Annotated in this window: 47 protein-coding genes and 1 pseudogene (1 of these 48 running past the window's edge); 36 read left to right on the top strand and 12 right to left on the bottom strand. The window is 62.8% G+C overall.

All coding sequences use genetic code 11. The features are described from left to right. The 3 genes in view from HPY64_08070 to HPY64_08060 are tightly spaced (at most 23 nt apart) and all read left to right on the top strand, a layout consistent with a single transcriptional unit that may run on beyond the window. A protein-coding gene (locus HPY64_08070; GenBank protein NPV67085.1) for an MBL fold metallo-hydrolase crosses the window boundary here: on the top strand, positions 1-387 show its final stretch. 1,416 nt of this gene lie to the left of the window's left edge; only the last 387 of its 1,803 coding nucleotides appear in the window; its start codon lies off the left edge, out of view; its stop codon occupies positions 385-387. Positions 388-410: 23 nt separating this feature from the next. After that, positions 411-2,828: an alpha-mannosidase gene (locus HPY64_08065; GenBank protein ID NPV67084.1), complete on the top strand. Its 2,418-nt coding sequence runs from the start codon at positions 411-413 to the stop codon at positions 2,826-2,828. Beyond that, positions 2,822-5,410 (top strand): hypothetical protein, encoded by a 2,589-nt coding sequence (locus tag HPY64_08060; protein NPV67083.1) that lies wholly within the window; start codon positions 2,822-2,824, stop codon positions 5,408-5,410. The genes HPY64_08065 and HPY64_08060 overlap by 7 nt, the downstream gene beginning before the upstream one ends. Positions 5,411-5,428: 18 nt before the next feature. On the opposite strand, the gene HPY64_08055 is transcribed toward HPY64_08060, so the two are convergent. Together HPY64_08055 and HPY64_08050 are read right to left on the bottom strand one after the other, a co-directional pair. Next, on the bottom strand, positions 5,429-6,217 hold the full coding sequence (locus tag HPY64_08055; GenBank protein ID NPV67082.1) for a hypothetical protein: 789 nt from the start codon (positions 6,215-6,217) through the stop codon (positions 5,429-5,431). Between the two features lie 38 nt (positions 6,218-6,255). After that, on the bottom strand, positions 6,256-6,849 hold the full coding sequence (locus HPY64_08050) for a sigma-70 family RNA polymerase sigma factor (protein NPV67081.1): 594 nt from the start codon (positions 6,847-6,849) through the stop codon (positions 6,256-6,258). 298 nt (positions 6,850-7,147) lie between these two features. Between HPY64_08050 and HPY64_08045 the strand changes: the two genes are divergently transcribed. From HPY64_08045 to HPY64_08035, 3 genes are read left to right on the top strand one after another with little or no spacing between them, the layout of a single operon-like run. Then, entirely contained in the window at positions 7,148-8,329 is a 1,182-nt protein-coding gene (locus HPY64_08045; protein ID NPV67080.1) for a DUF11 domain-containing protein, read from the top strand. Between the two features lie 21 nt (positions 8,330-8,350). Further along, complete coding sequence (locus tag HPY64_08040) at positions 8,351-9,298, top strand: ABC transporter ATP-binding protein (protein ID NPV67079.1); 948 nt, start codon at positions 8,351-8,353, stop codon at positions 9,296-9,298. Continuing rightward, positions 9,282-10,265 carry an ABC transporter permease gene (locus HPY64_08035; GenBank protein ID NPV67078.1) on the top strand — a complete coding sequence of 328 codons (984 nt, stop codon included), beginning with the start codon at positions 9,282-9,284 and terminating at the stop codon, positions 10,263-10,265. Before HPY64_08040 ends, HPY64_08035 begins: the two co-directional genes overlap by 17 nt. A 166-nt stretch (positions 10,266-10,431) precedes the next feature. Here the strand turns inward: HPY64_08035 and HPY64_08030 are convergent, their stop codons facing one another. Together HPY64_08030 and HPY64_08025 are read right to left on the bottom strand one after the other, a co-directional pair. Continuing rightward, positions 10,432-11,481: a glycosidase gene (locus HPY64_08030; GenBank protein ID NPV67077.1), complete on the bottom strand. Its 1,050-nt coding sequence runs from the start codon at positions 11,479-11,481 to the stop codon at positions 10,432-10,434. 4 nt (positions 11,482-11,485) lie between these two features. Beyond that, on the bottom strand, positions 11,486-13,552 hold the full coding sequence (locus HPY64_08025; protein ID NPV67076.1) for a hypothetical protein: 2,067 nt from the start codon (positions 13,550-13,552) through the stop codon (positions 11,486-11,488). Between the two features lie 102 nt (positions 13,553-13,654). On the opposite strand from HPY64_08025, the gene HPY64_08020 reads away from it, so the two are divergent. From HPY64_08020 to HPY64_07980, 9 genes are all read left to right on the top strand, one after another. Next, positions 13,655-14,674, top strand: a complete 1,020-nt coding sequence (locus HPY64_08020; protein NPV67075.1) for a LacI family DNA-binding transcriptional regulator — start codon at positions 13,655-13,657, stop codon at positions 14,672-14,674. Positions 14,675-14,788: 114 nt separating this feature from the next. Beyond that, a complete protein-coding gene (locus HPY64_08015) occupies positions 14,789-16,051 on the top strand; it encodes a sugar ABC transporter substrate-binding protein (GenBank protein ID NPV67074.1) in 1,263 nt (420 codons plus the stop codon). A gap of 165 nt (positions 16,052-16,216) precedes the next feature. Then, positions 16,217-17,260, top strand: coding sequence for a sugar ABC transporter permease (locus HPY64_08010; GenBank protein NPV67073.1), 1,044 nt, complete (start codon positions 16,217-16,219; stop codon positions 17,258-17,260). A gap of 113 nt (positions 17,261-17,373) precedes the next feature. Further along, the gene (locus tag HPY64_08005; GenBank protein NPV67072.1) at positions 17,374-18,171 is read left to right on the top strand and encodes a carbohydrate ABC transporter permease; all 798 of its coding nucleotides are present in this window, start codon (positions 17,374-17,376) and stop codon (positions 18,169-18,171) included. A 3-nt stretch (positions 18,172-18,174) separates the two neighbouring features. Continuing rightward, on the top strand, positions 18,175-20,583 hold the full coding sequence (locus tag HPY64_08000) for a hypothetical protein (protein ID NPV67071.1): 2,409 nt from the start codon (positions 18,175-18,177) through the stop codon (positions 20,581-20,583). Between the two features lie 30 nt (positions 20,584-20,613). Beyond that, on the top strand, positions 20,614-21,492 hold the full coding sequence (locus HPY64_07995) for a glycosidase (protein ID NPV67070.1): 879 nt from the start codon (positions 20,614-20,616) through the stop codon (positions 21,490-21,492). Next, entirely contained in the window at positions 21,492-22,547 is a 1,056-nt protein-coding gene (locus HPY64_07990; GenBank protein NPV67069.1) for a Gfo/Idh/MocA family oxidoreductase, read from the top strand. The genes HPY64_07995 and HPY64_07990 overlap by 1 nt, the downstream gene beginning before the upstream one ends. Before the next feature lie 233 nt (positions 22,548-22,780). Beyond that, positions 22,781-24,073, top strand: a complete 1,293-nt coding sequence (locus tag HPY64_07985; protein NPV67068.1) for a Glu/Leu/Phe/Val dehydrogenase — start codon at positions 22,781-22,783, stop codon at positions 24,071-24,073. Between the two features lie 157 nt (positions 24,074-24,230). Next, positions 24,231-25,100, top strand: coding sequence for an alpha/beta fold hydrolase (locus tag HPY64_07980; GenBank protein ID NPV67067.1), 870 nt, complete (start codon positions 24,231-24,233; stop codon positions 25,098-25,100). A 104-nt stretch (positions 25,101-25,204) separates the two neighbouring features. Here HPY64_07980 and HPY64_07975 read toward each other — a convergent pair whose 3' ends face one another. The 4 genes and pseudogenes from HPY64_07975 to HPY64_07960 all read right to left on the bottom strand — a co-directional run bounded on the left by HPY64_07975 (position 25,205) and on the right by HPY64_07960 (position 30,077). Further along, on the bottom strand, positions 25,205-26,896 hold the full coding sequence (locus HPY64_07975; GenBank protein NPV67066.1) for a carboxypeptidase: 1,692 nt from the start codon (positions 26,894-26,896) through the stop codon (positions 25,205-25,207). A 208-nt stretch (positions 26,897-27,104) separates the two neighbouring features. Further along, positions 27,105-27,869: a sugar ABC transporter ATP-binding protein gene (locus HPY64_07970; protein NPV67065.1), complete on the bottom strand. Its 765-nt coding sequence runs from the start codon at positions 27,867-27,869 to the stop codon at positions 27,105-27,107. A gap of 4 nt (positions 27,870-27,873) precedes the next feature. Further along, a pseudogene (locus HPY64_07965) lies at positions 27,874-28,960 on the bottom strand (ABC transporter permease). A 145-nt stretch (positions 28,961-29,105) separates the two neighbouring features. Further along, a complete protein-coding gene (locus tag HPY64_07960; GenBank protein NPV67064.1) occupies positions 29,106-30,077 on the bottom strand; it encodes a substrate-binding domain-containing protein in 972 nt (323 codons plus the stop codon). Positions 30,078-30,495: 418 nt separating this feature from the next. Here HPY64_07960 and HPY64_07955 point away from each other — a divergent pair, with 418 nt between their 5' ends. From HPY64_07955 to HPY64_07870, 18 genes are all read left to right on the top strand, one after another. Continuing rightward, positions 30,496-31,410 (top strand): class II fructose-bisphosphate aldolase, encoded by a 915-nt coding sequence (locus tag HPY64_07955; GenBank protein ID NPV67063.1) that lies wholly within the window; start codon positions 30,496-30,498, stop codon positions 31,408-31,410. Next, positions 31,407-32,042 carry an SIS domain-containing protein gene (locus HPY64_07950; protein NPV67062.1) on the top strand — a complete coding sequence of 212 codons (636 nt, stop codon included), beginning with the start codon at positions 31,407-31,409 and terminating at the stop codon, positions 32,040-32,042. The genes HPY64_07955 and HPY64_07950 overlap by 4 nt, the downstream gene beginning before the upstream one ends. Next, on the top strand, positions 32,039-33,019 hold the full coding sequence (locus HPY64_07945; GenBank protein NPV67061.1) for an ROK family protein: 981 nt from the start codon (positions 32,039-32,041) through the stop codon (positions 33,017-33,019). Before HPY64_07950 ends, HPY64_07945 begins: the two co-directional genes overlap by 4 nt. A 153-nt stretch (positions 33,020-33,172) precedes the next feature. Then, positions 33,173-33,937, top strand: a complete 765-nt coding sequence (locus HPY64_07940) for an IclR family transcriptional regulator (protein NPV67060.1) — start codon at positions 33,173-33,175, stop codon at positions 33,935-33,937. Positions 33,938-34,121: 184 nt separating this feature from the next. Further along, entirely contained in the window at positions 34,122-35,729 is a 1,608-nt protein-coding gene (locus tag HPY64_07935) for an ABC transporter substrate-binding protein (GenBank protein NPV67059.1), read from the top strand. Positions 35,730-35,824: 95 nt separating this feature from the next. After that, on the top strand, positions 35,825-36,781 hold the full coding sequence (locus HPY64_07930) for an ABC transporter permease (protein ID NPV67058.1): 957 nt from the start codon (positions 35,825-35,827) through the stop codon (positions 36,779-36,781). Beyond that, on the top strand, positions 36,774-37,703 hold the full coding sequence (locus tag HPY64_07925) for an ABC transporter permease (protein ID NPV67057.1): 930 nt from the start codon (positions 36,774-36,776) through the stop codon (positions 37,701-37,703). Before HPY64_07930 ends, HPY64_07925 begins: the two co-directional genes overlap by 8 nt. A gap of 62 nt (positions 37,704-37,765) precedes the next feature. Then, positions 37,766-38,689 carry a dihydrodipicolinate synthase family protein gene (locus HPY64_07920; GenBank protein ID NPV67056.1) on the top strand — a complete coding sequence of 308 codons (924 nt, stop codon included), beginning with the start codon at positions 37,766-37,768 and terminating at the stop codon, positions 38,687-38,689. Positions 38,690-38,937: 248 nt separating this feature from the next. Next, positions 38,938-39,306 carry a DUF2294 domain-containing protein gene (locus HPY64_07915; GenBank protein NPV67055.1) on the top strand — a complete coding sequence of 123 codons (369 nt, stop codon included), beginning with the start codon at positions 38,938-38,940 and terminating at the stop codon, positions 39,304-39,306. 290 nt (positions 39,307-39,596) lie between these two features. Then, complete coding sequence (locus HPY64_07910; GenBank protein ID NPV67054.1) at positions 39,597-40,052, top strand: CBS domain-containing protein; 456 nt, start codon at positions 39,597-39,599, stop codon at positions 40,050-40,052. Between the two features lie 5 nt (positions 40,053-40,057). Continuing rightward, the gene (locus HPY64_07905; GenBank protein ID NPV67053.1) at positions 40,058-42,325 is read left to right on the top strand and encodes a putative monovalent cation/H+ antiporter subunit A; all 2,268 of its coding nucleotides are present in this window, start codon (positions 40,058-40,060) and stop codon (positions 42,323-42,325) included. Positions 42,326-42,375: 50 nt separating this feature from the next. Continuing rightward, positions 42,376-43,506 carry a site-2 protease family protein gene (locus HPY64_07900; protein NPV67052.1) on the top strand — a complete coding sequence of 377 codons (1,131 nt, stop codon included), beginning with the start codon at positions 42,376-42,378 and terminating at the stop codon, positions 43,504-43,506. Next, complete coding sequence (locus HPY64_07895; protein NPV67051.1) at positions 43,503-43,913, top strand: Na+/H+ antiporter subunit B; 411 nt, start codon at positions 43,503-43,505, stop codon at positions 43,911-43,913. Before HPY64_07900 ends, HPY64_07895 begins: the two co-directional genes overlap by 4 nt. 4 nt (positions 43,914-43,917) lie before the next feature. Next, the gene (locus HPY64_07890; GenBank protein ID NPV67050.1) at positions 43,918-44,259 is read left to right on the top strand and encodes a Na+/H+ antiporter subunit C; all 342 of its coding nucleotides are present in this window, start codon (positions 43,918-43,920) and stop codon (positions 44,257-44,259) included. Positions 44,260-44,282: 23 nt separating this feature from the next. After that, entirely contained in the window at positions 44,283-45,779 is a 1,497-nt protein-coding gene (locus HPY64_07885) for a Na+/H+ antiporter subunit D (GenBank protein ID NPV67049.1), read from the top strand. After that, positions 45,776-46,249: a Na+/H+ antiporter subunit E gene (locus tag HPY64_07880; protein NPV67048.1), complete on the top strand. Its 474-nt coding sequence runs from the start codon at positions 45,776-45,778 to the stop codon at positions 46,247-46,249. The genes HPY64_07885 and HPY64_07880 overlap by 4 nt, the downstream gene beginning before the upstream one ends. Further along, positions 46,246-46,524, top strand: coding sequence for a cation:proton antiporter (locus HPY64_07875; protein NPV67047.1), 279 nt, complete (start codon positions 46,246-46,248; stop codon positions 46,522-46,524). Before HPY64_07880 ends, HPY64_07875 begins: the two co-directional genes overlap by 4 nt. Continuing rightward, positions 46,517-46,933 carry a monovalent cation/H(+) antiporter subunit G gene (locus HPY64_07870; GenBank protein ID NPV67046.1) on the top strand — a complete coding sequence of 139 codons (417 nt, stop codon included), beginning with the start codon at positions 46,517-46,519 and terminating at the stop codon, positions 46,931-46,933. Before HPY64_07875 ends, HPY64_07870 begins: the two co-directional genes overlap by 8 nt. A gap of 105 nt (positions 46,934-47,038) precedes the next feature. Here HPY64_07870 and HPY64_07865 read toward each other — a convergent pair whose 3' ends face one another. From HPY64_07865 to HPY64_07855, 3 genes are all read right to left on the bottom strand, one after another. Further along, on the bottom strand, positions 47,039-47,686 hold the full coding sequence (locus tag HPY64_07865; GenBank protein NPV67045.1) for a fatty acid hydroxylase: 648 nt from the start codon (positions 47,684-47,686) through the stop codon (positions 47,039-47,041). Between the two features lie 175 nt (positions 47,687-47,861). Beyond that, positions 47,862-49,994 carry a hypothetical protein gene (locus HPY64_07860; GenBank protein NPV67044.1) on the bottom strand — a complete coding sequence of 711 codons (2,133 nt, stop codon included), beginning with the start codon at positions 49,992-49,994 and terminating at the stop codon, positions 47,862-47,864. A gap of 17 nt (positions 49,995-50,011) precedes the next feature. After that, positions 50,012-51,502 (bottom strand): hypothetical protein, encoded by a 1,491-nt coding sequence (locus HPY64_07855; protein NPV67043.1) that lies wholly within the window; start codon positions 51,500-51,502, stop codon positions 50,012-50,014. Between the two features lie 410 nt (positions 51,503-51,912). Here HPY64_07855 and HPY64_07850 point away from each other — a divergent pair, with 410 nt between their 5' ends. The 3 genes from HPY64_07850 to HPY64_07840 all read left to right on the top strand — a co-directional run bounded on the left by HPY64_07850 (position 51,913) and on the right by HPY64_07840 (position 56,900). Continuing rightward, positions 51,913-54,393, top strand: coding sequence for a CehA/McbA family metallohydrolase (locus HPY64_07850; protein ID NPV67042.1), 2,481 nt, complete (start codon positions 51,913-51,915; stop codon positions 54,391-54,393). A gap of 277 nt (positions 54,394-54,670) precedes the next feature. Continuing rightward, positions 54,671-55,747 (top strand): hypothetical protein, encoded by a 1,077-nt coding sequence (locus tag HPY64_07845; GenBank protein ID NPV67041.1) that lies wholly within the window; start codon positions 54,671-54,673, stop codon positions 55,745-55,747. Between the two features lie 67 nt (positions 55,748-55,814). Beyond that, the gene (locus HPY64_07840) at positions 55,815-56,900 is read left to right on the top strand and encodes a hypothetical protein (GenBank protein ID NPV67040.1); all 1,086 of its coding nucleotides are present in this window, start codon (positions 55,815-55,817) and stop codon (positions 56,898-56,900) included. A gap of 126 nt (positions 56,901-57,026) precedes the next feature. On the opposite strand, the gene HPY64_07835 is transcribed toward HPY64_07840, so the two are convergent. Next, positions 57,027-57,671: hypothetical protein (locus HPY64_07835; protein NPV67039.1), on the bottom strand; the 645-nt coding region annotated here is incomplete at its 5' end.

Genomic DNA, 57,671 nt, shown 5'->3' with positions numbered 1-57,671 from the left:
GCGATGGGGGCCGAACTGGATGCCCTGCACCGCGACCTGCAACCGCTTGAGCCGGACCTGGGGGCGGAAGGCTTCCTGGCGCGTCTGACGCCCTACCAGGCCCTTGCCCACAGCGGACAGGCGGTGACCTTCCAGGTGGAAGTGCGCAATCCGTTCCCGCGCCCGGCTGAAGCAACGCTGACCATCGTTGTCCCTGCTGGCTGGCAGGGCGATGGGCCGCTGGCGCTGGCGCTCCCACCCAGCGGTACAGGGACGGCCAGCTTCTGCGTGACACCGCCGGCAGGCTTTGCGGAGCGCCGGGCGCGAATCGCCGTCGATCTGACCATCGCCGGCCGTCGCTTTGGCCAGCAGGCGGAAGCTCTGCTCAGTGCCGGCACTATCTCCTGAACCCCTCTGCACAGGGAGAAACTATGAAAGACACCACCCTGCACATGATCGGCAACGCCCATATCGATCCCGTCTGGCTGTGGCCCTGGCAGGAAGGCTTCCAGGAAATCCGGGCAACCTTCCGCTCAGCTTTGGACCGCATGGCCGAATACGACGATTTCATCTTCGTGGCCAGTTCAGCGGCCTTCTACGAATGGGTAGAGCACGCCGATCCGGCCATGTTCGAGGAGATCCGCCAGCGCGTGGCTGAAGGACGCTGGCAGCTTGTCGGCGGCTGGTGGGTGGAGCCGGACTGCAACATCCCCTGCGGCGAATCGTTCGTCCGCCACGGCCTGATCGGTCAGCGTTACTTCAAGGCGAAGTTCGGTCGCACAGCCCGCGTCGGCTTCAACATCGATAGCTTCGGTCACAGCGGATCGCTGCCGCAAATCCTCAAGAAAAGCGGGCTGGACTACTACACTTTCCTGCGGCCCATGCCACACGAAAAGAGTCTGCCGGGCCGTCTGTTCTGGTGGGAGGCCGACGACGGCTCCCGCGTGCTGGCCTTCCGCATCCCGTTTGAGTATCTCTCCTGGGGCCAGGAACTGGATCATCACGTCCGGCGCTGCGCCGACGAGATGAAGCCGCCGCTGGACGAGTTCATGTGCTTCTATGGCGTAGGTAATCACGGCGGCGGCCCGACCAGAGCCAACATCGAGAGCATCCACCGCCTGAACGCCGATCCCGGCTATCCCCGCATTATCTGCAGCTCTCCGGAGGCGTTCTTCACCGCCATCGAAGCCAAAAAACTGCCGCTGCCGGTGGTGCACGGCGACCTGCAGAAACACGCCTCCGGCTGTTATGCCGCCCATTCCGGCGTCAAGCGCTGGAACCGCCTGGCAGAAAACCGCCTGCTGGCTGCGGAAAAGTGGGCGTTACTGGCGGCGTGGACAACCGGGCTGCCCTACCCGACCAACTTCAACCACGCCTGGAAGAATGTGCTTTTCAACCAGTTCCACGACATTCTGGCCGGAACCAGCCTGGAAAGCGCCTACGATGACGCCCGCGACACCTACGGCGAGGCGATGGCTGTTGCCGACCGCGCCCTGAACGCTGCCATGCAATCGTTTTCCCGCCAGATTCACATCCCGCTTCAGGAAGGCGTGCGGCCCATGGTTGTCTTCAATCCGCTCACCTGGCCCGTCCGGACCAATGTGGAACTGGAGACCTATCGCTGGCCGGCAGGCGCTGTTCTGTTGGACGATCAGGATCGGCCTGTGCCACACCAGGAGGTGCAGTCGGTCACCTCGACCGGGCGTGTCCGGCTGAGCTTTATGGCCGATCTGCCTGCGCTGGGCTACCGCACTTACCGCCTTGTGCCGGAGGGCGCTCCAGCGGCAGCAACCCCCATCCAGGCATCGGATGGCGTGCTGGAGAACGAGCGTTTCCGCCTGGAGTTCGACCCGGAAACCGGCTGCATCGCCAGCCTGTACGACCGCCAGGCAGGGGTTCAGGTCTTTTCCGGGCCAGCCGCCCGGCCCGTCGTCATTGACGATCCGTCTGATACGTGGGGGCACAATGTGTTCCGTTTTGACCAGGTCATCGGTGAATTCCGGGCGACCAGTGTCCGGCTGGTCGAACATGGGCCGGTCAAATCCGTGATCCGCGTGACCAGCACTTACGGCCAGTCGACCCTGATCCAGGACTTCGCCATGTATCCGGGCTGCGACCAGATCGACGTTAGCGTGGTCGTCAACTGGCAGGAGCAGTTTAAGGCGCTCAAACTGCGCTTCCCGGTCAACGTCAAGTTCATGAAGGTCACCCACGAAATCCCCTATGGCCACATCGAACAGACCGCTAACGGGGAAGAGACTCCCTTCCAGAGCTGGGTCGATGTCTCCGGCACGTCCCGCGACCGGGAAGTCGCGTACGGCCTCAGCCTGTTGAACGACGGCAAGTACAGCCACGATGTCTCCGTACGCGACATTGGCCTGACCGTCCTGCGCAGTCCGGCCTACGCCAACCATATGCCCTCTGTACTCAAGCCGGGCGGCCTGTACAGCTTCATTGACCAGGGCATCCAGCGCTTCCATTACGCGCTGCTCCCTCATACCGGAAGCTGGGAACAGGCCGGGACGGTGCGCCGTGCCGCCGAACTGAACCAGCGCCCGTTTATCCTGCATGAGTCGTTCCATCCAGAAGGGACACTGCCTCAGGCAGACTCGTTCATTGCCGTGCAGCCGGATCACGTGATGGTGACCGTGCTCAAGCAGGCCGAAGACGGAGACGATCTGATCGTGCGCGCCTACGAAACCGCGAAGATCGCTGCCCGGGCAACCATCGATCTGCCTCACTGGGGTCGCACCATCACGGCGTATTTCCTCCCCGGCGAGATCAAGACCTTCCGCGTGCCGCGCAACCCGGCTCAGGCTGTGGTAGAAACGGACTTGCTGGAATGGTGACGCCCGGTCGCATCAGCCTCAATGGCGCTGACTGGCAGTGCAAAGGCTACTACGGGGAGGACTGGCGCTGGCGGGATGCACACCGCCCCACCCTCCGCGATACCCGCCACTGGTTTCCCGCCAGCGTGCCCGGCAGTGTCCACCATGATCTGTGGCGAGCGGGAGAAATCTCCAACCCGTACTTCGAGCGCAATAGCCTGCTGCTGGAATGGGTCCCGGCCCGCACCTGGGTTTACCGCAAGACGTTCACCGTCGATCCAGCCATCCAGGGCGGACGTGTCCAGCTGATCTTCGAGGGCGTGGACTACGAGGCCGAGTTCTTCCTCAACGGTGAGTCGCTGGGAACCCACACCGGCATGTTCACCCCGGCGATGTTCGAGATCGGCGACCGGCTGCACTACGGCGCAGAGAATACCCTGGCCGTAGTCATCGAACCCGCTCCACCCGAACAGCCACAGGTAGGCCGGACAAGCCGGGTGCGCACCCACAAGAGCCGCATGACCTACTGGTGGGACTTCTGCCCGCGCATGATCCACCTCGGCATCTGGGATAACGTCTTCCTGGAAGTCAGCGGCCCAACACGCATCGAGGACGTATTTGTCCGCCCGCAACTGGCGCCCGGCCTGCGGCAGGCCAATGTCTCCGTATCGATCATGCTAGACTCGCGCCAGCACGGGATTGTTGAGGTTGAGACACTGTTGCGTCTGGACAGTGCTACCATCGCCATGGAGCGTACCTGTCACGCCCTGGCCCCCGGCCAGACCTGTCTGAACGTCTGCCTGCCGGTTGTCCAGCCGCAGCTGTGGTGGCCCAACGGTCACGGCGAGCAACCCCTCTACGAGGCCGAAGTGCGCATCACCGACGCAGAAACCGGCCTGCTCTCCGACGTTCGCACGACCCGCTTCGGCATCCGCCAGGTCAAGCTGATCCCGAATGAAGGCGCAGAAGCTACCGCACGGCCTTATACGCTGGTGGTTAACGGCCGCCGGATCTACATCAAGGGCTGGAACTGGGTGCCGCTGGATGTGCTCTACGGCGTCCCGCGCCCGGAAAAACTGGCGCATTTGCTGGGGCTGGCCCGCCAGGCTCAGGTCAATCTGCTGCGGGTGTGGGGCGGCGGGCTGATCGAGACTGAGGCGTTCTACAACCGCTGTGACGAACTGGGGATCATGGTCTGGCAGGAGTTCACCCAGTCCAGTTCCGGGATCGACAACACCCCGCCGGACTCGCCCGAATACATCGCCCGGATGGTACACGAAGCCGAGCAGATCATCCCGCGCCGGCGCAACCACCCGGCGCTGATCCTGTGGTGTGGCGGCAACGAACTAACCCTCGGCCCGGAGCAACCCGCCGACGACGACCAGCCGCTCCTGGCCGCCCTGAAGGCGACAGTCGCCCGGCTTGACCCGGATCGGTTGTGGCTGCCTACCTCCCCCAGCGGGCGGCTGTTCAGCTATTCACTGGCGAATAGCGAGCGCGACCCGCAGGGCCTGCATGACGTCCATGGCCCCTGGGAATACCAGGGCGTCGAAGGGCAGTGCACGCTCTACAACCGGGGTGCGTCGCTGCTACATAGCGAGTTCGGCGTCGAAGGACTGACGAACCTTAAGACCCTGCAGGCGACCATCGCTCCAGAGCACCGCTGGCCGGTCACCCTGGACAGCCCGGTATGGCATCACCTGGGTGCGTGGTGGGTCCACCAGCCAACCTGGCAAGCGGTCTTCGGGGAGATCGGCGATCTGGAGACGCTGGTGCGGGCCACCCAGCTCATGCAGGCGGAAGGGCTGCGCTACGCTCTAGAAGCTGACCGTCGCCGCAAGTATCGCAACAGCGGAACTCTCCCCTGGCAGTTCAACGAGCCGTACCCAATGGCCGCCTGCCCATCAGCGGTCGACTACTACGGGCGGCCTAAACCGGCCTACTATGCCGTCGCTCACGCCTATGCGCCGCTGCAGCTTTCCGCCCGCTTTCCGACGCTGGCCTGGGCAGGCCGGGAGAACTTTGAAGCCGGGGTCTGGCTGCACAACGCGCTGGAAACTCCTGTAAGCGACGCCCGTCTGACCGCCCGGCTGATTGACCTGGATGGGAGCGTCCGGGCGGAATGGAGTGAGGTTGTATCCGCACCGGCTGACGCGGCCACAACGCTACTGAGCGTCGCCGCTCCGCTCACCCGGCTGGACAGCCCGATCTTCTTTCTCGACCTGACCCTCGACGATTCAGCGGATGGGATGGTCGCCGCCAGCCGCTATGTGTTCACCCGCGCCGCGAACCTGGCCCCGCTGCTGGCCGCCCCGCCAACCACGCTGGATGTGCGCCAGAAGGAGTACAGCGACACCTGGATGCTGGCGATCACCAACACCGGGTCACAGACAGCGCTGTTCGTCTGGCTGGAAGATGGCCGGGCAGTCACTGCGAGGGGCTACGCCACCTTTTCCACCAACCATGTCTGCCTGTTCCCCGCCGAAACCTGCGAAGTGGCGATCACCTGGCAGGGCGTCCCCCCGCAGGAGCGCTGCATCGAAATCAGCGCCCTGAATGCCAGGCGGCTGGCGTTGTTGCCACGACCTGAGGATCGGCGCTGACCGGACATCTGCTGCCTGTTACTCAAACAGGCGCAGCAGTTCGACCAGGTCAAGGAAGCCACGCATGACCGGCACGCCCGTCGGCAGTATACTACCGCCACTTGGCTCCAGGGTCAGCTTCATGTCAAAGTAGGTGAAGACCAGGTCGGGCATGGTGAGCGGGATAGCCGTCAGGCCTGAATCGGAAACGGAAAAGTAGCCCGCGCTCACCGGATTGTTGTCGCGGTTCAACCACAACTGATAGTCCTGGTTTTCGAATGGCTCCAGCCCTTCGACAATCAGGATAGCATGCTGGCCATCCGTCCTGATCAGCAGCGCCCCTCTGGCCCGCGGCATGCGGTCAGTCGCCTCCAGCTTGACCAGGTAGGGGTTGGACTCAGCGTTTTCCTGCGCTAGAGGATAAAGCGGAGCCTGGAGGGCCTGCTGCGGCACCGACAAAGGATAATGGAAAAGCAGCAGCATGGCCAGGACAATCACCAGGCTGCCCAGAGCAACGCCCACCCATCCCGGCATGCGGCTATCCAGCAGCGCCCGGAGCGGGGACGTCCGCCTGGGCGGGGCGGCTTTCTGCCCGCCAATCCGCGCCATCAGCCGCCCTCTAGTCTCCCTTGCCGGCGAATGGGGAGGCGCAGACAGCATCAGGGCAGCAACGACCTGCTGATGACGGGCTAGTTCGCCCCGGCACCCGGCACAGACCGCCAGATGCTCGATGACGGCAACTGCCTCATCTTCAGGCAGGACGCCCAGAGCGTATTCCGCCAGTTGATCCGTCACATGGGGTTCAGCAGCCATCGTTTGTTCGCGCATCGCAGACCATCATTTAAGACTATTACGTACACAGCCCATCAAGGGATCTCTTTTTGCGCTTCCGGGTTAACCAGCAACGCCTGACGCAACTTGAGCAGCGCCAGCCTGATGCGAGTCTTGATCGTCCCCTGCGGTTCGCCCAGCCGCTCAGCGATCTGCTTCGTGGTCAACCCGCCGAAGTAAGCCATCTCCAGGGCCTGCCGCTGCTCAGGCGGGAGCGCACTGAGCGCCTCATGTAACCGTTGGCCCTGCAAAGCCACGTCGACCGTATCTTCAGGGTCCGGCGTATCGGCGGTCAGGCCAAAATCCATCGCGGCCAGATCAACACTGTGGCCTTCTGGATCGCGTGTCTGTTTGCGTTTGACATCGATTGCCCGGTGGCGAGCCAGGCTGGCCAGCCACACTTTGACCTGGCCGCGATCAACCCGGTAGCTATCCGCCTTCTGCCAGACGCTGGCGAACACGTCCTGCAGGATATCGTTGGCGATGTGACGATCGCCCACGATCTCCAGCGCGATGCTGAAGACCAGGCCGTTATAGCGGTCATACAGCGCCCCCAGCGCCGCCTCATGGCGTCTGCGGATCAGGTAGAGCAGCGACTCATCACAGAGCTTCGAATAGTCCAGGGACATCGTCGGGTCCTGGCAACAGCGTCGGCCAGTGCCTTACCGGGAGATATCGTGAATTCTACCGCCAGACCCCTGAAACGGACATCCCGCCTGGCTCCGGCAGCGCATATAAGAGTTGCATTAGAAATTCCCACCAGCCCGCGCCGGGATAAAGCCGCCCCCGCCCGATCGACGTATTGGTCTACTGGAATCGACGGGCAGCCCGGTAGCGATACTGGTCGGCCTGTCGTCACTGTACAGGGGGTTCATTCGCGGTAACTAAACCGCAGTACACCAGTTTACCAAGAAGGAGGGTTGTTCGATGAAAAAAGCGTTCGTCGTTCTCCTGGTGTGCATGGCCCTGATTGGCGGCACGGCAGCGATCGCCGCTGCCCAGAGCGGTGAAACCAGCACCACATCCCAGCCTGTACCGCTGCAGATCTTCACCACCTATCCGTCGCAGGTGGTTGGCGCCAACGAAACGGCCTCGCTGACGCTCACCGTGCGCACGACGACCGGCCCGCAGATTGTGGCGCTGGATGTGCGCGACCTGCCGGAAAACTGGACCGCTTCCTTCCGTGGCGGTGGCCGGATCGTGAAGTCGGTATTTGTCCAGCCGGAGCAGGATGCCACGGTTGACCTGCGTCTGGAACCACCTGCGGATGTCGAATCGGGCACGTACAATTTCACTGTGGTCGCCCGCAGCGACAGCGAAGAGGCTGAGCTGCCAGTTGAGCTGACCATCCAGGAACGTGCTCCGGCCCGCCTGGCTTTTGAGGTGGAGCTGCCTATCCTGCGCGCGCGTGCCGACTCGACCTTCCGCTACAATGTGACGCTGCGCAACGCTGGCGATGAAGACCTGCTGGTTGACCTGTCCTCGCAGGCTGCGCCGGTCTTCGACGTCGTGTTCAAGTCCGGTAGCAACGAAGTCGTCACCCTGCCGGTGAAGGCTAACTCGACGGAACGGCTGACCATCGAAGTGAAATCCCTGATCAACAACATCCGCGCGGGCACGTACCCGATCACGATCCAGGCTCGCAGTGGCGATGTTGCCGCCAGCACTGACCTCTCCGCCGAGATCATCGGCCTGTCCGTGATCAACCTGACCACGCCCGATGGCCGTCTCTCCGGCGATGCAGAAGCGGGTAAAGAGACGACCGTCACCCTGGTTGTCCAGAACACCGGTACTGCCGCCGCCCGCAACGTCACCCTGAGCGCGACCGCCCCCAGCGGCTGGACCACCTCGTTTGAGCCAGCCGAACTCCCGGAGATTGCCGCCGGTGAGCAGATCGAGGTCACCGCGCACCTGAAGCCCGCCGAAAAGGCCCTCTCCGGCGACTACAATGTGACCTTCCGCGCCCGTCCGGAAGAAGGGGCTAATGCCTCGGTGGAATACCGGGTGACCCTGCGCACCTCCACCATGTGGGGGCTGGCCGGTCTGGCGCTTATCGCTATCGCTATCGGGGCGGTCAGCCTGGCGGTCTCGCGCTTTGGTCGCCGCTAGTCCGTTCCAGAGGAGTGTCCTATGGATGACTACGTGATTGAAGCAAAAGACCTGACCAAACGCTACGGCGATTTTGTGGCTGTCAACAGCCTGAATCTGCAGGTTAAGCGCGGCGAAGTCTACGGCATCCTGGGACCCAACGGCTCCGGCAAGACCACGACCATCCTGATGCTCCTGGGGCTGACCGAGCCTACTTCTGGCTGGGTGCGCGTGCTGGGCTTTGACCCGGCACGCCAACCCCTCAGCCTCAAGGCCCATGTGGGCTACCTGCCCGATGAAGTGGGCTTTTACGGCAACATGACCGCGACCGAGAACCTGGCCTATATCGCCCGGCTGAACGGCCTGCGCCGCGCTGAAGCTGACCAGCGCATCGCCAGGGTGCTAGAGCGCATGGGCCTGCAGGATGTGGCCGATCACAAGGTCAAGACGTTCTCCCGCGGCATGCGGCAGCGGCTTGGTGTCGCCGAGCTGCTGCTCAAACAACCGGAGATCATCATCATGGACGAGCCAACGCTGGGGCTGGACCCGGAAGCGGCGCACCAGTTCCTGGGCACCATCCGCGACCTGGCTAACGATGGCATCACCATCCTGCTCTCGTCGCATCTGTTACACCAGGTACAGGAAACCTGCGACCGCGTCGGCCTGTTCTACCAGGGGCAAATCGTGCTGGAAGGCTCGGTACCGCAGCTGGCCCGCCAGGTGCTCGGCGGAGCCTACCGCGTCAACATCCAGGTGGAACAGCCGACCGAAGCGGTGACCGCCGCCCTGCAGGCGCTTGCCGGCGTTACCAGGGTGCATCACGATGGCAGCCTCTATGTGCTGGAAGCGTCTGAGGATGTCCGCGCTGACGCTGCCGCCGCTGTCGTCCACAAAGGAGGGCGACTCCAGCGGATGGATATCGTCTCCGCCAATCTCGACGAAATCTACGAACAGTACTTCAAGGGGGTGAGCCATGGCACAGCAGCATGAGACTCTTCCTGCGCAGCCCGGCCGTGAAGGCTCCCCGTGGACTGGCCTCTGGGCTGTCGTGGCCAAAGAAATGGCCGACCATCTGACCAGTGTGCGGATGCAGATTCTGGAGCTTCTGATCCTGATCACCGCCGGTGGGACCGTCTTCGGCGCGTTACAGAGCATCCGCTCCGCCAGGGGCGACAGTTTTCTGTTCCTGAAGCTGTTCACGACGTCAACGGATCCGCTGCCAGCGTTCGTTGGCTTCCTGGGCTTCCTGATTCCCCTGATCGCCATCTCGCTGGCCTTTGACGCCGTCAACAGTGAGTTCAACCAGCGGACGCTCTCCCGCGTGCTGGCCCAGCCGATCTACCGGGACGCTTTCCTGATGGGCAAGTTCCTGGCCGGGCTGTTCACCATGGCCCTGGTGCTGGTAGCCATCTGGCTGCTGATCACCGGCCTGGGGATCTTCAGTCTGGGGATCGCGCCCAGCGGGGAGGAAGTCGCCCGTGGGTTGCTGTTCCTGCTGGTAGCCATCTTCTATGGTGGCATCTGGCTGGCGCTGGCTCTGCTGTTCTCCACAATCTTCCGCCAGCCGGCAACCGCTGCGCTCGCTTCGATCGCAGTGTGGCTGTTCTTCATGGTGTTCTGGAGCATGCTGGCCAGCATGCTGGCGCAGGCTCTGGCGCCGATCCGGCTGGGCCTGCTCGATGAAGTCCTGGCTCAGGCGGAGCTGATCCAGAACCTGACGCGCATCTCGCCCAACACGCTCTTCGTGGAAGCGACGATGGGGTTGCTCAACCCAACCACGCGCTCGTTCGGCCTGGTGCTGCCCAGCCAGCTACAGGGCGCGCTGCTGGGTTCGCCGCTGCCCCTGGGGGAAAGCGTCCTGCTGATCTGGCCGCACCTGACCAGCCTGATCGCAGTGACCCTCCTGCTGTTCACGGCGGCCTATGTGCTCTTCCAGCGGCAGGAAATCCGCGCCTAGATCACCGACCGCCCGTCCCCGTTCCAGGCGAACAGGGACGGGCGGAAACCTGGCTCAACCCGATCACGGTGAGCCGGGCCACCGACCCCGCCAGCCTGACATTCCCTCATCAGGCGCACCGGCGGGGTCGATGCTTTTTTTCGGGCGTCCCTTTACATCCGGTGGCTCAACACGCCAGCAAACTATCGAGAAGCTGATCCAGCGGCGCTTCCGCCAGCGCTACGGTTGCATCCGCCGCGCCATAGTACAACCGCACCTGCCCCGCCATGACTACTGCCCCGCAGGTAAAGACGACATTCCGGAAGAAGCCATCCACCTCATAAGGCGCTTCCGGCCACAGTACCGCCCCGGCGCTGCGGGCAATGATCCGCCCCGGCTCATCATAGGGCGTCAGGAAAGCGCCCAGGCAGTAGCGGTCGCGTTCATCCGCGCCATGATAGATCGAAAGCCAGCCACGTGCTGTGGCAATGGGCGGCGCGCCAGCCCCTACCCGCCCGGCATCCCACTGGCCGGCCCGTCCCGCCAGCACCAGCCGCGAATCTCCCCAGTGACGCAGGTCCGGCGAGGCGGCCAGCCAGATGCTCATCTGCCTGAACATGCCCGGCATGGGCCGGTGGTAACAGTAGTACTGCCCGTTTACCGGCTCCGGGAACAGGGCCACATCGCGGTTGTCCGGCGGAAAGATGATCCCTTCCCGCCGGATCTGCACAAAATCCGGCGTGGAAACCAGGGCGGTGGCGATGCCGTGCGGGCTGACTGCGGTGTAATTGATGTAGTAGCGATCGCCAATGCGGGTGATGCGCGGGTCTTCCACACCAAATGCCTCGTAGGGCGAAGCGGGGGTGAGCCAGGGCATCTCACTCACACTAAACCGGACGCCATCCCGGCTGCGGGCCAGCCGCAGATGGCTGACGCTGGTGAGCAGTAGTTCGCCGGTGGCACGGTGACGGATTACGCGGGGGTCGCTCAGGTCCCAGGATGGATCGTCGCGACGCACGCGCCGGATGGCCAGATCGCCCTGCGGGGTGTAGTACGGGCACTGCACCCAGTCCTCAGCCAGCGCGATGGGACGCTCCGCCACACGCACCAGCAGCAACACCTCATCCCGGTACAGAATCGCCCCGGCGTTAAACGCGCCGATCACCTCCAGATCGGGCCGGGATGGCCTGATCGTGGCCGGCGTAATCAGGGGGTTGTGCGGATGTCGGACAAACATGGGGTCAGCTCCCAGCCTCTACAAAACAAACCGCCCGCGCTTCCACCGTCACAGGGCGCGCTACCGAGCCGCTATGCAGCAGGCATGTGCGCCTTTCCGGGGTGGGATTGTACAGCAGGAACCGCCGCTCGTGAACGGCGGGGAAATCATGCAGACGCAGGCACGGCACATCCAGGCTCAGGCACAACACCTCCGGATCATCCACCCGCCCCAGCACACCGAAGAGCAGGGCGCTCCAGAAGACCTCGCCTGCGCCGTAAATCTCTTTGCCCAGCCGCCCCATCCGATCAAACTCAGCCGTGGAAAGGTCCTCATACGGGATGGCCGGGCACGGCCCGCGGCGCCATTCGGCAGGCAACCAGGGATCGAAGAAGGCGTAATTATGCCGCCGTTGCAGGTTGGCGAAGGCGCTCAGCAGTACCAGCGGGCCACGCTGCCCGCGCAGCACCTCCGGCCAGGCGATCATGGCCTCCACGTTTTCCTTATAGGCCGGGTAGCACAGCGACGCACAGGCCTGGAACATCCCGCGCGGATCGTAATAGGATGCCGCCGGGTCCGCGCCCCAGTAGCCCATCCGCAGCACCAGGTACAGATAATCGCCGATCATGCCGTCCCAATCCATATCCGGGCGGTAACCGGCGTCGGCCAGGTAACTGGCGGCTGCGGCGGCGAACGACAGTTGTTGCGGCTCGTGGGTGAGCATGGCGGGCGGCAGGTTGTGAATCACGCGCAGGGCATCTGCCGCTTCATCCAGGTAGACCTCTGCGCCACCGCTTAACTGGTGCGCCAGGACACAACCCGCTGCATACAGCCCGCCGACGCCGGGATTGAGCAGGCTGCCCCGCGCCTGCCAGTCAGCGGCATCCGCAAACAGCGGGAACACATAGCCTGTCCGCCGGGCCAGCCGCTCCGCCCCCCGTAGCGCGGCAAAGAACATCTCCTGCAGCGCCGGATCGCCGGTGAGATAGGCCACCCAGGGTAGTTTGATCAGGGCGTTTTCCAGAAAGTACCAGGTGTCCATGAAGCTGTCGCCAGCGCGGGGAGGATAGTTGTTGGCCACATAGTCCCACTCTGGCCGTGCAAAGCGCGGCAGCGTCGCCCGCAGGCGGGCAACCAGGCCGTCAGCGCGGGCGTCGCCGGTAGCCCGCTGCCACAACAGCAGCGGCCACAGCACGTCCAGCTGCGTCATTAACTCGAAGCCGGGCGCGGCATCCCGACCAACCGCCGAACTACCCCGCACATAGGCCCGCAAACCAGACACACCTTGCGTGGTAACCCAGCAGGCCTCATCCTCCAGGTCGGCCAGCGTCCGGCAGGCCATCTCCTCCCAGGGCAGCGGTTTATTCACTGGCGCGGGAACCGGGTCAAACAGCGGCGCGACCGCTTCCAGCAGGACGCGCTGAGCAGCCCAGGGCGATGGCGTGCCCTGGCGTGGGCGCTGAGTGAACCACCAGGCCAGCCGATGCGTCCCCGGCGGGAAGTGGAACGGCGCTTCCGGCACATTCGGCACCAGACCGAAGCCATAGCGCCCCTCTGGCCGGTAGAGCAGCGCCTCGCGCACGCTGAAGTTGTAGAAGCGGTGCGGCGCCCAGGCAAAAGCATCCGGCGGAAAGTAGACGATGGTCTCCACACGCGAATGATCATCATAGAGATATCCCGCCATCAGGTCGTTGCCGCCCAGCCCCTGCGCGTTGACCGTCGGGGCGCGCAGAACGGTCTGCCGCCAGGTATGCGCCTGGCGGTCATCCAGGTTATCCAGCGGCCCCAGCCACAGCAGCAGGGCTACCGGCAGGTCAACCGGGGCGTCGGCGGTGAGCGTCGTCTCCAGCCAGAAGCCCCCCTCCCACGGGATGATGCTGGTCTGCCAGGCGAAGCCCGGCCCTTCCCCGGCCAGGCCATCGGCGGTCAGGCGGTCTGGCATCCAACCCCGGACTGGCACACTCGGCCCGCGGGCAGCCGGTCGCCAGTCGCCAGCATCCCCCCCGGCCCTGACATACGTGACGAAGTGAAAGCCCGCGCCATCCTCGAAGCGGCATTCCAGCCGCAGGTCCCCGCTGATGAAAGTATTCATGGTGTAGCCTGCCCAATCACGGTTGTGCAAGGTCTTGACAAGCGACTCTATTTTACTATATAGTGAACGTAAGCGGTTACGTTAACTCTGACTTGAGTGGCTATGCCGTCTATTATCCAGCAGATTGCCGAAGCGCTGCACGTCTCAAGCGCCTCCGTCTCCAGGGCGCTCAACGACAAACCCGGTGTTGGCCCGGAGTTACGTCAGCGCATCCTGGAAAAGGCACGGGAGCTGAACTACACGCCGAGCGTGACCGCGCGAGGTCTGGCCACCGCCCGGACATTCGCCCTGGGCTTCTTTGTACGGGAAAAGCCTGGCCTGGCCGCCCAGACAGACCCCTTCTATGGCGAGATTCTGCACGGGGTGGAGCAGGTCTGCGCCCGCTCTGATTACCACGTGGCCATCGCTACCCTCACCGCCGATATTCTCAGCAAGCCGGCGCAATTCCGCTTCGTGCGGGAGGGACGGGTCGACGGGATGATCCTGGCCGGCCCGGATATCCCCGCCGAATTCATCATGGCCATGCTGCACACCGATCTGCCAGTTGTGCTGGTAGACAACCGGCTGGATTACCAGCCCGTCAACTGTGTCAACTGCGACGATACCGGCGGCGCGGCCAGGGCCGCCGAATATCTGCTGAATCTCGGCCACCGCCGGATCGGTATCCTGGCCGGGCCGCAGACCTGGCCTAGCAATACCCGCCGCGTGCGCGGTTACCGGCAGATTCTGGAAGAAGCCGGATTACCCATACATGTCATCCATATGGACCGGACAACCATCGATTCGGGCGCAGAGGCCTATGCCCGCCTGATGGAGCAACACCCGGAAGTCACCGCGCTGTGTGCGGTTAACGACTCGATGGCCATCGGCGCCATCCAGGCCGCTCAGGCCGCCGGTCGCCGGGTGCCGGACGATCTTTCCGTGATCGGTTTCGACAACATTGAATGGGCGCGCCTGAACCGCCCGCCGCTCACCACCATTGACGTTCCCAAGCATCAGATCGGCAAGGAAGCCGCCAGCCGGTTGCTGGCCTTGCTCGAGGACAGCAGCCTGATGCCCACCGAAATCTGCGTAGCGGTTAAGCTGGTCGAGCGCGATACCTGCGCCAGACCCGCCGGATAACCAGGCCGCGCTGGCCCGGAGAAGGAGGTGAAACCCCACACTACACGTCGGATCGCTTTCACGCGCCCTGCCGATGCAGGCAGTCAAGATTTACGCTAAAGGAGAGAGAAAGACATGTCAAGGAATCGCCTGGTGCTGTTAGCCGTCGCCCTGATGCTGGCGCTGGGAGCGCTGCCGTCGCTGGCTCAAACCGAGCCGGTGACGATCACGATCTCGACCTGGGCCGGTGTTGACGAAGCCGCCGAACTGCAGGTCATCCTGGACGAGATCAACGCCAGCCAGAACGAGTATCAGATCGTCCATTCGCCCATCCCCTCGGATTACTACACCCAGGTCAAGACGCAGATCGCCGGTGGAGTCGGCGCGGATCTGTACTGGATTGACCAGAACAACATGGCTCTGGCCTCGGAAGGCGTCTTCCTGCCGCTGACTGACTGCCTGGCGAGCGCCGAACCGGGCACCGCCGGGGATGTCAACGACTACTATCCGGGCATCCTGGCCGTCAATATCTATGAAGACGAAGTCTACGGCCTGCCCTGGATCGCTCAGCCAGTCGTCACTTACTACAACAAGGACCTCTTCGACGCCGCCGGGCTGGACTACCCCACCCCGGACTGGACCTGGGACGATTTTGTCGCTATGGCCAAGGCCCTGACCCTGGATACCAACGACGATGGCGAGATCGACCAGTGGGGCTTCACCAACAACGGCTGGCCGCCCCCCTTCATCTTCGTCTGGCAGGCCGGTGGTGAGCTAATCAGCCCCGATTTCACCGAGGCCCCGATCGACACACCCGAATTCCTGGAAGGCTTCGAGTTCTATCTGAGCACCGCCTATAACCCGGAGATGTCCCCCAGCCGCGAAATCATCGCCGAGCAGGGCTTCAGCGAGATGTTCAAGGCTGGCAAGATCGCCATGTTCATGGGCGGCGCTGCTGACGACCTCGACCGCGTCGAGGGTCTGAATGTGGGCGTGGTGCGCGTCCCCGGCCATCCGCGGACCGGTAGCCATGTCACCTTCGCCTGGAACGCCAGCACCGTCATCTCCGCCAACACTGCTCATCCGGACCTGGCCTGCAAGGCCCTGCTGGCCGTGACCGAGGGCATCCATCACTGGAAGATCGTCTCGCCGCGCATCTCGCAGGCCACTGTGGAGCACCTGGTATCCTCGGAACCGCGCAAGGCTGCCAGCGCCGAGGCAATCGTCGCTGCCGCCCAGGAGATGCGTGCGCTGCCTATCTTCGGCAACTACGCCGAATTTGACTCGATCTTCTGGTCGAAGTTCTGGGGTCCGCTGATCAACAACGAGACCGACCTGACCCCGGCGGAACTGGCCGCTGAAGTCCGGCCCGAGCTGGAAGAGACTCTGCCCGAATAGAATCACTGGCTACACCGGAGGCCGCCCGGTCGGGCGGCCTCCCCTCTTACGGCTGGCCAAGCCCTTTTCCGGAGGAGGATCGCCCCTATGGATCCAGGTCCGCTTGCCACCTATTTGCCAACACTGGCACGCTATGCTGGCGTCGCGATCGGTCTGGTTGTGCTGATGATCGCCGTTTACCGCTTGCAGATCGCCCTGGGCATCAACCGGGAGGCAGCTACCGGTCGGGCGCTGGTCGTCCCCTGGGTTGTCGGCTTTCTGATTTTTAACGTGTTCACGATTGGGGCTTCGCTCTACTTAAGTTTTACCGAATACAACCTCTTTAAGGCTCCGGAATGGGTTGGCACGGCCAACTACGAGCAGCTTTTCAGCCTGAGTCTGGCCCCTCTGGAATCACCCAACCAGCGCAGTTCAGACGCCCTGCCCCGCCGCTACGACGAGATCATCCGTGTGGAAACAGGTAGTGGCGGCTTTGTGCTGGGTGCCAAAGAGGAAGCCTTCTGGCGTTCGATCAAGCTGACCCTGCCCTACGCCTTCCTGAGCGTTCCGCTGGGGCTGGCCGGGGCGCTGGGGGTGGCCCTGCTGCTCAACCAGCATGTGCGCTACCTGGGCTTCTGGCGGGTGCTGTACTACATGCCAGCCATCCTGCCCGCGGTCGCTACCGCCCTGCTATGGCGGTGGATTTTCTCCCCGAACGGCCTGCTCAACAGCGCCTTCGCGCCGTTCTACGCGCTGGTCAACATCCCCAAGCCCAACTGGTTCTTTGACCCGGCGCTGGCCATGCCCGCTTTCATTATCATCAGTCTATGGGGAGTTTTCGGCGCCAATTCCGTGATCCTGCTGGCCGGCCTCAAGGGCATCCCGATGGAATTGTACGAAGCCGCCGCCATCGACGGCGCGGGTGAATGGAGCAAGTTCCGCCATGTGACCATCCCCATGCTCAGCCCAGCCCTGTTCTATAACCTGGTCACGTCCACTATTGGCGCGTTGCAGGTCTTTGAAGTGGCGGCTTTCATCCAGACCCCCGATTCAGTCGGCACCTTCCTCAACTGGTTGATCTACCGGGAGGCGTTTGACCTGCGGCATATGGGGCTGGCCTCGGCCATGGCCTGGATCATGCTGCTGATCATCCTGGCCCTCACCGCCCTGATCTTCCGTTCGTCCGAAGCCTGGGTCTTTTACCAGGGCGCCCGCGAGGAGAAAGCCTGATGACTACCACCAACTCTGGAACATCAGCGGTCTGGTCGGCGCGTGGCGCCGGGCGCGGTTATCTCGTGCGCCAGGGTATCGTCTATGGCCTGCTCCTGCTCGGTGCGGCGCTGGTGCTGATCCCCTTCCTGTGGATGATCTCCACGTCGCTCAAGACCGAAGATCAGCTTTTCACCGGCCAGGTCAATTTCATCCCCAATCCAGCCGTCCCCGGCAACTACCTGGAAGTCTGGACCAAGCTCAATTCGATCAAACCAGGCATGACCTTTAGCCGCATCATCGGCAACACTCTGTTCATCACCTTCCTGGCCATGTTCGGGGAGATCCTCAGCGCCTCGATAGTCGCCTACGGCTTCGCCCGCTTCCGCTGGCGGGGGCGCAACGTGCTCTTCGCCATCATGCTCAGCACGGTCATGATACCGGGGATCATCACCCGCGTGCCCGCCTTCCTGATCTGGAAGCATCTGGGGCTGCTGGATACTTACGATCCCATGACCTGGCCGTCGCTCTTCGCCTGGGGGCCACTGTACGTCTTCCTGATGCGCCAGTTCTACCTGACTGTGCCCCGCGAGATCGAAGAAGCCGCCATCCTGGACGGCGCCAATGTCGCCCAGATCTACTGGTATGTCATGCTGCCGCTGATTCGCCCCATCCTGCTGGCCATCGCCGTCCTCTCCTTCCAGGGCAACTGGAACAACTTCCAGAGTCCACTGATCTACCTGACCACGCCGGAAAAGTATCCGCTGGCGCTGGCCATGCGCTTCTTTGACCAGTCCCTTTCCAAAGAAGCGCCGCAGTGGCAGTACATGATGGCCATGGCGACCATGATGGCCACGCCGGTGCTGATCCTCTACTTCCTCGCCCAGAAGCAATTCCTAGAAGGCATCAACATCGGGGCTGTAAAGGGGTAAGCGATGGCGCTACGATTGCTGCTGATTGCTGGGTTACTGGCGGCTCTCTGGCCGGGCGTGGGCCTGGCCCAGGAGGAAACCGAACTGGTTAACCTGGATCACCTGATCTATCTCACCGAGCCGGTCACGATCAACGGCCGGGAGATGGCCCTGGTGCACATTTACGCCGAGTATCCGGATTACGAGTGGGTCGATGCCGCTGGGGAGGGACTCAGTTGCGTGGATGACGTCGCCCGCGCCGCCATCGTCTACCTGTGGCAGTACGAGCGCACCGACGATCCGGCCCTGCTGGAACTGGCCCGTGCCACCCTGGAATTCGTGCGCTATATGCAGGCTGAAGACGGAGCCTTTTACAACTTCGTCTACGACCGGCAAGGCACGATTAACAGGCAGGGAAGTACCAGCTACAAGAGCCTCGGCTGGTGGGCCATGCGCGGTCTGTGGGCGCTGGGGGAAGGCGTGCGCGTCTTTGACCGGGTTGACCCGGCCTACGCTGACGTGCTGGCAGAGGCTTACCGGCGAACCGAGACTGCGCTGGCAGCTACAGTGGGCGACGCCAGCGCAACGATCACTGTTCACGGCTTTGAGCTCCCCGCCTGGCTGCCCGGCGGAGAGGCCGATGTCTCGGCCATCGGCCTGCTGGGCCTGACCGCCTACTACCGCGCCCGCCCTAACCCGGAGACGGCGGCGATCATGACCGCGCTGGCCGACGGGATTGCCGCACTGCGCCTGGGCAATCATGCCACGTACCCCTTCGGGATGCACCCCGTGCGGGCCAACGCTCCCGGCTTCTGGCATGATTGGGGCGCGCACATGACCCACGTCCTGGTCGAGGCCGGGATGGCCCTCAACCGCCAGGACTGGATTGACTCGGCGGCGGCAGAAGCCGATTCGTTCCTGCTCCGCCACCTGGTATTAGAGCGCTTCCGCAACATCGGCGTGGTGCCCGACCGCCTGGGCCAGATCGCCTACGGGACGAATATGCTTGTTCAGGCGTACATGGCCCTCTACCGCGCCACCGGCGAACCGCGCTATGCCCGTTACGCCGGGCTGGCGGGAAGCTGGTATTTCGGCAACAACATGGCTGGGGTGCCGATGGTCGATCTCGCCACCGGGCGTGTGTTCGATGGGATCAACGGGCCGGTCGCCTGGCGCGTCAACCGCAACAGCGGCGCGGAATCGACCATCGAGGGCCTGATGAGCCTGATCGTCCTGGCTGATGAGCCGCTGGCGGTCGAGATGCTCGGCGCCCGCTCAGCCGGCGGCACGCCGAGCTACCGCCTGCTGGAAGCCGAGGATGGCCAGCGTGTGCTGGGCACGCCGGTGTACTATTCTGCCACGTGGACGGGCGAAGGCTATGTCAGCGCCGGGCGCTATGTCGGCCTGGGCGAAGGTCAGCGGATGCGCCTCCAGTTCGAGATCGACCAGGCAAGCGACTATCTGCTCTACGCAGCCCACCTGCACCAGGCCGCCAGCAGCACTGCCTTCACCATCCGGCTGACCGACTCGCCGCCGGTCATCGACGGCGATCTGGCTGACTGGCCGGATGATCTGCCCACCCTTGAGTCCAACACTCAGCGCCAGTTCCTGCGCGGAGCCGGGCTGTGGCAGGGCCCGGAGGTCGATAGCCATGCCGTGCGGCTGCTCTGGGATGCCAACCGCCTGTATATCGCGGCGACCGTGCGCGACCCGGTGCACGACCAGCCCTACACGCTCAGCACCGCCTGGCAGGGCGATACCCTGTGGCTCTACGTAACCGCCGCCCCGGACGCCCGTACGCTCTCCGCCAAATTCACCCTGGCCCAGACTCCGGACGGCCCGCAGGTCTGGGACTGGATTCACACACGTTTCCTGCGCGGCGCGGAACTGGCTTTCACCCCGCTGGAGGGCGGCTATATCTACGAGGCCAGCATCCCCTGGGAGTCGCTGGGCGTCACGCCACAGGCCGGCGGGCGCATCGGCTTTGAGGCCGGGCGCGGCATCGGCGGCAACTCTTTTATGGACCTCACCGGGCGTGACCCGGATGTGCCCGCTAACCTGCTGGCGCTTGTCCTGGCCACCCCGGAGCTGACCGCTGACAGTCTGGCAGCACCAGAGGTAACCCTCCGGGTGCGGCTTGACGACGGCGATCCGGTGCTGCTCCCCCAGACCATCTCACCCGACAGCGACTACTTCTGGCTTGACCTCGTCACTGCTGAACCAGTCTACCTGGAAGCCGGAACGCATACCCTGCGCTACGAGTACGCCGGTGAGGGCGGCTCCGCACAGAATCCAGGGCTGGCCAAAGTAGACGCTTTCTACCTGCAACCGGCTGTCCCCCGGCGGGTGTTCGCCCTGCCAGATGGGCGGCAATTTGAGCTGACCTACAACACGCTGACCGGCCAGAGCGCACTGGTTGAACTGGCCCCGTAACCGCTTGATCCACACGAAAGAGAGAGTGCCATGCGTCTGACCAGACACCCGCGCAGCCCACTGCTTTACCCCAACCCGCTTCACCAGTGGGAAGCGCTGAATGTCTTCAACCCATCGGTGATCTACCACAACGGCCTGTTTCATATGCACTACCGCGCCCAGGGCGTGGACTTCGTCTCGCGCATCGGTTACGCTGTCAGTGCCGATGGCCTGGAATGGAACCGGTTGGAAAAGCCGGTGCTGGCCCCACACCAGGACCGCGACGATTACCGCGGTGTGGAAGACCCCCGCGTCACGCCGCTGGACGGCGCTTTCTACATGACCTACACCGCATACGGGGCCAACAGCTATTTCCCCATGATCGCCCGCTCGGAGAACCTGATCACGTGGGAAGATGTCGGCCCGCTGGAGCGCGCCGAAAACAAGGATCATGTCCTCTTCCCGGAGAAAATCGGGGGCCGCTATGCCATCCTGCACCGCCGCCCCCCAAACATCTGGATCGCCTTCAGCGACGATCTGCGCACCTGGACCGATCATCGCGTGATCATGACCCCGCGCCCGGACAATGACTGGGATTCCGTGCGCATCGGTGCGAACGGCGTGCCGATCAAAACCGAACACGGCTGGCTGCTCTTTTACCACGGTTATCCCAGCCCGATCGTCTACCGCCAGTCGGTGGCCCTGCTTGACCTGGAAGACCCGTCGCGGGTCATCCACCGCCCACGCGGTTTCATCATGGAACCGCAGGAGACATGGGAAATCCGCGGCGACGTGCCCAACGTGATCTTCAGTTCTGCCGCCCTGGTCGTCGGCGATCAACTGTACTTCTACTATGGCGGTTCCGACCGGCTGATCGGGCTGGCCACAGCGCCCTTTGCTGAGGTGCTGGACTTTGCCAGGAACGGTTGATGATGGATACCCTCACTGGCATCGGGCTGGTTGGCGCGGGGGCCTTCGGGCAATTCTGTCTGAAGGCTTTCGCCGCCATGCCGGAAGTGCGGATCGTGGCCGTAGCCGACGTTGACAGTGCGCGGGCGCGGGAGCAAGCCGCCCTGTACGGGGCGCGAGCATATGGCAACCTGGCCGATCTGCTGGCCGACGCTGATGTGGCGATCGTGGCCCTCAACACGCCGCCTTACCTGCACCATACGCAAGGGTTGGCCATCCTGAGGGCAGGCAAACATCTCTTTTGCGAGAAACCCCTGGCGCTGACCGAGGCCGAAGCTGCGGCGCTGATCTGCGCCGCTGACGAGCACGGTGTCCTGCTCACAGTCGACTACGTCATGCGCCACAACCCGTTCTGGGCTGCCGTGGCAACCTTGCGCGAATCAGGCACACTGGGTGCGTTACGCCACATGGATCTGGCCAATCACGCCGCCGGGCTGGACCTGCCGGACGATCACTGGTTCTGGGCGCCCGAAAAGAGCGGCGGCATCTGGATCGAGCATGGCGTGCACTTCTTCGACGCTTTTGCCTGGGTAGCCGGGCAGCCGGGCGAGATCACGGCTTCCCAGGCCTTCGCCCGGCCCAGCGGTGCGATCGACCGCGTTGAGGCGCTAGCCCGCTACGGCGCGACCGCCGCCCACTTCTACCACGCCTTCGACCAGTCTGGCGCGACCGAGCAAACCACCGTAATGCTGACCTTTGAGCGCGGGTATGTGACCCTGCGGGAATGGGTGCCGACATCGCTGGAGTTACTGACGCCGGTTCCTCCCGCCGGGTGGCAGTCGCTCCTGCCGGGCGAGGTTACGCTGGCGCCGCACCCTAACGGTCGCTTCCATGCCATGGCCCGCGCGCCGGAAGGCAAATCCGCCGTCTACCGCGCCAGCATCCAGGCTGGCCTGCGTAATCTGGTCAGGGCCATCCAGGGTCAGGAACCATTGCGGGTCACCGGGCAGGAGGGCCTGGACAGCCTGGCGATGGCCTGCCGGGCGCAGGTGATGGCCGTCCAGCCAGCATGCTGAGCGCTGGTCTTCTACCACCATCCACCGCGACAATTTTTCCCCCAGGCGCTCGCTGTAAGGCGGCGCCTTTTGCTTTCCAGCGCCTCCTATTTGGGATCGTTGGTCATCCAATTTGAGCTAAAGTGCATGATGTATATCGAAAACGCCCATGATAGGATGCTACCAGGCAACCCGCACCAGGTTGCCGTTCGCCACCATTGCGGCCAGTTCCGCAGGATAAGGAGGCCTCCGGCATGAGCCAACAGGTACCGTCCGCTATATCCACATCCGTCTCCGCCAATGGTCAATTCAACCCCTTCGCCATGGCTCAGGCCCAGCTCGACGCAGCCGCGGAAATCCTGGGGCTTGACCCCCAGATTCACGCCCTCCTACGTGAACCCCTGCGTGAGATGCAGGTCAGCTTGCCCGTGCGCATGGATGATGGGACCGTCCGCGTCTTTAAAGCTTTTCGTGTTCAATACAACGACGCGCGCGGACCGACGAAAGGCGGGTTACGCTTCCATCCCAATGAGACCATCGATCTGGTTCGGGCGCTGGCCGCCTGGATGACCTGGAAATGCGCCGTCGTTGACATCCCGCTGGGGGGCGGCAAGGGCGGGATTGTCTGCAACACACGCGAACTTTCCGCCGGGGAGCTGGAGCGCCTCAGCCGGGCCTACATCCGCCAGGTCGGGCGCATCCTGGGGCCGGAGATGGATGTCCCCGCCCCGGACATGTACACCAACCCGCAGATCATGGCCTGGATGGCGGATGAATATTCCGTCCTGCAGGGCCACAACGATTTCGGTGTGATCACGGGCAAGCCGCTGGGACTGGGCGGCTCGAAAGTGCGCGAAGACGCTACCGCGCGCGGCGGTATGAGCTGCATCCGCGAGGCAGCCCGCCTGCTGGGCATGGATACCAGAGGCAAGACGATGGCCATTCAGGGCTTTGGCAACGCCGGGCAGTACGCCGCCCTGCTGGGCGAGGAACTGCTGGGGGTGAAGGTGGTAGCTGTCTCCGACTCAAAGGGTGGCATCTACGCGCCGGATGGCCTGCCAGCCAGCGCTGTGGTCGCTCACAAGCGGACGACCGAATCGGTGCGCGGTTTCCCCGGTGCGCAGCCGATCTCCAACCGGGAGTTGCTTGAGCTGGATGTCGACATCCTGGTTCCTGCCGCGCTGGAGAATCAGATCAACGCGCAGAACGCCCCCAACATCCGCGCCAAGATCTGCGCGGAACTGGCCAACGGGCCAACAACGCCTGAAGCCGATGACATCCTGTACAGGAACGGCGTCTACGTGATCCCCGACTTTCTCTGCAACGCCGGCGGTGTTACCGTGTCATACTTTGAGATGGTGCAAAACGCCTACAACTACTACTGGAACGCTGAGACGGTCAAACAGCGGCTGGACGAGAAGATGACAGCGGCCTTCCATGCCGTGCATGAAACCGCCCAGCGGCTGAAGGTGAACAACCGCATGGCTGCATACTGTGTGGCCGTTCAGCGGGTGGCGGAAGCCGTTCGCCTGCGCGGGTGGGCCTGAGCGGAAACACAGCGGCATCGGACACGCATCCCGATGCCGCTGTACAATGAAGGGCAGAGGTGCGCTCGCGGCATGCTCTGGAAGCCACTCACTGCCGCCGGACAGCCCGGCGCGCCCCCCTGAACGTCAGCAGGATCATTGAACAGGAGGCTGGGCGATGAGATATTTGCAGGGGATATCTGCTCTTGTGGTTGTCGGTCTGGTGTTGGCCCTGGCGGGCGGCGCACTTGCCCAGGGCGAAGCAGCGCGGGAATACGCCGTCACGCTGGAAGGCGAGATCGCCGGGATTGTGGTCGAACCAGCGGGCGAAGGCCCCTTCCCCACTGTGCTGATGCTGCATGGCTTTGCCAGCCAGAAAGATGAAGTTGGCGATATGTACAAGCGGCTGGCGGCGGCGCTGGCCGAACGCGGCATTGCCTCGCTGCGCATCGACTTCCGCGGCTGGGGCGAAAGCGGCGGCGGCATGGAAAACAGCACCGTCACCGGGATGGTAGAGGACGCAGCAACCGCCTATGCCTACCTGCTGGAGCAGCCGTTTGTCGATCCGGCGCGGATCGGCCTGGTCGGCTTCAGTCTGGGCGGGGCGGTATCGCTGGCTTCCGCCGGGCAAAACCCGTCGTGGTACAAGTCGGTCGCTATCTGGTCATGGGGCGGCAACCTGGCCGAGGAGATGCTCGACGGCTTCACGCAGGAGCAGCTTGACACCGCCGCCGCTGAAGGCAAGGTCACGGTTGATCTTGGCTGGCGGGAGGTGACGCTTGGCGCGGGCTTCTTCGAGAGTCTTTCCGCCCTGGATGTCGAGGCCGAATTCCTCAAGTACCCGAATGCCTTCTATGTGGTCGCTGGCACCGAGGACTTCTCCGGCGCGTATGTGGACTGGTTCATGGACAATGCGCAGGGCGAACTCAAGGCCGCATACCTGATCAAGGGCGCCGATCATATCTACGGCGTCCTGGGTGAGGACCAGACGATGGCTAACGCCGTGATCCGGACAACGGCTGACTGGTTCGTGATGTCGCTTGGCTAAGCTGCCTCTGCCCCTCCACTGACCGGACGACCGCTCAAAACATACAGCCAGCCCTGAACCGGCTGGCTGTTTTGCTGTTCGCAGACTGTCAGGCTACGCGGCAGTTATTCCAGCACGATCTGGCGCTGCACCTTCCCGGCGCGATCATGCCGGGCCGTGACCGTAACCACTGTACCCGGCGCGGCCCTGACCACCCACTCATGCTTGATCCGGGCATCCATATTGGCCGATCCCACCGCCCAGGGGGAAGCCAGCGCCTGGGTATAGGCGCGGCCTTCCAGTTGCCGCGTCTCCTCCCGTTCCCTGCCAACCGCCAGGGAAGCCCCCTCCGGCAGCGCGATCTCGAAGATCACGCCCCGAACCAGCTTCTTTTCCAGCGCCTTCTTAGTGATATAGGTCGGCAGCCAGCCGGTATTTTCCACTACCAGCGTGACGCGATACACCCCCTCGCTCAGCATGGTAGCCTTCAGCGCGTACAGCTCCAGCCGCGGCGAGAGCATCAGCTTCCAGATCAGCCACTCGGCAAAAGGCGCAATTTCCTTCTCCAGGAAGGCCGGCGGCGGGTTGCGCCAGCAGTATAGCGTGTTCCAGCCGCCCAGTTCGATTCGCCCCAGCTGGGGATGATCAAACGGATACCAGTCAATGTACCCTTTTCCTTCGAGAACGTTATCGTTCCAGGCCAGCATCTTGAGGTCGTCTTCCAGCGGATGCTCGCGGTACCAGTCGATAAACTTGTACTCCGTGATTCCCGCCTGCTGCTGCGGACTCCAGATCTCAACCGTCCAGGCGAAGATGCCACGCTCTTCGTAGCACCAGCCATCAAAGTCGCCGGTGATCACCTCTTTGGGATGGTACTTGAACTCGTGAAAGACGGAGGCATGCGGGTAACCGGTGATGCTCGTCCCCTTCTGGCCGATCTTCTGGTACGTCCACAGGTCCTCGGCGGGCATCTCGTCATCAGGGCGGGTGCCATATGGGCGCAGCAGCACACCGCTGTAGGTGTGAAAGGTGACCGCCCCGGTGAGGTTAGGATGCGATGCCACAAACGCCGTCAGGTTGCGCACCTCCGGTTCCGAGGTCGGGAAAGGTCCGGCCCCTGGTTGCTGAAACTCCGGTCGCCATTCCGAGGGGAAATTGCGGTTCAGGTCAAGTCCCTGTTTCTTGGGCGGCACACTGAACAGGTAGCCATCATAGTTTTTGATCGCGCCCTCAGGGAAAAGCCAGTAAAAGTCGCCTTCAACATCTTCCGGCTCGCGGCGCACCATCAGGCGCGGCTCATCCGGATGCACCTTCCAGGGGCCGTTAGGGTCCTTGATCCGCATCCAGAGCAGCCGGCCATCGCCATCGATATCCTTTTCCTCCAACCCTTCCAGAGCGTCCTCATTATACGGGTAAGGCCGCGTACTGGAACGGATCAGGCGCGGTTCGTCCGCCAGCATCCACTCCGCGCCATCCGGGTTCACGCGGGGGCACACATAGAAGGCCCGCGTATCCAGGCAGCGGGTGACGGTCTCCTCCCGGCCATAGCCCGTGGTCAGGCGCTCGATCAGGTACAGGCACGCACTAGAAGGTGACACTTCGGTGGCGTGGATATTGCCATCGACCCACAGCGCCGGTTTTTCCTCGGCAGGTCCGGTCTTAAAATTGGTGACAGTCGCCAGCCAGACATCCCGCCCTTCGTAACTCTTGCCCAGGCTTTCCAGCCTGACCAGATCGGGGAACTCCTCGGCGTAGGCGTGCAGGAGCGCCGTAAGCTCCTCATAGCGATAATAACGGTCGAACCTGACGGCAGGCATAAGTCATCCTTTCCAGTTAGCGCGGTCCCCGACAGAATCACGCCTGGCGAGCGGATCAGCTGTCGGGGATAACAACAACACAACAGCGAAGTCAGGACAGCGGCGATTGTACCAGAAGTCGCCGCGCCGAGGGGCAGTGCCTGAATCGACAGCGCCCTGATAGCACGGAGCACACCAGGGCGCTGTCGGGGGTATCTGTAACCGGGAGCTACTGCGCCGGTCGGGTATCGTCACGTAACCCGATCATGTACTGGACGATCTCCTCCGGATCGGTTTCTGCGGTCCGCTTCTCGGCTACCTTGCGGCCTCGATGCAGCACTACAATGCGATCCGAGACGGCAAACACATCGTGCATGGTGTGACTGATCAGGATGACGGGCACGCCCTGGTCGCGCAGTGTGCGGATCAGGTCGAGCACCTTGCGCTGCTCAGTGACGCCCAGGTTGTTCGTCGGCTCATCCATGATCATCAGCCGGGCGTTCCAGAAAATCGCGCGGGCAATGGCGACTGCCTGCCGCTGCCCGCCGGAGAGATTCTCGATCTTCTGCATCATGGCCGGGATACGGATATCCAGCTGGTCGAGCACCCGCTGCGATTCGCTGAGCATCCGCTTCTCATCCAGCGTGCGCACCAGCCCGCCCAGGTAGTTCCGCTTGACCTCGCGCCCCAGGAAGATGTTGGCGCTCACGCTCAGGTTGCCTGCCAGCGCCAGGTCCTGGTAGATCGTCTCAATCCCCATATCACGGGCGTCAGAGGGGCGGGAGATGTGGACCGGCCGCCCGTCAAAATAGATCTGGCCCTCATCGGCCTGGTAGACGCCGGAGACGATCTTGATCAGCGTGGATTTCCCGGCGCCGTTATCCCCCACCAGCCCGATCACCTCGCCGGGGAACACATCCATGCTGACATGATCTACCGCGGTCAAACCGCCAAAGCGCTTGACAATATCCCGTACAGCCAGCAACGGTTCCATGGTGCTATCCCGCCTCCGCACGACCGATGATCAGGTCACGGCTCTGGTCAATGAGCACGGCCAGAATGACAATTACGCCCACCACAATGTACTGCCAGTAGGGCTGCACATTGAGCATGACCAGCCCGGTCTGTAGCACGGCGATGATCAGGGCGCCGATCACCGTCCCGCTGATGCGCCCCTCCCCGCCGAACATACTCACCCCGCCAATCACTACCGCTGCAATCGACGAGAGCAACAGTGTCTCCCCGGCAATGGCCGACCCACCATTGAAACGGGTCGTATGCAGGAAACCAGCTACGCCGGTCGTCAGGCCAGACAGCATGTACAGCAGGATGGTGTGACGATCCACCCGCACCCCGGCGCGGATGGCCGACTCGCGGTTGCCGCCGATGGCGTAAGTGTGCCGCCCGAACTGCGTCAGGTGCAAGAGGTACATCGTCACAAAAACCAGAATGGCGGTGACCACCACGGGCCAGGGGAAGATCCGCTCCAGTACGCGCAACTGTTCAGTGGCGACCTCCGGCCGCTGCAGAAAAAAGAGACCTCCGCTCCCTCCTGGCATCCAGTACATCAGCGCCTCATTGCCAAAGTCGCGGACAATCCGCGGCTGGCCCCCGACGACATTCGCCCCGGAGAGCAAAAAGCCAATGCCACGGGCGATGAAAGACATGCCCAGTGTCACAATGAACGGCGGAACGCGCAGCTTGGCAATGACCAGGCCGTTGGCCAGGCCGGTAAGCACCGCCACGCTGACCGCCAGGACAAACCCGATAATCAGCATGATCGGCTCGGAAACGCCGCCGGCAGCTGCCAGATCGCGCATGGCCATCGCCGCCACGACCGACGAGAGTCCCATCACCCAGCCCACCGACAGGTCGATGCCACCGGCGATGATGACAAACGTCTGGCCGAGGCCCATCAGCAAGATAGGGGTAATCGCCACCAGGATGTTCTGCGAGTTGCGCAGAGAGAGGAAGTTCACACCCTGTGAAGTGCTCGCTGAGATCGTAAAGAACACGATCAGCAGCGCCAGGAAAACCCACCCCCAGACCCGGCTCAACAGCAGGATGGCCCGCTGCTGGCTGGATAGCCGCTTGCCCCCTACCGGCTGGGAAGTGGCGCCAGTCTGACTGTCCACCGCCATTGGCTTTCTCTCCTTAAGCTACGGGACGTTACAGCAGGGCATGAGGGCGCCCAGGGGAGCGCCCTCATGCACAACACAACCCTATGCGTTTACGGGACCTGATAGATGAAGCGCGCCACCTCAGGATCGTCGACGTTCTCCGCGGTGATGACCGCGTAACCGGTGGTGACGCGATGCGGCAGGCTGGTCACGCCGCGCCAGTCGGCCATGGCAAAGGTGACAGCCAGGTAACCCATGTCAAAGGGCTTCTGGGCGATCACCAGCGTCACGACGCCTTCGCGGAGTTGCTCGATGGCGAACTGGGTCGCATCGAAGGCGATAACCTGAACCTGCCCGCCCAGCCCGGCGCTGATCACGGCGTTACCGGCGCCCTGAGCGCTGAACACGTTCACGCCAAAGATACCGGCCAGATCGGGTTCGCGCTGCAGGACCGCAGCGGTCTGCTCAGCGGCAGTATTGGCGTCATCCAGGTTGTAATCCATACCGACCAGTTGCATGCCCGGATAGGCAGAGATACCCTCGATGAAGCCCTGGCCACGCTGTTCGGTGGTGCTCACGCCCACGTTCGTGTTCTGAACGTAGACCTTGCCCTGGCCGCCCAGCACATCGGCCAGCGCCTGGGCCGCGATCCGGCCGCCTTCCACGTTATCCGAGCCGATGTACGACAGCGGGAAGGTCACCGGGCCATTGACATAATCGCCATCGCCCAGGAACGTATCGACGGTGATCACCTTGATGCCAGCGTCAACAGCCGCCTGCAGCGGGGCGATCATCTGTTCCTTGTCGGTCGGCGCAATGATGAGGTAATCCAGGTCACCACGGGCAACCATCGCGTCCAGGATCGGCGTCTGCTCGGAAGGCCCCCAGTCCTGCGGGAACTGCGTAACCACTTCCAGACCGAAGTCGGCAACCGCCTGGTTGACACCCAGTTCCATCACCTCATAGAAGGGGTCTACCACACCTGGCAGGAAGCCGATCTTGGGCAGGTCAGACTGGGCGGTCGTCGGCGCAAGGGCCAGCGCCAGCATGGCGATGACCATCAGAATCGAGAACTTCTTCATAACCTGTTTCTCCTTCTCCTCATGACATACTGGAAGCAAATAGACTTCAATTGGACGCTGAGAACTGTATGTAAAGCCTGCTTCTTTCCGTTGCCCCGAGCTCACCCCCTTTCTTTCGCCCTGCATCCCCTTCCCCGGCGGCAACCTGCGACGCCAGATCACTGGCAACACAACCCCCGCCAGGCGGAGGCCGCAGGGTTGCTATGATGGTTAATCACGCACAGGCTTGTATCACTTGCCTATATCGTACACCAAATTTGCACAGAGCACATACCCCTGCAAACGACTGCTGGCAACAAATACCAGGAGTGGATAATATGGCGGCCCAGCGATGCGCCCCGGCAGCATATGCTGGCTCGCCGCATCGATCCGGTTTGCTCCGGCCAGCGCACCGTCTGGCCCGTACAGGGAGGCATCTATGCCAGTCGAGCACCCCGCTCTGTGTAACCTTAACCCTCTTCTGGCAGCAGCAGAGCGTGGCGGTTACGCCGTTGGTGCGTTCTCACCGCGTTACACGGCCATGATCCAGCCTGTGCTGCAGGCAGGACAGGCCCTTAACTCCCCCCTCATCGTGCAGATTTCCCAGCGCGAATTAACCCGCGCCCAGATCACACCGGCCCGCTTCGCCAGCGCCTTCTATACCGAGATGCAAACCGGGCAGATCACAGTGCCCGTTGCCCTGCACCTGGACCACACCCGCGAACTCTCCATCATCGAGGAGGCTATCGCCGCTGGTTTCACCTCTGTCATGATCGACGCCTCCGAGAGACCTTTCGCCGAAAACATTGCTATCACCCGGCAGGTTGTGGCCTACGCTCACCGGCACGGCGTGTCCGTGGAAGCCGAACTGGGGCGGATTACGACCACCGATTACGTGGAGACGGAAGACGACGCCGAGATGTTCACCGATCCGGAAGAGGCCGGCGTTTTTGTCGCCGAAACAGGCGTCGACGCTCTGGCGGTCTCGGTGGGCACAGCGCACGGCGTCTATGTCGTCCGCCAGCCGCGCATTGACTACAACCGGCTGCAGGCCATCCGGGCCAGGACAGCAGTGCACCTCGTCCTGCACGGCGGCTCAGGCGTGCCCGCCGCCATGGTCGAGCAGGCCATCAGCCTGCCGGGCGGTGGCGTGAGCAAGGTCAACATCGCCACCGAGCTGGAACTGGCCGCCCTGGGCGCTCTGGGCCGCAGCCACTACCTGCTGGATACCGAGATGAGCGCGCTCCCGGTGGAAGCCCTGCTCGCCGCCCGCCAGGCGGTCAGCGGTGTCGTGCAGGACAAAATCCAGAACTTCCTGCACAGTAGCGGAAAAGCTGGCAAGGTGAAGTCATGAGCGACGATCTTCTGCATACCCTGGTAACCCGTTACCCGGAACTGGCCGCCTGCCTGGCTGACATCCAGGCCGCCTTTGACCTGTTGCGAGCCACCTTCCAGCGGGGCGGCAAAGTCCTGGTTTGCGGCAACGGCGGCAGCGCCGCCGACAGCGAGCACATCGTGGGCGAGTTGATGAAAGGCTATCGCCTGCCCCGCCCGCTGCCGGACGCAACCCGCCGCCGAATTCTGGAAGCCTGGCCGGCAGAGGGCGCTTACCTGGCCGATCACCTGCAGGGCGCGCTGCCCGCCATTTCGCTGGTCAGCCAGAGCGCCCTGCTTTCCGCTTTTGCCAACGATGTGGCCGCCGACATGGTTTACGCCCAGCAGGTTTATGGCTACGGGCGGCCCGGCGACACGTTGATCGCGATCAGCACCTCCGGCAACGCCGCCAACGTCCTGCATGCCGTGCAGGTTGGCCGGGCGCTCGGCCTGAGCGCCATCGGCCTGACCGGGCGAGATGGCGGTCGCCTGAAAGCTGTGTGCGATATCACCATCCGTGTTCCTGCTGATAGCACACCGGCCATCCAGGAACGCCACCTGCCGATCTACCACACCCTGTGCGCGCTGCTGGAGGAGGCTTTCTTCGCATGACTGCACTGCTGGCAGGCGTCGATATCGGCGGCACCAAGTGCGCTATTGTCCTGGGCCGCCCCACCGGCGACGAGATCGCCATCCTCGCCAAGACGCGCTTCCCCACTCCGCCCACCTTTGCCCAGACCCTGGAGCAGATCATGGCCAGCCTGGAAGCGCTGCTGGCGCGGCATCCACGCGACACACTGGCTGCCATTGGCGTCAGTTGTGGCGGACCGCTGGATAGCCGGGCCGGGCTGGTGCTTTCCCCGCCAAACCTGCCGGGCTGGGATCGCGTGGATGTGATCGGGCCATTGCAGGCGCGTTTTGGCGTGCCCGCGACCCTGCAAAATGATGCCAATGCCTGCGCTCTGGCTGAATGGAAGTGGGGCGCCGGGCGCGGCTACCGCAATATTATCTTCCTGACCTTTGGCACTGGCATGGGCGCCGGACTGATCCTCGATGGACGGCTGTATTCCGGCACCAACGATCTGGCGGGTGAGGTCGGCCACATCCGCCTGGCCCCCGATGGGCCGATCGGCTATGGCAAAGCCGGATCGTTCGAAGGTTTTTGCAGCGGCGGCGGGATCGCCCATCTGGCCCGGACGCTGGCGGAACAACGCCTGGCCGCCGGCTGCCCGCCTGCTTACTGCCCCACCCCGGCGGAACTGCCCCGGATCACCGCTGAGACGATCGGAACAGCCGCGCAGCAGGGCGATCCCACCGCCCTGGAGGTCTACCGCATCGCCGGTCAGGCGCTGGGGCGCGGGTTAGCCGTGCTGGTGGATATCCTCAATCCGGAACGGATCATCATCGGCAGCATTTTTGGCCGCCAGCGTTCGCTGCTGGAACCACCCGCGCTGGAGACTCTGCGGGCGGAAGCGCTCCCGGGGGCGCTGGCCGTCTGCGCGATCGTCCCCGCCGGGCTGGGCGAACAGGTTGGCGATTACGCCAGTCTGGCGATCGCTTCCGAAGCGCAAGCCTCACCCTCACATTAAGCCTTCCCTTCCCGCTGATACGCCCGCGACCGGGATACTGGCGCGGGCGCATCGTTTTTTTTCACGGTACGGAAACTTTTGTTGACGACGTTCGAAAGCGGATGCTAAGGTGATAATTGCAGAAGCGTTTTCTGCCTGGTGGAAAGAACGCCTATGACCAAGCAAGTTGCCGCCGTCCAGAAGGCCTTCACACTGCTCGAACTGCTGGGCCAGGCTGAGCGTGGACTGGGCATCTCCGAGCTGGCCGAATCCAGCGGCTTGCCGCTGGGAACGACGCACCGCCTGCTGCACACGTTGATCGCGCTGGGGTACATCGAACAGGACCCCGATACGCGCAAGTACACGCTGGGGCTGCGTTTCCTGCAGTTGCGCGGCCAGGTCATCGGACGGCTCAATCTGGCTGCCCTGGCCATGCCGCATCTGAAACTGCTGATGCACCGTGTCAACGAAACCGTACACCTGGCCGTCCTGAATGATGGCGAAGTGGTCTACGTCGATCGGGTGGAGGGCCTGCAAACGCAGGGGATGTTCACCCAGATCGGCAAGCGCGGCCCCATTCACTGCACCGCGCTGGGCAAGGTGCTGGCCGCCTTTTCGCCGGAAGAAGTCTGGCGCGAGGCCATTGCCAAACACGGCATGCCCCGGCGCACCCCGGCCACCATCGTTGACCCGGAAGCCTTTGCCGCCGAACTGCAGAAGGTACGGGAACAGGGTTACGCCATCGACAACGTGGAATCGGAGCCGGGCGTGCGCTGTGTGGCCGCGCCCATCCGCGACTACAGTGGGCGTGTCATTGCCGCCGTCAGCATCTCCGGGCCAGCAGCGCGGATGAGGCCAGCCCGTGACCAGGAACTCAGCATCGCCGTCAGACGCACGGCACATGCTATCTCCGAACGACTCGGTTACTCCGGCAGCTAGCCCGACTGGCCATATGGCCCGCTAGCAGGCCGTCTGTACCACAGACTGGAAAGGAGGTGAGTCACCAGAGCACAACCCTCAGGCTTCTGTGCCCTGTTCTATGCAGGCGCGGGAGGCGCCCGGCGTACTTACCCGCGCAGGCTCGATTGCCAGGAGTGTATCCTCAAGCAAAGAGAGGCAGACAATGAGCGGACAAAAGAAGTTGTGGTGGACCCTGCTGGCGATGGCGATGATCCTGTCGTTCTCCACGGCGACAGCCAGCGCTCAGGGAGGCGGCACCCTGATCGGCGGATTTGATGTCGGCCCTGGCGGCCTGCCGCAGACCGTACCGTGGGTTCAGACAGCGGGTAACACATGGCTGAGCAAGATCTGGAGTCCACTGGTGAGCTATAACGAGGACGTCAGCGGCCTGGCTCCTCAGCTGGCTGTGGCCTGGGAGGCGAACGAGGACAATACCATCTGGACGTTCACCCTGCGCGAGGGCGTGGTATGGCACGATGGCGAGCCATTCACCGCCAAAGACGTCAAGTTCACCTTCGACTTTGTGCTCTCCCCCGGCTCCACCTTCTCCGGGCCGCCCCAGGCTGCGGCGCTCACCATCCTCGGCGCGCGGGCCTATAATGCCGGGGAAGCGGCGGAGCTGGCTGGCGTGCGGGTCGTAGACGATCTGACCGTCGAGTTTGAACTGGAAGCTCCCAACCCGCGCTTCCCCTTCAAGCTGGTCGACTCTTACATCCTGCCAGCCCATGCCGTCAATTTCGCGCCATCAGAGATCGCCACTACTGACTGGTGGTTCACCAATCCAGTTGGCACCGGCCCATTCATGCATGAGGAGTTTGTGCGGGATCAGTTCTGGGCTGTTGTGCCCAACCCCAATTACTGGAACGGCGCGCCCAGGCTGGACCGCCTGATCAACCGCTACTTCGAGGATGAAACCGCCGCCATCCTGGCGCTGGAAGCTGGCGAGATTCACTTCACCTATGCCAGTGGCGATGTCGCCCTGCAACTGGGCGAGAAGGGCTATACGCTGCATCAAGGCCCCTCCGGCGTGACCAACTACTTCATCTTCAACTACCGCAACCCGGTATTCCAGGACGTGCGCGTGCGGCAGGCTTTCCTTTACGCCATCGACCGCCAGGCCATTGCCGAGGTGATCCTGGGCGGCACAGCGCAGGTTGTGCCCTGCCTTGGCGCTTTCCCCAACATGTGGCCGGCGGAATACAACGACTACGCCTACAACCCTGACCTGGCCCGCCAGCTTCTGGCTGAAGCAGGCTGGCAGCAAACTGAACCGATCGAGCTGGTCACCTACTATAGCAGCCAGTTTCACATGGATGCGATGGCCGCCCAGCAGCAATACCTGGCCGATGTGGGCATTAATGTCGTGCCGCGGGTGGATGCTGACGGCTACAACGCTTACTTCTACACAGGCGAAGGCTGGCAGATTTCCTACCGTGGGCTGGGCAATAACCCCGGCAACTATCCCTTCCAGTTCTATGAGACCGGCGGCTATCCTAACGCGGTCGGCGACACCGGCACGTTGATGGGCCAGTCCTTCCCGGAGCTTGACGCGCTGATCGCCGCAGCCCGCCAGGAAGCCGACCCCGATCGTTACACCGAACTCCTGCAGGAAATCTGCGCCTTCCAGAACGAAAACGCCATCGAAGCCTACATGTGGACCGCCCTGCGCTTTGGAGTCGCCTCGACCGATCTGGTGGACTTCTACTGGTTCCCCGCTCCCGGCGGCGGCCCGTATGAAGATCATCCAGAACTGTGGGCGGTAGCGGAATAACGGCTTGCTCCTGAGATAGGCGATAATGGGGGTGGAGGCCGGGGTGGCCTGGCTTCCACCCGCATCGTAAGGCATAGCGACGAGGGCGGACACAGATGTTCAAGTATCTGATCCGACGCATCGTGGTTAGCATCCCGGTGCTGATCAGCGTCACCATCATCATCTTCGCGCTGATCGAACTGGCGCCCGGTGATGTGGCGGACAACTTCATCAACCCGGAAATCGGCTATTCCGCCGAAACCCTGGAGGCTATCCGCGAGCGATTCGGGCTGGGCCAGCCGGCCCCGGTGCGTTACCTCAAGTGGCTGGGCAACGCCGTACAGGGCGACTTTGGCCTGACCTACGTCTCCGGCGAGCCGGTGCTGGCGGCCATCGGTCGCCGGCTGGGCAACACCCTGTTGCTGATGAGCACCGCCTTGCTGGTCGGCACGATCATTGGCGTGAGCCTGGGTGTCTTCACGGCGCTGCGACAATACTCATTCTGGGACCTTGCCCTGACGACTCTCTCCTTTGTAGGCATCTCCATGCCCGCCTTCATCACCGGCATCCTAGGGATGTACCTGTTCGCCATCGAGTGGAAGATTTTCCCTTCCGGCGGGATGCGCCCTGTGCAGCGCGATCCGACGGTGTGGGATACCCTGCACCATCTGATCCTGCCGGCGGGCATCCTCAGCCTGGCGTATATCGCCACGTTCATGCGCTACACGCGCTTCAGCATGTTAGAGGTGCTGCATACCGACTATGTGCGAACAGCCAGGGGCAAAGGGCTGCGCGAGCGCGTCGTAATCTGGCGGCATACCCTGCCAAACGCCCTGCTGCCGGTGATCACGGTGATCGGGCTGAGCCTGCCCAGTCTGGTTGTTGGCGCGGTTTTCATCGAGACCATCTTTAGCTGGCCTGGCATGGGCACCATGTATCTGGACGCCGTGAATTCCAAAGATGTGCCCCTGATCATGGGCATGAACACGGTGATCGCCATCGTTGTGCTCACGGCCAACCTGCTGACCGACCTGGCGTATGGCATGATCGATCCGAGGATCCGCTATGACTAGCCAGCCCGCCACTCCAACCCACACACCGGACAGGTCAACGGCCGTGGTTGAACTGACCGGTTCGCGCGCCCGCCCGGAATCGCTGACCCGGCGGACATTGCGGCGCTTCCTGCGCAATCGGCTGGCCATCGTGGGGGTGGCCGGCCTGGCGACCATGATTCTGCTGGTCGTCTTCGCCGCCCAGATCGAGCGCTATCCCTATGAGCAGATGGACCTGCGGGCAGCCAAGTCGCCACCCAGCGCCGCGCACTGGTTCGGCACGGATCGCACCGGACGCGACATCTGGAGCCGCACCATTCATGGCGGGCGAGTCTCGCTCAGTGTGGCCGCCGCGGCCACCCTGCTCTCCACCGTCATCGGTGTGACGCTAGGAGCAACAGCCGGTTACTACGGCGGCAAGGCGGACTGGATCATCAGCCGCTTCACCGATATCGTCCTCACCCTGCCGCCGATAGTGATCATGCTGACCCTGGCCTCGTTTCTGCCACGTTCGCTGTTAACGCTGATCGCCGTCATCGGCGGGCTGAGCTGGCCGGGGACGGTCCGGCTGGTCAGGGGACAGTTCCTCTCCCTGCGGGAGCAGGAGTTTGTCACCGCGGCGCGCTGCCTGGGGCTGAGTCACCGGCGGATCATCTTCGTGCACATCATGCCGAATGTGATCGCACCGCTGGTGGCCATGGTCAGCTTCACCGTCGGCAACGCCATCCTGACCGAGGCAGGGTTGAGCTTTCTGGGGCTGGGGGTCGCCCCGCCCACGCCCAGTTGGGGCAATATGCTGGAAGCAGCCCGCAACCTGCAGATCCTGCGCGAACTGCCCTGGATGTGGATTCCACCGTCGATATTCACCGTGCTGACGGTACTATTCGTGAACTTCATCGGCGATGGCCTGCGCGACGCCGCCGACCCCACCATGGTGCTGTAGCGTGTGGGAAAACCGCGCTTTATACCCTTGACATGGCCATTCTCTCAGGAAGGTGTCCTCGTATGCGCACATTCAGCGGGGTGATGCCGGCGCTGGTCACCCCTTTCACCCCGGATGATAAGCCTGACCTCCACGTGCTGCGCGCACTGGTGGAGTATCACCTCAGCAAAGGTGTCAATGGCTTTTACCTGTGCGGTTCCACCGGCGAAGGCCTTGCGCTTACAGTTGCCGAACGCCAGGCGATCACCGGGACCGTACTGGAACAGGTTGCCGGACGCGTCCCCGTTCTGGTGCATGTGGGCGCGCTGGCCCTCCACGACGCGATAACGCTGGCCATCCATGCCCGCGAACAGGGCGCGGCAGCCATCAGCAGCATCCTGCCCGCCAATTACACGACGCTCGACAGTCTGCGAGCTTACTTCGAACGGCTGGCGGAGGCAGTCCCGGACCTGCCCCTGCTGCCCTACCTGATCCACCCGCAGATCGCCCCGCTGCAGCTTATGGAGGCACTGCTGCCGATTCCCGGTATCGGCGGGACCAAGTACACCGGCCCGGATATGTACGAGATGGGGCAGATCATCCAGATGGGGCAGGGCCGCCCATGGACGGTATTCTCCGGCATGGACGAGCAATGCGTCTATGCGGCCATGATGGGCGCCAATGGCTGCATTGGCTCCACCATTAACCTGATGCCGGGGGCTTACCTGCGGCTCAAAGCGCTGGTTGCCGGGGGGCGACTGGCCGAAGCGCACGATCTGCAACTGCGCATCAACCGGGTGACAACCGTCTTGATCCGGTACGGCGTCCTGGCGGCGCTCAAGTACGCCCTCGGCCTGCTCGGTTTCGATTGCGGCCAGCCGCGCCTGCCCAGCTCATCCCTGCCCGCCGCGCAACAACCAGCGCTCAGGGCCGCGCTGGAACAGCAGGACTTCATGGCTCTGGTACACCTGACTGCCCCGGAACCAACCACCGGAACTCCGGCATAGGTTTGTGACAGCATCCAGGGGCGCTGGATGTGCCACCCGCGCCCCTGAAGGGCTTGCGTCCGCGCTAAGGCTGGCCCGGTGCTGCGCCAGGAGATGACAACTGAACACGCCGGGAGCGCTTGGACTACCAGCCGGTATACGCTATGATGGTGTCAGTCAGGTCCGCCCCTCAATAAGATCAGCTTTCCGGAAGTACCCTGCCTGACCGGTTAGCGCCTGGATTGCCCCCTTGATAAGATGCCATGACCATGACCAAAAGAACTCGCGGCGAGCAGGAGGCTGAAATCACCAGCGCCATCATCAAGCTGGAAAAAGAGTTTCTGGGGCGCGGGCCTCATGAAGCCCGGACATTCTTCGTCGACGACATGATCGTGATCCGCTTGCGGGGCATCCTGACCCCGGCTGAGATCAGGCTGGCGACAACTCCGGACGGGATCGAACTGGTCAAGCGGACACGACAGCAACTCATGGAAAGCGCGCGCGACCAGCTTGAGGGGATTGTCCGACAGGTGATCGGGGGGCGCCTGGTCTGCATGCACACCGACATCAGCATCCGTGCTGACGAGCGCGTCATCATCCTGACGGTAGACGCCCCTCTCGACCGCAAACCTGTATGAGGGCGGTTGGGCGGTTGCGTTCCCGCCGCCAGGTTTGACGACAGCTTTTCTCCGCTTTCTTATCCGATTCTTATGCCAGCGGGCTTTAACCAGCATGCCGGGCATGGTACAATTTGTTTTAGAAAACAGTACGTGCGGCAGACAGGGCAAAAGGCAGGCTCAGTATTCCCGCTGAGCAGGCCGGTTGCAGGGTAGGCCGACGCCAGACCCGCCCTTGGAGGGCGAGCTTGACGTCGGCCTTTTCATTTGCCCTGCCGCCAGTAGAACGGTCAGTAGAGGAGACACTCATCATGAAGGCTGAGCAGATCATGACCAGGGAGGTCATCGCGGTCGATCAAGATGCCACGGTGGAGGAAGTCGCCAGGATTCTGATCACCAGGCAGATCAATGCGGTGCCGGTCGTCAACGCCCAGCAGGAAGTTGTGGGCATGGTCAGCCTCAACGAGCTTTTCCCCAAGCTCAAGGATATGCGCTTTTCCGAAACGCGGATGGCTCACCTGTTCAATACCCTGGTGAACATCTCCGACCTGCCCGATTTCTACTGGAAGACGCGCCACCTGCCCGTCAAAGAGGTCATGACCCGTGACATGGAGCTGGTGCAGGTGGATGATGAGATGGAACGCATCGCCGCGCTGATGGCCTATCATAACTACCACTCATTGCCCGTTGTCCGGGGCAAGCAACTGGTTGGCATCATCTCCCGCTCGGACCTGATCCGGGTGGCCATGAAGGTGGATAAGTCATGACCGATATGGCAGCGATTCTCACCAGGAGCCTGCGCCGGACGGGCAGCGTCTGGCCCGCCATCCTGCCACTGACCCTGACCGCGCTCTTCCTGAGCATGCTGGCCCCCATCAGCCAGGGTGAAACCCTGACGGCCAGCTACCCCTGGGTGGAGAGTCTGGGGGTTAGACTGGCCTTCCGCATCGATGGGCTGGCCCTGCTCTTCGCCTTGATCATCAGCGGCATCGGTGTGCTTGTGGTGACTTATGCCAGCGGTTACCTGGCCGGAGACGAGAATCTCAACCGCTTCTACGTCATTGTGCTCCTGTTCATGGTGGCGATGCTGGGCGTAGTGACTGCCGACAACCTGATCATACTGTTTATTTTCTGGGAACTGACCAGCATTACATCCTACCTGTTAATCGGCTACAACCACGCCAAGGCCGATTCGCGGCAGGCGGCCCTGCAGGCCTTGCTGGTTACCGGCGGGGGCGGTCTGGCGTTGCTGGCTGGCCTGATCCTGCTCGGTATCGCCGGGGGCAGTCTGGAGCTATCTGCCCTGCTCAGGGAGGGGGACGCGCTGCGCGCCCATGCCCTTTACGCCCCGGCGCTGATCCTGATCCTGGTGGGCGCATTCACCAAGTCGGCGCAGTTTCCCTTTCATTTCTGGTTACCGGGAGCCATGGCCGCTCCGACGCCGGTCAGCGCTTACCTTCACTCAGCAACCATGGTCAAGGCCGGGGTTTACCTGCTGGCCCGGCTCAGCCCGGCGCTAGGCGGGACTGCGCTCTGGCAGACGGCTCTGATCGGGATCGGCGCGATCACCATGCTGGCCGGCGCTTTTGTGGCCCTGCAACACCGTGATCTCAAGCGCATCCTGGCCTATTCGACCGTCAGTGCGCTGGGGACTCTGGTCTTCCTGCTGGGCATCGGGACGCCGCTGGCGGTCAAGGGCGCGCTGGTGTTCCTGCTGGCTCACGCGCTGTACAAAGGCGCGCTCTTCATGGTCGCCGGGGCAATTGATCATGAGACCGGCACGCGGGACATCACCCGGCTGGGCGGCCTGAGCCGGGCGATGCCGATCAGTGCCCTGGCCGGGGCGCTCGCTGCCCTGTCGATGGCCGGACTGCCGCCATTCCTGGGCTTCCTGGGCAAAGAGATCGTCTACGATTCGACGCTGGGCACCTCGCTGCCGATACTGGCGACCGGTGTGGCGCTGGCGACGAACATCCTGACGGTGGCTGCGGCAGGGCTGGCAGTTTTCAAACCGTTCTTTGCTGCCCGGCCAGCGGTGACCCCACCGTCACCCCATGAGGGTCCCTGGCCGCTGTGGCTTGGCCCGCTGACGCTGGCAGCCCTGAGCGTGACGCTGGGGCTGCTGGCCGGACCGGTGGGAGATCGTCTGATTACGCCAGCGCTCTCAGCCGTCCTCGGCGGACCGGCAACGGCCAAACTGGCCCTGTGGCATGGCCTCAACCTGGTACTCTTGCTCAGCGTGATCACGCTGGTCGCTGGCGCCGGGCTGTACTTCCGCCGGGAACGGCTGGCCCTGCCTGTGACCCTGGCCGCATGGGTGGAGCGATTCGGTCCAGCGGCCAACTATGAGCGCAGCCTGCGCGGTCTGCTGGCGCTGGCTAGCGCCCAGACCCGTGTGTTGCAGCATGGCTACCTCCGCTACTACCTGCTGGTGATCGTGGGAGCAACCGCCCTGCTGGTCGGCGGGGCCTGGCTGCACAGTGCACCGGGGATAGTCACGCCAGCCGACTCCACGCTGTATATCCACGAAGCCCTGCTGGCGACCGTGATTCTGCTGGCGACCTGGATGGTGATACGCGCCACTTCCCGTCTGGCAGCCATCGCCGCGCTGGGTGTGGTGGGCTTTGGCGTGTCGATGATCTACCTGCTCTTCAGCGCACCGGACCTGGCTATGACCCAGGCCGCCGTGGAGACCCTGACAGTCATTCTGTTCGTGCTGGTACTCTACCGCCTGCCGCGCTACATGGGCATCTCCAAGCGCAGCAGCCGCCTGCGCGACGCAGCAATCTCGCTGGCGATGGGTGGCCTGATGACCATTTTGGCCCTGGTGGCGATTGGCTCCCCAACGACATCGCGGCTGGCGGGCTTCTTTGCAGAAAACAGCTTTGACCTGGCCAAAGGGCGCAACATCGTCAATGTGATCCTGGTCGACTTCCGGGCGATCGATACGCTGGGTGAAATCACGGTGCTCGCCGTTGCTGCGCTGGGCGTGTACGCCCTGCTGAAGCTGCGGGCCGCTGAAGACGAGCCTTCCGAATAATCATGCGGACTGTCTGACGCCAGGGATTGAGTTTTAGGAGGTACTGCAAAATGGAACGGACGATCACACTGTTACGCCTGTGGAATATCCCGATTGGGGTGCATCCTAGCTGGTTTTTGATCTTCGGCCTGGTGACCTGGTCGCTGGCGACAGGCTACTTCCCGGCGGAGTACCCTCAACTCAGCCTCCAGGCCCACTGGGCACTTGGCTTGCTGACCAGCCTGCTGTTCTTCGGCTCAGTGCTGGTGCACGAGCTGGCCCATGCGCTGGTGGCCCTGCGCAACGGCGTGCCCGTACAGCAGATCACGCTGTTCATCTTCGGCGGTGCAGCATACATCAGCGAGGAGCCTACCAAGCCGGGTGTGGAATTCCGCATCGCCATCGCCGGACCGTTAGCCAGTTTTGCCCTGGCGGGCGCCTTTGAACTGCTCTTTCTGATCGATCACGCCATCCCGCTGCTGGCCGCGCCCAGCGTGTGGCTGGCCCGGATCAACCTGATCCTGGCGCTGTTCAACCTGATCCCTGGTTTCCCGCTGGATGGCGGCAGGATGCTACGTGCGGCGATCTGGCACTGGACCGGCAGCTTTCAGCGCGCTACCCTGATCGCTTCAGGAATTGGCCAGGTCGTGGCGCTAGGCTTCAGCGCCTGGGGCATCTTCACACTGCTTACCGGCAGCATCTTCAATGGCCTGTGGCTGATCTTTATCGGCTGGTTCCTGCAGAATGCCATTGCCGCGAATTACGCCCAGACCAGCACGCGGTACCTCCTGCATGATGTGCGCGTAGCGCAGGCAATGAATACCGGTTTTCCGCGTGTCACCCCCCTGACATCTCTGCAGACGCTGATCGATACGCAGATTCTCACCAGCGGTCAGCGCGTCTTTGTTGTGACTAACGGCGATGGAATCGAAGGACTGCTAACCATCAATGAGATCAAGGATGTCCCGGCAGCGCAGCGGCCCCTTACTACTGTCGGGCAGATCGCCGTGCCGCTGGATCGACTGGAGGCTGTACCGCCGGAGATGAAGCTGATGGATGTTCTGGGCCGTCTGGGTCAAGCAGGGGTCTACATCCCGGTCATGGAACAAGGCCGCCTGGTGGGTCTGCTTTCCCGTGAAGACGTCACCCGTCTGCTGGAAGTCCGCGCCCAGCTTAATGTGAGAATGGAGCCGCAGCTATGAGCAAATCCGCCATTCTGTCGGTTGCGGTTCGCTACCTGCTGCCTTTGCAGCTCCTCTTTGCGTTGTTTGTGCTTGTGCGCGGGCACAACGAGCCAGGGGGTGGTTTCATCGCCGGGTTGGTGGTGGCGGCGGCCTTTGCCCTGTACGCCATCGCTCATGACATGCAACAGGCGCGGGCCGTGCTACGATTCTCGCCCCGCCGCTTCATTGCGATCGGGTTGTTACTGGCCGCCGCCAGCGGCCTGATAGCCCTGCTAGCCGGAAAGCCGTTCATGACCGGACTGTGGAGCACTGTCGAACTGCCGGTCATCGGCAAGGTTGGCACGCCGCTGATCTTTGACCTTGGCGTGTTCCTGGTCGTGATCGGCGTTGCGTTGATGATGATTTTCACGCTGATGGAGGAATAGGCGGATGGAGATTTTGCTGGCAGTAGTCATCGGCGGGCTGTACGCAGCCGGGTTCTACATGGTCATGCGGCGCAGTATGGTCAAAGTGATCATCGGTCTGGTGCTGCTGGGCCACGCTGCCAACCTCCTGATCTTCACGGTCGGCGGCCTCAACCGCGGCGCGCCGGCGCTGGTGCCCGCAGAGGGTGCCGCCCCCGTTGCCACCGATCCCGTCCCCCAGGCCCTGATCCTGACCGCGATCGTGATCGGGTTCGGCATCCAGGCGTTCGCACTGGTGCTGTTCAAGCGGGTTTACCAGGCGGTAGGCAGCGTCGATCTGGACAAAATCCGGACCCCGGATACCTAGCAGGCAGAAAGGCAAAGTCAGTGATGCATCACCTTCTTGTCCTTCCGATCCTTATTCCGCTGATCGCGGCGGGCGCGGCGTTGCTGGCCTGGCGGCAACGCCGGATGCAACGCTGGCTGGGTCTCGCCGGCGCCGCTGGCCTGCTGGTGGTAGCAGTGCTGCTCCTGATCAGTGTAGTCAACGATGGAATCCTTGCCCTGCAGATCGGCGATTGGCCTGCGCCATTCGGCATCACGCTGGCAGCCGATCTGTTCAGCGCGGTCATGGTCACCGTGACCGGCCTGATGGGGGCGGTGGTCATGGTGTATTCACTGGTCAGTATGGACCCTGCCCGCGAATCGTTTGGCTACTACCCCTTGTTGTTGATCCTGCTGATGGGTGTTAGCGGGGCCTTTCTGACCGGCGACCTGTTCAACCTGTATGTGTGGTTTGAGGTGCTGCTGATTGCGTCGTTTGTGCTGCTGGTGCTGGGCGGCGAACGGGCGCAACTGGCCGGAGCGATCAAGTACTTCACCCTGAACCTGATCGCATCCGCGCTGTTCCTGAGCGCGGTGGGCATCCTGTATAGCGTGGCTGGCACGCTCAACCTGGCTGACCTGGCTGTACAACTCCCGCGTCTGGGTCAGTCAGGGCTGATCACCGTGCTGGCGATGCTGTTCCTGGTTGCTTTCGGGATCAAGGCCGCGATCTTCCCGCTGTTCTTCTGGCTGCCTGATTCGTACCATACGCCGCCATTGCCGGTGACGACCATCTTTGCCGCCCTGCTCACCAAAGTCGGCGTCTACGCCCTGATCCGCACCTTCACCCTGCTCTTCACCCAGGACATCGCCTACACGCATACCCTTCTGCTGGTCCTGGCCGGGCTGACCATGGTCACCGGCGTACTGGGAGCAGTGGCCCAGATGGAGATGCGGCGGCTGCTTTCCTTCCACATCATCAGCCAGATCGGCTACCTGCTGCTGGGGCTGGGGCTATATACACCGCTGGCGCTGGCAGCAACGCTGGTTTTCATGGTGCACGTCATCATCACCAAGTCGGCGCTCTTTCTGGTCAGCGGAATCGTGCACCGCCTGCAGGGGACTTATCATCTCAAGCAACTCGGCGGGCTGTACCAGTCCCATCTTGGCGTGGCACTGTTGTTCCTGTTGCCAGCCCTGTCGCTGGCCGGCCTGCCACCGCTTTCCGGCTTCTGGGCCAAGTTCGCCCTGGTACGCGCCGGGCTGGAAGCCGGCCAGTACGCCATCACCGCTGTCGGCCTGGGTGTGAGTATCCTGACCCTGTTCTCCATGACCAAAATCTGGACGGAAGCGTTCTGGAAGCCGCGCACGGTGCAGGAGCCGATCCACGTCCTGCAGGGGCGGGAACGGCTGCTTTACTTCCTGCCCGCGTTAACCCTGGTGGGCCTGACCGTGCTGCTGGGCATGCTGGCGGAGCCGATCTTCACGCTGGCGACCGCCGCCGCGCAGCAACTGATCGACCCGTCCGCTTACATCCAGACAGTACTGGGAGGCGCCCTGTGACCACTTTTCTGCTCAATATCCTGCTGGCCCTGGCCTGGATCGCCCTGACCGGGCAGTTCACTGCGAGCAATCTGGCGATCGGTTTCGGGCTGGGCTACCTGATTCTGTGGCTGACACGCCGCAGCGATGAGCGCCCGGTGTACTTCCACAAATTCTGGCTGGCTATCCGCTTTGCCGGATTCTTCCTGACCGAGTTACTGCTGGCCAATCTGCGGATGGCCTATTACGTGCTCAAGCCACGCTACGACATGCGGCCCGGTGTGATCGCTGTCCCGCTGGAGCTGACATCCGACCTGCAGATCACGTTGCTGGCCAACCTGCTGACGCTGACCCCTGGCACACTCTCGCTGGATATCTCCGATGACCGGAGCGAACTCTACGTGCATGTCATTCACATCGAGAGCGTGGAAACCTTCCGGGCGGAAATCAAGAACGGTTTCGAACGCCGGATCAAGGAGTTGTTCGCATGAACCTGAGTCTACTGGCCCTGCTAATCAGCCTGCCGCTACTGGTTGGCGCGATGTTGCTGGCCTTCTTCCGACTGTTGCGCGGCCCCAGCCTGCCGGACCGCGTTGTGGCGCTGGACTTCCTTTCCCTGATCGGAATCAGTGTGACCGCCGTCTACGCCATCGCCACCAATGTATCCCTGATGCTGGATGTGGCGCTGGTGATCGCCCTGCTCTCCTTCCTGGGGACGGTGGCCTTCGCCTACTACATTGAAAGGAGCACCCTCCGTGATCAGTGAAACCCTGAGCGCGCTGCTCATGATCATCGGGTCGGTCTTCATTGTCATCGCGGCGATCGGGCTGGTGCGGATGCCGGATGTCTTCATGCGCATGTCCGCCAGCGCCAAAGGGGCAACCCTGGGCGTCGGCGCGACGTTGCTGGCAGCAGCGGTTTTCTTTGGCGACCTGACCGTATCCGCGCAGGCCCTGGCGACCGTGGTGTTCGTCATGCTGACCACGCCGGTCGCCACCCATATGATCGCCCGCGCTGCCTACTTCAACGGTACCCCCCTGTGGGCCAACACGGTCGTTGACCAGCTATGCGACCGGTACGATCGGCGTACCCACCGTCTGCAAAGCCGCCGCTGCGACTCCTCCGAGGCAGATGGGAGTACGCCTGCTATTGAAGCGGGAGCGCGTACCCGCTGAACCAGCGGGTCTGCTGATCTCTTTAATCCTTTCCACAACCCCGGCCAGCTGAAGTCTTCTGGCTGGCCGAGGCATCTTACTTCTTGGATTTGGAGTGGAAACGACTCAGCGCCCCTGCCCTACCGTCCCAAAAACATAGTCCCAGATGGGCACGCTGACGCCAAAGCGCGTGTCCGGGTCTTTGTAGTGGTGCATCATGTGGTAGCGCTTGAGAAACCTGGCCACCCGCGAGCGCATGGGGAAGTGGTGGGTCGCGTAATGGATCATGTCGTAACACAGATAACCGAAAACAAATCCCGCCATCAGCGGATTCACCCACAGCGGAGCTTTGAGCAGTTCCGCCACCACCAGGTAGAACAACCCGTAGAATAGCAGGGCCAGCGGGATGCTGACCGGAAGGGGCATAACCAGGCGCGTTTTATCCTGTGGCTGGGCATGGTGCACGCCATGAAACAGGAAGAAGAGACGCTCCAACCGTGGCGTGCGCGGCTTGTAATGAAACAGGAAGCGGTGCAGGGTGTACTCCGTCAGCGTCCACAGCGCCCAGCCAAGAATCACCGCTACCAGGATGTACCATGGAAAGCCAGTCGCCGGCGCATTGGCTGCCGCGTCGGCCAGCAACAGAATCGTCACCGGCACCCACATCACCAGGACGGTCACCGGACTGATATGCGTGAAGAATTCCAGGAAATCGGATTCAAAGAGGCGGATCGATTCGGAATCGCGGCGGGTATCGGCGGGTAGGGAGTTCATGGCCTCGCTCCTTGGTGTGAGGTATTTCTACCCATTGTACCAGCACTTCAGCACAATTCCGCATCCAATCTCATGCTTCTACAACGCCAAGGCGACTCCGGCGATCGCATCCCGGTTGATAGGCCTGGGACTGATCGCGGAGTCGCCCTGTCAGCGTTGTTACAGCGGCTACGGCCTAGTTGCCGTAGTACATATGCGCTGTAATCGTACAACTGCCGGTCGGTGTAAAGGTGATGCTGTTCTCTGTGCCCGACGCGCCGCACCCTGACCAGTATTCCACATTGCACTTGGGGTCGACTGCCACCGCATGGGCATTGATCGTCGTGCCCGGCGTATAGCGGCTGCCGCAGTTCGGCGGCGTGTCGAGCATGGCTGAGACAGGCGTCTGGCACCGCCCTGGATCCACTGCCGCTATGACCGCATAACACCCGCTGCCGTCATCCGGCGGAACGCCCGCGCAAGAGGCTGGATCCCACAGGCACTCCCCCTCCGGTGAAGTGACACATTCGCTGGCCGGATGTCCACAGGTGTCGCATGAGCCGCACGGCAGCCACTGACCGGTCGGTCGGTCTGGCTCTTGGGGGATCAGCGGCGGCACGTCGCCCGGCGGCACGTTGGCGCACCACGTGCCATTCTCCTCCACGTCGTCGGCAGCCACCCACAGGCTGATCACCATCTCATGGCCGGGGATCAGCGTCTTGTCGATCTGCCACCACAGGTTACCGTCGCCATCCGTCGCCTGCCCGGCAACCCCATATTCCATACCAGGTGTCAGGAAAGCGAAGATGGCCCGCGTATATCCTGGCCCCACGCGCACCGGCACATCACGACGGTCAGTGCTGATAGTACAGATGAACTGCTCCCCCGGCCCTCCCCCAATCGTGAAGGGCACTTCCCGGATGCAGATCGGCCCGCCACGAGGCAGGTAGGGAGCCACGGCAACGAAGTAATCACCGGGCAGCAAGCCCGCGATACTGGTGCTGTGCTCGCTGGGCGGCAGGACAACCGGCCAACCAGGCAAAAGCATACGCGTAGCAGCGTCGCCGACGGCGACCCAGTAGCCATCCGCACCGGGGTAATCAGACCAGCCGACAGTCACCGACGTGTCCGTCTGTTCGGCAAGCCAGGCCGTAAAGCGCTCGCACGTCGGCCCGCCCTCAATGGTCACTTCAGTCTCCGCCGTGCAGATCGTCACGTCACCGCTGTAGACCCGCAGGATAAACCGGAATCCGGCATAGCCTTCCGGCAGAACCGCGGTGAATACCAGCGGATCGCCCGGCGTCCACACACTATGAGTCAGGTAAACTTCCCCTCCACCGCCCAACAGACCGATGACATAGACCGCATATCCATCCGCGCCGGGCGCAGCATCCCAGCGGACGATGATCTCCAGTGGGTTACCTTCAGACTGCCACGCCCTGAAATTGAGATCAGGGCAGCCCCCACCCGGCACTTCATCGTCAGGATCAGGACAGGGTAGACATGCTTCCAGGCCGGCCAAGCCGCCCGGCAAACCAGCGATCGGCTGGCCCGGCGGGCAGCCGGGGTTGTCACTGGAGCAGGTCACCAGCAGGCGCAGCGAGCCGGCAACTGCCGGATCCGCCGCCCTCACTTCTACCTCATAGCGCCCGCTGTATGGTGCCAGCGTCACCCAGTCCTCCAGCTCCTCGCCGCCGCGCAGCAACGCCACTGTCTGGCCGCGCTGGTCACGCACTTTGACCAGGAATGGAAAGGTGAAGGGCAGCCCCTCAGCAGGATTGGTGACCAGCAGAGTCGTCGGGCAATCCTCCACGACAAACGAGAAATACTGCGGCGAGGCGCCCGGCGGGATGGCGACATCGACCGGCTGATCGTAAGCCAGCGCGGTTGCCGTCAGCGCGCCCCTTCCCAGCAGCGTCAGCAGGAAATCGCCCGTCGTCCCGTTCTGGCCGCTGATCCGCAACAGGTAGATACCGGCGTCCGGCAACACAGCCGCCAGGTACGCGCCCAGCGGTTCGTCATCGCGCCGGTTCCGGTCGCTGGCCGCCAGAATCACCCCGTTTGGCGCGATCAGATCGATCTGCGCGTCCAGCGTCCCGGTCCAGCTTTCAACCAGGACGGTCACCAGATCACCGGCGTTGCCCGTGAAGCTGTAGGTGGCCGCAGGCGCTTCAGTTGAGAGGGTAGCATAGAGCCTGGAGCCATAGCTGAGCGTCCCACCGGTCTGCGCCAGGGTAATGTTCGCCGGACTATCAACAAGGCCGAGCAATACCATGCTGAGCACCGCCCCGAGCAGAGCCAGCCGAATCCAGTTTGTTCGCCTGTTCATGATTGATCCTCCCCCGCTCAGGACCCCAGCGACAGAATCCAGCGTGCAGCTCCAGCTGGCCCGAATTCGACATCGGTACTGCCGCTGCACAGGAATCCGGTCGGCATATCCCCGAAAGCGCCGCCCCCGCTGGGACTGGTGTACGCCCTCACGACGATGTTGAACCGCGAGTATTCGCCGGGGAAGACGCCCTCAAGATGGTAGCTTGTAGCACTGCCAGGCACCGTGAAAACGCGGATGCCCACCAGCCCGCCATCATCATAGCCGTACACATGAATGGTGTATGCTCCTACACCAGGCACGGCACTCCAGGAAACAACAACCCTTCGATCCGCACCGGGTACATAATCCACTCGGACGTCGATCCCCTGGCACTCGTCGGTCACCTGCCCGTCGAGACTGAAGGTAACGTTGTCGATGCAGCGAATGGCGGTGCCGGGCACGGCGCCTTCTCCGCCCGCGTGGACAATCGCCGTAAACGGCCCGCGGCTGACATCTTCCGGACGCACCTGATACACATGGCTGGTCTCCCCCTCCAGCAGGCGGGGCGAATCCGCCAGCAGCACACCGGAAGAATCGATGACGCTGAAGATGTACCACTCGGCTCCTTCCACCGCCGGCCAGGTGAAGGTCATCAGGCCGTCTCCGCCCGGTGTGACGGTCACTTCAAAGGGACCGCACGGCCCATCCTCATAGCAGGCCAGCGATTCACCCGCCGGGCCGCATGGCCCGCCGGCTGCACCACCGCCAACGCACCCTGGCGCCCCATCCAGGCAGGTCACCAGCAGGACGATTGTCCCGCCAGACGCCGGATCATCAGCTTCCACCGTGACTTCATAACGCCCGCTCAGGGGAGCGACAATCACACGATCTTCCAGGGCATCGCCCCCGCGCAGCAGGGCGATCGGAGCACCCTGCTCATTGCGTACCCTGACCAGGAAGGGGAAGGTGAACGGCAGCCCTTCGCTCAGATCAGCCACAATCAGCGCCGTGGGACATTCCTCGGCTTCGAAGGTGAACACCTGCGGCTCTGCGTCCGGCGTCAGATTCAGCGTCACCGCCTGGCCGTAGAGCAGCGGCGTGCCTTCGACCGGGCCGCGCCCCTGCAACTTGAGCATATACTCACCTGTCGTCCCGTTCTCGGCGCTGACCAGCAGCATGTAGATGCCCGTCTGTGGCAGGAAGAGCGAGAGCGCTGCTTCCAGGTCGTCCTCGGCGAATGGGCTGACGGCGGCCACCGCCGCCAGTTGCCCGTCCGGCGCGAGCAGATCAAGGTGTGGATCGAGCGAACCGACCCAGTTACGCGCCGTGACCTGCACCAGGTCACCCGCCGCTCCGTTGAAGCTGTACATCACAACCGGCGTATCCGGCAGGATGCGCCCGAATACCCTGGCCCCGTAAGCCAGCGTGCCGCCGCCCTGCGCGTGCACAACCCTGTTTTGAAGTGGGATGAGAGCTAACAGCAGGATTACCAGCACGATCAGCGCGGCCCGAAAGCGTTGACACATGGCCCCTTTCTCCTTCCTGCTGGCCATACAGCCACAATCCTTTGTGACGCGCCGCACAAACCCATCATAGATGAAAAATGGATATTAAAGCAACCTTAAGAAGGTACTATCCGAAGCCTGAACCAGCCAGTTCGCCCGGCAGGTGCGCTACCAGCCCGTTTGCCTTGACCGGTCAGGGGGGCTATAGTGAGCGCAATGCCCGCAGGAACGGCCCAGCCAGAACGTCCGAGCCAGCCAGCAGGGTGCAATACCTTCCGGGGCAACCTGAGCTTGCTGCACTATTTCCATCAGCATCTTCCGTCATCATGCTCCCCGGGCCGGGATTGCGCGGCCATTGTCCCTGTGCTGGCGCGATTCGGCTGCATCTTTCCCCGTGAAGCCGCCGCCAAGCAAAACTGAGGTAAACACCTATGACAGACTACACCCCCCTTGATCTCACCCGCTGGTCAAACCTGCTTCCCCAGGCATTCCCCGACGGCAAACTGGAACCGCTCGGCTCGCAGGTCCTGCGCGGCCTGCCGTTCAACGTGAGTCTGATTCGGTTCGGTCCGGATGATTTCAAGCCGCTGGAAATCCCTATCATGTCCAGGGCGCGCTGGGTGATCGTCGCCCATCGCCTGCTCCAGTCACATTTGCAGACGGGGGAACCGCCGGGCAGGGTCATCGCCAGCTACCGCTTCTGCTTCGCCGACGGCCAGGCAGTGACCGTACCGATCCGCGAGCGCTTCGAGATCGCCATCATCCCGGCTACCTGGAGCCTGGAGTACTGGGGGCAGATGCCGTTCCTGGCCGTGCCAGATCGGTTCGACTATCTGTTTGCGCGGGAAGCCGGGCGCTGGGAGCATACTGGCATCAGGCAGATAGAAGCCATGCAGGCTTCGGGTGATCGGTTTTTCCTCTGGGCCTGGGCCAACCCGTATCCTGACCGGGAACTGAGCACCATCCAGATCGAACCGCAGGATCGCGCCTTCCTCATCGGCGGTGTGACCCTCAGTGCGCTGGCCGAGCATCCTTTTGGCCGTGAGCCGCGCCGCCCGATCAAAATCACCCTCACTGCAGAGGAAGTAGCCGACCGTTCCTTTGACCTGGCCGTCGAAGTCGACCGGGGGACAGTCACTTACGCCTACCCCCTGCCACGTGAGGACGCTGATACCTTCCTGGCCGATGCACTGCGGGGATGGGGGCAACCCTATTCCAACCGCAACAGCCCGGCCTACGCTGAGGTTGCGGCACTGCCCTCGGCTACCCTCTCCGTGAAGTCCGGCACAGAGGAGCTAGCCAGCGTGCCCTGGAGTGATGTGCTGACTGCTGGCGTCGTGCAGACGCCAGCCGCCCGCATCGAACTGGCTGAACATGGCAAGAACTGGGTACACGTGACAGTTGTGGACGACGAGACCGGGCAACCGCTACCCTGCCGGGTCCATTTCCGTTCCCTGGATGGCATCCCTTACCAGCCGCATGGCCATCATGACCACCTGCTGTCTGATATGGGCACCTGGCACATTGATCTGGGCGGCGACCTGCGCCTGGGACATGTAACCTATGCCTACATCGACGGCCGTTGCCAGGGCTGGCTACCGACCGGCGATGTGCTGGTGGACGTAGCGCGGGGTTTCGAATACGAGCCGCTGCGTTCCCGCGTAACTGTCCAGCCTGGCCAGCGTGAGCTGACGCTGCGGCTCAGGCACCGGGCCGACTTGAACGCCGAAGGCTGGTACAGCGGCGACACGCACGTTCACTTCCTATCTACCCACGGCGCGCACCTTGAAGCGCAAGGAGAGGGTCTGAACGTCATCAACCTGCTGCAGTCCCAGTGGGGGCACCTGTTCACCAGCACAGAGGAATTCGTTGGGCGGCCTGTGCCAACGCCGGACGGGCGCACCATCGTCTATACCAGCCAGGAGAACCGGCAGCACATGCTGGGACACCTGACGCTGCTCGGCCTCAAGCAGCCGGTGATGCCCTGGTGCTCGGATGGCCCGGACGAGGCAGAACTGGGCGGTGGGCTGGAGACCACTCTCTCTCACTGGGCCGACGCCTGCCATGCCCAGGGCGGCACGGTAGTCATCCCGCACATGCCCGTGCCCAACGGCGAGCCAGCCGCGCTGATCGCCACTGGCCGGGCTGACGCGGTCGAATTCGTCATCCAGGCGAACTACCCCCATCTGGAGTATTACCGCTACCTGAACGGCGGTTACCGGTTACCGCTGGTAGGTGGGACCGACAAAATGACCGCTGACGTACCGGTGGGGCTTTACCGCACCTATGTGTACATCCCACCCGACGAAGGGTTTGATTACGAGACCTGGTGCAGGCATTTGCGCCTGGGCCGGACGTTCATCAGCAGCGGGCCACTGCTACGCTTCACTGTGGATGGCGCCCAAATCGGCGACACCCTGCATCTGCCCGGCAACGGCGGCACAGTTGAGGTCCAGGCCGAGGCACGCAGCATCTTCCCGATCCACACGCTGCAGATCGTGCAGGAAGGACAGGTCGTCGCCTCCGCTGAGGAGCCACTTGGGACCGACCGGCTGACCCTGAAAGCCCGTCTCAGGATCGACCACCACACCTGGCTGGCAGCGCGCGCTGGCGGTCCTGGCTACTTTGGACCGGGCCGGGTACATTTTGACAACTGGGGACGCCCCATCATGGCGCATACCTCGCCAATCTACATCGCGGTAGGCGGGGAATGGTGGATGGCCAGCCAGGAGACCGCGCAGTACATGCTCACCCTGCTGGAAGGCGGGCTGGAGTACATCCGGCAACGCACCCCCTTCACCACTGATGGCTCGGTCAACCACCATCACGGGGAAGCCGATCACCGGGCCTATCTGGAACGGCCCTTTCACGAGGCCATTGAAGCTATCCGGCGGCATACGCACCGGCAATAACTGCCACCACCAAGCACCGGCCTACCGGCGGGCTTTAGCACCCGACAAATGTGGCTTGCACGCCGAACCCTAAAGCCTTATACTATTGAAAATCCTACTTGATCACAAGGGGGAAATAGGATAAATAACTTCAGCAACAGCGCTGGCCATACCTCCCTCCGCAGGAATACCGTTTACCGGTCATCAGGCGCACAACAAGCTACCGGGAGGGTAACCTGACTACTCAAGTGGTCGTGAAAACATAAGACGTTGGACTGTATTCACAGGGGATGCCACCATGACCATCATCACAGACAGCCATCTGCCAACCACTCCCCCTATTCCGCTGCTACCCTTTTACCGACCAAGCTGGCTCGACCGGTTTTTCGATTGGGTTGATCGCCTACCCGGCCCACCCTGGCTATTCTACCTGGGCCTCTGGGCAGTCCTTATGCTGATTCAGATTCTCACCCAGTGGATCACAGCCAGCCAGGAAGGGCTGATGCCCTTCCACTTCGTTGTCACCCTCACCTGCCCCTATGCCCTGGCACTGATGCACTATCAGGACATCATGGCTACCCGCTCGCTCAAGCGGTTCTGGCCAGCACTGGATTGCGATGATGAGGAATGCGAATTTCTGCGGTACCGCCTTACAACCATGCGCCAGTCAATGGTGGTTGTAGGAGCCATCATCGGCTTCGTGGCCGGTGTGCTGTTCCTGACCGTCTTTCCGCTGCACGCCCGCCTTAAGGCTTTTTATCTGGCCAACACGGCGGCTTCCATCCATTACAACCACGCAGTAGGGATGGCGGACTTCATCATCGCCGTGATCCTGATGGCGCACACCATCAACAAATTTCGAACCATCCGCGCCATTCTGCGCCACCACACCCAGGTTAGCATCTTTGACCTGCGGCCTGTCTACGCCTTCTCCCGGATGAGCGCCTTCACTGCTATCGGCCTGATCACCTTCGTCTATCTCTGGCTGTGGGGCGCTCCAGTACTGACCTCACAGCCAGTACCGGCGGCGATCCTCGCCCTGCTGCTCGTCGCGGCGGCAGTCTCCATGGTGTTCCCGCTAAGCAGCGCGCACCTGACCATCAACGCCGAGAAGCAGCGCCTGCTCATTGAGAGCAACCGCTGCTACAATGCCACCGTCGCCGAGCTGCACCGCCGTGTAGACGCTAACGAGATGGTCGACATGGACAACCTCAATAAGACCATTGCCAGCCTGGAGATCGAACTCAAGTGGCTCCGCCGTGTACCAACCTGGCCCTGGCAACCGGAGACTGCCCAGCTTGTTGTTGCCGCACTGCTCTTCCCCATCGCATTGTGGTTCGTGCAGTGGAATCTGCAGCGCATGCTGGGCGGATGATGACTCATCTGCACAGGCTTTTCTCTCGTTCATCACAGCGGACAACAAAGCTTCAGGGAACAACTCGATGGCCGATCTTACTACTTTACCAGCGGAACTGCCTGCCCCGACCACCAGCGTCTTGCGCCCCTATCCACCAAGCTGGATCGATCGTTTCACCGCCTGGGTCGATCGGCTGCCTGGCCCACCCTGGCTATTTTACGGCGGGTTATGGGCGGTGCTGGTGGTTATCGACCTGATCGGACGCGCCCAGGATGGCAGCTTTGATCTGCCGCCTGTGTTTGTGCCGGTTTACCTGGCTGCCCCCTTCTACAACCTGTGGCTGATCCACTACCTGGATCGACAGGCACGACTGGCGCTGAACAGGTTCCGCCCGGCCCTGAACTGTAACGAGGAGAGCTATATTTCCCTGGGTTACCGGCTGACTACCATGCCCAGCGGTCCCACCCTGCTTGCCACCATAGCCGGCGCCCTGATCGGCCTGCTCATGCTGCTAATTGTCCCGCCAGCAGAACATGCCCAGTTCTGGAGCATCCCGATCACCGATCTAGCAATTCACCGCCCCCTCATTCAGGGCACGGCAATTCTCATTGGTGTGGTTGCCACCAACCTGGTCTATCACGCCTGGCACCAGCTACGCACGGTCAGCCATATTTATGCGAAACATACGGTGGTCGATCTGTTTAACCAGCAGCCGCTCTACGCCTTTTCCAACTTCAGCGCGCGCATGGCTATCGGTACACTCCTCCAGACCTATAGTTGGCCCCTGGCCGCGCCGGAGGTACTCAGGAATGCGGCCATGGCTTCCTGGATGATCGGGTATAACCTGGTGTGCCTGCTGATCTTCATCGTCCCATTGATCGGCATCCACAATCTGCTCAAAGAGGATCGAGAAGAGCGGCTGGCCCAGGCGGGACGCTTCGCCAGGGCTGCCAGGCAGGAACTGCATCGCCGGATCAATGAGGACCAGATGACCGATATGGACAACCTCTACAAAACCATCCACAGTCTGGACCTGGAATTCCAGACCCTGCGCCACGCACCCACCTGGCCCTGGCAACCGGAAGTTCCCCGTGCCGTTGGAGTGGCGTTGATCTTCCCGCTCATCCTTTGGCTGATCCAGTGGGCGCTGCAGCGGATGCTGGCGGCTTGATCGGTACTGGAAGCACCCCTACCCCTTCAGAGGTGAAACAGCCCAGCGGGGCGGCCCCAGGGAGGGACCGCCCCGTTGTCTGCTCGACTGGCTGGGCAGGCAATGTTCCGCCCGGCCATCACCGTGTTAGGGGTTGAGGTCCTTGTAGTAGCCCAGCAACTGGCCTGTCGCCACATCGAAGACGTAGGTGATCTGGTAGGTCGGACGCAGCGTATCCCACACGTAGACGACCTCATCGTTACGGTAGCGGGTGTTCATCTGCAGTTCACCCGTGTTCAGGCAGTACAGCCGTACACGGCCTCCATCGCCGGAGCCAATGAGCGTGTGCTGTGACGGAGTCGGGGTGCAGGCCGCCAGGATGTCCTCCCCGCTCATGCTGAAAACCAGATAGCCGTTAGAACCATTGGCGGGGTCGATGGCGTATACATTCAGGAAACCGCCAGTGTAGTAGATCGCTGTTGGCGCGGCGGGGTGTGGGTTCAGGCGGTCATCGCCGGGGTTCCAGCCCTGCCAGGGCCGCTCAGGTCTGCCGCTACTGCTGGCACTGTCACAGGCATCGCCGATCCCGTCGCCGTCCGTATCCGCCTGATCAGGATTGGCCACCGCCGGGCAGTTGTCCGCGCTATCAGCCACGCCGTCGCCATCGCTGTCGGTCAGCCCGTCACAGGCATCGCCGATCCCGTCGCCGTCCGTATCCGCCTGATCAGGATTGGCCACCGCCGGGCAGTTGTCCGCGCTGTCAGCCACGCCGTCGCCGTCGCTGTCGGTCAG

The sequence above is a fragment of the Anaerolineae bacterium genome (assembly GCA_013178165.1).
GTDB lineage: Bacteria > Chloroflexota > Anaerolineae > Aggregatilineales > Ch27 > Ch27.
Note: the sequence above shows the minus strand (reverse complement) of the source record. Positions and strands in the feature narration are given on the sequence as shown.

Bases quoted from the DNA above. Each gene is read 5' to 3' on its own strand.
- HPY64_08065 (NPV67084.1), top strand. From the start codon at position 411: ATGAAAGACACCACCCTGCACATGATCGGCAACGCCCATATCGATCCC.
- HPY64_08060 (NPV67083.1), top strand. From the start codon at position 2,822: ATGGTGACGCCCGGTCGCATCAGCCTCAATGGCGCTGACTGGCAGTGC.
- HPY64_08055 (NPV67082.1), bottom strand. From the start codon at position 6,217: ATGCGCGAACAAACGATGGCTGCTGAACCCCATGTGACGGATCAACTG.
- HPY64_08050 (NPV67081.1), bottom strand. From the start codon at position 6,849: ATGTCCCTGGACTATTCGAAGCTCTGTGATGAGTCGCTGCTCTACCTG.
- HPY64_08045 (NPV67080.1), top strand. From the start codon at position 7,148: ATGAAAAAAGCGTTCGTCGTTCTCCTGGTGTGCATGGCCCTGATTGGC.
- HPY64_08040 (NPV67079.1), top strand. From the start codon at position 8,351: ATGGATGACTACGTGATTGAAGCAAAAGACCTGACCAAACGCTACGGC.
- HPY64_08035 (NPV67078.1), top strand. From the start codon at position 9,282: ATGGCACAGCAGCATGAGACTCTTCCTGCGCAGCCCGGCCGTGAAGGC.
- HPY64_08030 (NPV67077.1), bottom strand. From the start codon at position 11,481: ATGTTTGTCCGACATCCGCACAACCCCCTGATTACGCCGGCCACGATC.
- HPY64_08025 (NPV67076.1), bottom strand. From the start codon at position 13,552: ATGAATACTTTCATCAGCGGGGACCTGCGGCTGGAATGCCGCTTCGAG.
- HPY64_08020 (NPV67075.1), top strand. From the start codon at position 13,655: ATGCCGTCTATTATCCAGCAGATTGCCGAAGCGCTGCACGTCTCAAGC.
- HPY64_08015 (NPV67074.1), top strand. From the start codon at position 14,789: ATGTCAAGGAATCGCCTGGTGCTGTTAGCCGTCGCCCTGATGCTGGCG.
- HPY64_08010 (NPV67073.1), top strand. From the start codon at position 16,217: ATGATCGCCGTTTACCGCTTGCAGATCGCCCTGGGCATCAACCGGGAG.
- HPY64_08000 (NPV67071.1), top strand. From the start codon at position 18,175: ATGGCGCTACGATTGCTGCTGATTGCTGGGTTACTGGCGGCTCTCTGG.
- HPY64_07995 (NPV67070.1), top strand. From the start codon at position 20,614: ATGCGTCTGACCAGACACCCGCGCAGCCCACTGCTTTACCCCAACCCG.
- HPY64_07990 (NPV67069.1), top strand. From the start codon at position 21,492: ATGATGGATACCCTCACTGGCATCGGGCTGGTTGGCGCGGGGGCCTTC.
- HPY64_07985 (NPV67068.1), top strand. From the start codon at position 22,781: ATGAGCCAACAGGTACCGTCCGCTATATCCACATCCGTCTCCGCCAAT.
- HPY64_07980 (NPV67067.1), top strand. From the start codon at position 24,231: ATGAGATATTTGCAGGGGATATCTGCTCTTGTGGTTGTCGGTCTGGTG.
- HPY64_07975 (NPV67066.1), bottom strand. From the start codon at position 26,896: ATGCCTGCCGTCAGGTTCGACCGTTATTATCGCTATGAGGAGCTTACG.
- HPY64_07970 (NPV67065.1), bottom strand. From the start codon at position 27,869: ATGGAACCGTTGCTGGCTGTACGGGATATTGTCAAGCGCTTTGGCGGT.
- HPY64_07960 (NPV67064.1), bottom strand. From the start codon at position 30,077: ATGAAGAAGTTCTCGATTCTGATGGTCATCGCCATGCTGGCGCTGGCC.
- HPY64_07955 (NPV67063.1), top strand. From the start codon at position 30,496: ATGCCAGTCGAGCACCCCGCTCTGTGTAACCTTAACCCTCTTCTGGCA.
- HPY64_07950 (NPV67062.1), top strand. From the start codon at position 31,407: ATGAGCGACGATCTTCTGCATACCCTGGTAACCCGTTACCCGGAACTG.
- HPY64_07945 (NPV67061.1), top strand. From the start codon at position 32,039: ATGACTGCACTGCTGGCAGGCGTCGATATCGGCGGCACCAAGTGCGCT.
- HPY64_07940 (NPV67060.1), top strand. From the start codon at position 33,173: ATGACCAAGCAAGTTGCCGCCGTCCAGAAGGCCTTCACACTGCTCGAA.
- HPY64_07935 (NPV67059.1), top strand. From the start codon at position 34,122: ATGAGCGGACAAAAGAAGTTGTGGTGGACCCTGCTGGCGATGGCGATG.
- HPY64_07930 (NPV67058.1), top strand. From the start codon at position 35,825: ATGTTCAAGTATCTGATCCGACGCATCGTGGTTAGCATCCCGGTGCTG.
- HPY64_07925 (NPV67057.1), top strand. From the start codon at position 36,774: ATGACTAGCCAGCCCGCCACTCCAACCCACACACCGGACAGGTCAACG.
- HPY64_07920 (NPV67056.1), top strand. From the start codon at position 37,766: ATGCGCACATTCAGCGGGGTGATGCCGGCGCTGGTCACCCCTTTCACC.
- HPY64_07915 (NPV67055.1), top strand. From the start codon at position 38,938: ATGACCAAAAGAACTCGCGGCGAGCAGGAGGCTGAAATCACCAGCGCC.
- HPY64_07910 (NPV67054.1), top strand. From the start codon at position 39,597: ATGAAGGCTGAGCAGATCATGACCAGGGAGGTCATCGCGGTCGATCAA.
- HPY64_07905 (NPV67053.1), top strand. From the start codon at position 40,058: ATGGCAGCGATTCTCACCAGGAGCCTGCGCCGGACGGGCAGCGTCTGG.
- HPY64_07900 (NPV67052.1), top strand. From the start codon at position 42,376: ATGGAACGGACGATCACACTGTTACGCCTGTGGAATATCCCGATTGGG.
- HPY64_07895 (NPV67051.1), top strand. From the start codon at position 43,503: ATGAGCAAATCCGCCATTCTGTCGGTTGCGGTTCGCTACCTGCTGCCT.
- HPY64_07890 (NPV67050.1), top strand. From the start codon at position 43,918: ATGGAGATTTTGCTGGCAGTAGTCATCGGCGGGCTGTACGCAGCCGGG.
- HPY64_07885 (NPV67049.1), top strand. From the start codon at position 44,283: ATGCATCACCTTCTTGTCCTTCCGATCCTTATTCCGCTGATCGCGGCG.
- HPY64_07875 (NPV67047.1), top strand. From the start codon at position 46,246: ATGAACCTGAGTCTACTGGCCCTGCTAATCAGCCTGCCGCTACTGGTT.
- HPY64_07865 (NPV67045.1), bottom strand. From the start codon at position 47,686: ATGAACTCCCTACCCGCCGATACCCGCCGCGATTCCGAATCGATCCGC.
- HPY64_07860 (NPV67044.1), bottom strand. From the start codon at position 49,994: ATGAACAGGCGAACAAACTGGATTCGGCTGGCTCTGCTCGGGGCGGTG.
- HPY64_07855 (NPV67043.1), bottom strand. From the start codon at position 51,502: ATGTGTCAACGCTTTCGGGCCGCGCTGATCGTGCTGGTAATCCTGCTG.
- HPY64_07850 (NPV67042.1), top strand. From the start codon at position 51,913: ATGACAGACTACACCCCCCTTGATCTCACCCGCTGGTCAAACCTGCTT.
- HPY64_07845 (NPV67041.1), top strand. From the start codon at position 54,671: ATGACCATCATCACAGACAGCCATCTGCCAACCACTCCCCCTATTCCG.
- HPY64_07840 (NPV67040.1), top strand. From the start codon at position 55,815: ATGGCCGATCTTACTACTTTACCAGCGGAACTGCCTGCCCCGACCACC.